The sequence below is a fragment of the Enterococcus sp. AMC1251 genome (assembly GCF_058216535.1).
Genome location: NZ_CM177098.1, coordinates 2,651,475 through 2,709,145, shown reverse-complemented (window position 1 = coordinate 2,709,145; position 57,671 = coordinate 2,651,475). Strand labels below are relative to the sequence as shown.

Genomic DNA, 57,671 nt, shown 5'->3' with positions numbered 1-57,671 from the left:
TCCCATTGTAGATGCTGGAATGAGACAATTGAATCAGACTGGTTGGATGCACAACCGTTTGCGAATGATTGTAGCGTCATTTTTGACGAAAGATTTAATGATTGATTGGCGTCTAGGTGAAGAATACTTTCAACAAAAATTGATTGATTATGATACTGCAAGTAATATTGGTGGTTGGCAGTGGGCGGCTTCTACAGGAACAGATGCAGTTCCTTATTTTCGAATATTCAATCCTACAACCCAAGGTGAAAAGTTTGATTCTCAGGGTGATTTTATTCGTCAATTTATTCCAGAATTGCAAGATGTGCCAAATAAATATATTCATGATCCAAATAAGATGTCAGTAGAATTACAAAAATCTATAGGTGTTTCTATTGGTGAAGATTATCCCAATCCAATGGTGGATCATCGTAAAATCCGTTCAGAAATCCTGGATTTTTTTAAAACAAATTCTCTGTAAACAAAAATATCTTCAATAATTTTCATGAGAAAACAAATCCAATCTTAACGATTTATACTCAAGATTGGATTTGTTTTCTTTTATGTTTTAAAAAACATATTATTATATTTATAATACTTATATATATATTATTGATTAATATTTTTTGATTTAAAAAAGTAATTATTATTACATATAAAATATAATAATAATTACTTTTTAAAAATATTAATCAATCTTATGGTGTTTATTTAAAGCTATTAAAAAATTTGGTATAATTATACTAAGTAATATAATTCTGATAATTTTTATTACTTAATAAAGGGAGGTAAAAAAGGTGAAAAAAAGAAAAGGAAGTTGGAAGTTACAGTATTTCTATTTTATTGGCGCAGTCTGTTTATTATTATTAGGATGGACTCCAAAGACTGTACATGCTGGTGTGGTTGATCCAAATCTTGGAGAGATATCCTTTGAACAGCCAAATGGTGTAACATTTAAAGGGGAGCTAAGAGGAAATGAGTTTTTGCACTATGTTATTGCGAGTCAAACATCTGAAGTTTTGATTCAAGAAAGTGATAGCTATTGGTACTACGCAAAAAAGAATGAAACTGATACAGCTTTAGAATCTACTGGAAAAAAATATCAAATTGATCAAAAACCGAAAGGAACGTTGAAAGAAAAGGATGTCCATTCCTTAACTATTCAACCGAATGAACACGATCACCAAAGCAGAATGAAATCAGAGCAAGGTTCTCTTGAGAGAGATCAAAATATTTTAGTTGTTATGGTTGAATTTAGCAATCGAAAGTTACTTGCATCGGATACTGAACCAGTAAGTATTCCTGAATGGCGGAACAAATTTTTTGGAGAAAATCCAGACGATAAAACACTAAAAACCTATTATAAAGAGGCCACACAAGATAGAATCAATATTTTGCCTGCTCAAACAAGTCAGTTTAAAGAGGAAACAGGGATCGTAAAAGTATCTTTAGAGGAAGAACATCCGAGTACAAACTATCAAATTAAATTTCCTGATCCTTCTTACATGGAGAAAGCACTCCAAAAAGCGGAAGACTATATTGATTTATCAGTATATGATAAAGATCATAATGGTCAAATAACAAGTAATGAGCTTCACGTGCTCTTTGTTTTTGCTGGATTTGAAATAACGCATGCAAATGCAAAGGACAAATCTATTTGGGCGCACAAAAGTTTTGAAGTTATAGCATCTAAAAAAGGGTTAGTTTTTTCAGAGGGGTATATGGCTACAGGAGAACTCATACATGTAGAACGAAAGCCTGACACAACTGGTGAAAGTGGAACTGTTGGGGGAACGTATCTAAAAGCGACACCTACTACAATTGGTTTATTTGCACATGAATTTGGTCATTCATTAGGTTTGCCTGATTTGTATGGATCTAGTAATTCTATTCAAGGATATGGAATTGGTTATCATAGTACGATGTCTTCAGGTTATTGGGGGAAAGTAGGAGAGCATGGCAGTAAGAATCCTAGAGATTTTCCTGGTGCGACACCAGCCCATTTTGATGCTTATTCTAAAATGAAATTGGGATTGGCAACAGAAACGATTACAGAAGAAAAAGAGATTCTTATGAAATCAGGCGATCAGGCAGATTCCAAGATATATAAACTACCTGTATATAAAGAGGGAGAAAATACACCATCAGAAAAACACTATTATTTAATCGAAAATAGAAAAATATACGGATTTGATGAAGGGCGTAAAGACGAGAACAGTAGTGAAGGAATTTCTATTTATGCTGTTAATGAAGAATACAGAGACAACCTTAATATTTTAGAGTATGGAAAACAAATTGTTACGTTAAAAGAGGCAAATGAAGGAATAAAAGGCTATCCACCATTAAGCAAAGAACCAGGAAGTGGTAAAGATAGCTATTTCAAAAAGGGATTAAATGAACTCTTTGATTTTGACACGTGTCCGTCAAATATCATAGTTAAAGGGGAACAGCCTAAATTTGCTGTACAAGTAAATGATGCACCTGGTGATACGATAAAGGTAAAATTTGGTAAACCTTCTGTTCTAAAAGGAGTATTTGGAACGAGCCAGTGGACTTTTGATGAGAAAACCCGTAAATTGACATTTACTGAAGGAACTTTTCCAAGTACGAATGTAGAGAGTACAATAAAGACAGAGATAGAAAGTAAGTTTTCTGGGATGGAAATCAAAAAAATTGAGTTTAGTCAATCAGTTAAGGCACCAAACAATATGAGTTATCTCTTTTCAAATCTATCAGAGTTAACGGAAATTGAAGGATTAGACAAGTTAGATGTATCAGAGGTTACGGATATGGGGTATGTATTTTATAAAACACCTAAACTTAATCAAATGGACGTTTCAAACTGGAATACAGTAAATGTTACATCAATGAGTAATATGTTTGCACATACCCCAAAAGTTACTCAAATAGATGTAGCCAAGTGGAATATAAAAAAGCTAACAAATCTAAACGGAACTTTTGCACATAGTGGTGTTCAGACATTGGATTTATCTAACTGGGATACTACAAAAGGTATCCAGATGAAGGGAATGTTTGAAGCTTCGACATCTTTAGACACACTTGTTTTAGGTGCGAAAACAATAGTAAGTGAGAATGATGAAGCAGGTCTTTCGGATAATAAAAAGTTTCCATATACAGGATTTTGGGTAGGACCAAATGGTGAAAACAACCCTACTAGTATAAAATCTACTTCGGATTTTTTACCTGATTATGATGGTACACAACCAGGAACATATACGAGAGAAAAAAATACTAAAAGATTTGGTGATATTGCTTGGGAATGGGAAGAAGCAACACAAACAGTTATTTTTAAAGGTGGAGCTAGTGATACTTACAATAAACTTCCTGACACAACTTCTTGGAGTGACGCTATAGAAGGGAAAATAGAAAAAAATCTATCTGGGAAAAAAATCAAAAAAATTGTGTTTACTCAACCTATTAAAGCCTCAAAATCTATGAATCTAATGTTTTCCTGGTTATTAGAGTTGACAGAAATTGAAGGACTAAATAAAATAGACACAACTTCTGTAGAAACGATGAGTAGCATGTTTTTTGAAACATATCAACTTAAATATTTAGATGTATCTGAGTGGGATGTAAGAAAAGCAAAAAATCTAGGCGGTGTTTTTTCATATAGTGGGATTGAAACATTGAATTTATCTAATTGGGAAACTCCAAGAGATGCAAGTTTGGAAATGATGTTTTATGATTCAAATTCGTTAGACACCCTAATATTAGGGCCAAAAACAAGATTGAAATATAAAAAAGGAGTAGATCTTGTAGACAAAAAAGAACACCCTTATACAGGACGTTGGGTAGGACCAGATGGAGAAAAAAATCCAACTGTAGTCTATGGATCAAGTTCAGAGTTTGTCAATAACTATGATGGAACTAAACCAGGAACTTATACAAGAGAACAAGAGACTAAAAAATTTGGTAATGTATTCTGGGTATGGAATGGAGCAACTCAAACAATTACTTTTCGAGGCGGAACAAGTTCAACTAATAATTTTCTCCCTTCCACTAGTTCAAGCAAAAAAATACAGACAGAGATAGAGAGTACTTTATCGGGAAAGAAGATTAAAAAGATTGTATTTACTCAACCTGTCAGGGCTTCAGGAAGTTTAGACTATTTATTTTCTGATTTATCTGAACTAGAAGAAATTGAAGGATTAGAGAAAGTAGATGTGAGCGACACAACTAGTATGCAAGGAACCTTTAGTAATAGTTCTCAGCTGACTAAATTTAATGTCAAGAACTGGAATACAAGTGATGTAACGAACTTTAGAGCTATTTTTAACGGACTAACCAAAGTAGAGACTTTGGATATATCTGGTTGGAATACGAGAAAAATGAGTGATTCGTATTATATGTTTGGTTATATGACTGCACTAGAAACAATCATCTTAGGACCAGATAGTGTATTCAATCAAAGGACAGGGTATTTAGCAATGCCTACAAAAAAAGAGGAACCATATACAGGTTATTGGCATTGCCCAAATGAAACAGAGCCCCCCTTTGAAATGACAGATCTAACGAACTATGATGGAAGTCACCCCGGAGCGTATACACGTGAAAAAACATTTACGAAGTTTTCTGGCATCCAGTGGGAGTGGAAAGAAGATACACAAACCCTGATCTTTAAAGATGGGAAAAAATTAGGCTCTACGAAGAAATTGAATATTAAAACAAACATCGAATCGAAATTAGAAGGGAAAAAAATCAAGAAGATTCAGTTTACGAAGCCAATAAAAGCAAATGAAAATTTAAGTTATTTATTCTCCGATTTATCCGAATTAGAAGGAATTGAAGGATTAGAAAAAATAGATACAAGTGATGTAACGAACTTTAGAGATACTTTTAACGGACTAACCAAAGTAGAGACTTTGGATATATCTGGTTGGAATACGAGAAAAATGAGTGATTCGTATTATATGTTTGGTTATATGACTGCACTAGAAACAATCATCTTAGGACCAGATAGTGTATTCAATCAAAGGACAGGGTATTTAGCAATGCCTACAAAAAAAGAGGAACCATATACAGGTTATTGGCATTGCCCAAATGAAACAGAGCCCCCCTTTGAAATGACAGATCTAACGAACTATGATGGAAGTCACCCCGGAGCGTATACACGTGAAAAAACATTTACGAAGTTTTCTGGCATCCAGTGGGAGTGGAAAGAAGATACACAAACCCTGATCTTTAAAGATGGGAAAAAATTAGGCTCTACGAAGAAATTGAATATTAAAACAAACATCGAATCGAAATTAGAAGGGAAAAAAATCAAGAAGATTCAGTTTACGAAGCCAATAAAAGCAAATGAAAATTTAAGTTATTTATTCTCCGATTTATCCGAATTAGAAGGAATTGAAGGATTAGAAAAAATAGATACAAGTGATGTAACGAACTTTAGAGATACTTTTAACGGACTAACCAAAGTAGAGACTTTGGATATATCTGGTTGGAATACGAGAAAAATGAGTGATTCGTATTATATGTTTGGTTATATGACTGCACTAGAAACAATCATCTTAGGACCAGATAGTGTATTCAATCAAAGGACAGGGTATTTAGCAATGCCTACAAAAAAAGAGGAACCATATACAGGTTATTGGCATTGCCCAAATGAAACAGAGCCCCCCTTTGAAATGACAGATCTAACGAACTATGATGGAAGTCACCCCGGAGCGTATACACGTGAAAAAACATTTACGAAGTTTTCTGGCATCCAGTGGGAGTGGAAAGAAGATACACAAACCCTGATCTTTAAAGATGGGAAAAAATTAGGCTCTACGAAGAAATTGAATATTAAAACAAACATCGAATCGAAATTAGAAGGGAAAAAAATCAAGAAGATTCAGTTTACGAAGCCAATAAAAGCAAATGAAAATTTAAGTTATTTATTCTCCGATTTATCCGAATTAGAAGGAATTGAAGGATTAGAAAAAATAGATACAAGTGATGTAACGAACTTTAGAGATACTTTTAACGGACTAACCAAAGTAGAGACTTTGGATATATCTGGTTGGAATACGAGAAAAATGAGTGATTCGTATTATATGTTTGGTTATATGACTGCACTAGAAACAATCATCTTAGGACCAGATAGTGTATTCAATCAAAGGACAGGGTATTTAGCAATGCCTACAAAAAAAGAGGAACCATATACAGGTTATTGGCATTGCCCAAATGAAACAGAGCCCCCCTTTGAAATGACAGATCTAACGAACTATGATGGAAGTCACCCCGGAGCGTATACACGTGAAAAAACATTTACGAAGTTTTCTGGCATCCAGTGGGAGTGGAAAGAAGATACACAAACCCTGATCTTTAAAGATGGGAAAAAATTAGGCTCTACGAAGAAATTGAATATTAAAACAAACATCGAATCGAAATTAGAAGGGAAAAAAATCAAGAAGATTCAGTTTACGAAGCCAATAAAAGCAAATGAAAATTTAAGTTATTTATTCTCCGATTTATCCGAATTAGAAGGAATTGAAGGATTAGAAAAAATAGATACAAGTGATGTAACGAACTTTAGAGATACTTTTAACGGACTAACCAAAGTAGAGACTTTGGATATATCTGGTTGGAATACGAGAAAAATGAGTGATTCGTATTATATGTTTGGTTATATGACTGCACTAGAAACAATCATCTTAGGACCAGATAGTGTATTCAATCAAAGGACAGGGTATTTAGCAATGCCTACAAAAAAAGAGGAACCATATACAGGTTATTGGCATTGCCCAAATGAAACAGAGCCCCCCTTTGAAATGACAGATCTAACGAACTATGATGGAAGTCACCCCGGAGCGTATACACGTGAAAAAACATTTACGAAGTTTTCTGGCATCCAGTGGGAGTGGAAAGAAGATACACAAACCCTGATCTTTAAAGATGGGAAAAAATTAGGCTCTACGAAGAAATTGAATATTAAAACAAACATCGAATCGAAATTAGAAGGGAAAAAAATCAAGAAGATTCAGTTTACGAAGCCAATAAAAGCAAATGAAAATTTAAGTTATTTATTCTCCGATTTATCCGAATTAGAAGGAATTGAAGGATTAGAAAAAATAGATACAAGTGATGTAACGAACTTTAGAGATACTTTTAACGGACTAACCAAAGTAGAGACTTTGGATATATCTGGTTGGAATACGAGAAAAATGAGTGATTCGTATTATATGTTTGGTTATATGACTGCACTAGAAACAATCATCTTAGGACCAGATAGTGTATTCAATCAAAGGACAGGGTATTTAGCAATGCCTACAAAAAAAGAGGAACCATATACAGGTTATTGGCATTGCCCAAATGAAACAGAGCCCCCCTTTGAAATGACAGATCTAACGAACTATGATGGAAGTCACCCCGGAGCGTATACACGTGAAAAAACATTTACGAAGTTTTCTGGCATCCAGTGGGAGTGGAAAGAAGATACACAAACCCTGATCTTTAAAGATGGGAAAAAATTAGGCTCTACGAAGAAATTGAATATTAAAACAAACATCGAATCGAAATTAGAAGGGAAAAAAATCAAGAAGATTCAGTTTACGAAGCCAATAAAAGCAAATGAAAATTTAAGTTATTTATTCTCCGATTTATCCGAATTAGAAGGAATTGAAGGATTAGAAAAAATAGATACAAGTGATGTAACGAACTTTAGAGATACTTTTAACGGACTAACCAAAGTAGAGACTTTGGATATATCTGGTTGGAATACGAGAAAAATGAGTGATTCGTATTATATGTTTGGTTATATGACTGCACTAGAAACAATCATCTTAGGACCAGATAGTGTATTCAATCAAAGGACAGGGTATTTAGCAATGCCTACAAAAAAAGAGGAACCATATACAGGTTATTGGCATTGCCCAAATGAAACAGAGCCCCCCTTTGAAATGACAGATCTAACGAACTATGATGGAAGTCACCCCGGAGCGTATACACGTGAAAAAACATTTACGAAGTTTTCTGGCATCCAGTGGGAGTGGAAAGAAGATACACAAACCCTGATCTTTAAAGATGGGAAAAAATTAGGCTCTACGAAGAAATTGAATATTAAAACAAACATCGAATCGAAATTAGAAGGGAAAAAAATCAAGAAGATTCAGTTTACGAAGCCAATAAAAGCAAATGAAAATTTAAGTTATTTATTCTCCGATTTATCCGAATTAGAAGGAATTGAAGGATTAGAAAAAATAGATACAAGTGATGTAACGAACTTTAGAGATACTTTTAACGGACTAACCAAAGTAGAGACTTTGGATATATCTGGTTGGAATACGAGAAAAATGAGTGATTCGTATTATATGTTTGGTTATATGACTGCACTAGAAACAATCATCTTAGGACCAGATAGTGTATTCAATCAAAGGACAGGGTATTTAGCAATGCCTACAAAAAAAGAGGAACCATATACAGGTTATTGGCATTGCCCAAATGAAACAGAGCCCCCCTTTGAAATGACAGATCTAACGAACTATGATGGAAGTCACCCCGGAGCGTATACACGTGAAAAAACATTTACGAAGTTTTCTGGCATCCAGTGGGAGTGGAAAGAAGATACACAAACCCTGATCTTTAAAGATGGGAAAAAATTAGGCTCTACGAAGAAATTGAATATTAAAACAAACATCGAATCGAAATTAGAAGGGAAAAAAATCAAGAAGATTCAGTTTACGAAGCCAATAAAAGCAAATGAAAATTTAAGTTATTTATTCTCCGATTTATCCGAATTAGAAGGAATTGAAGGATTAGAAAAAATAGATACAAGTGATGTAACGAACTTTAGAGATACTTTTAACGGACTAACCAAAGTAGAGACTTTGGATATATCTGGTTGGAATACGAGAAAAATGAGTGATTCGTATTATATGTTTGGTTATATGACTGCACTAGAAACAATCATCTTAGGACCAGATAGTGTATTCAATCAAAGGACAGGGTATTTAGCAATGCCTACAAAAAAAGAGGAACCATATACAGGTTATTGGCATTGCCCAAATGAAACAGGGCCCCCCTTTGAAATGACAGATCTAACGAACTATGATGGAAGTCACCCTGGAGCGTATACACGTGAAAAAACATTTACGAAGTTTTCTGGCATCCAGTGGGAGTGGAAAGAAGATACACAAACCCTGATCTTTAAAGATGGGAAAAAATTAGGCTCTACGGAGAAATTAAATATTAAAACAAACATCGAACCAAAATTAGAAGGGAAAAAAATCAAGAAGATTCAGTTTACGAAGCCAATAAAAGCAAATGAAAATTTAAGTTATTTATTCTCCGATTTATCCGAATTAGAAGGAATTGAAGGATTAGAAAAAATAGATACAAGTGATGTAACGAACTTTAGAGATACTTTTAACGGACTAACCAAAGTAGAGACTTTGGATATATCTGGTTGGAATACGAGAAAAATGAGTGATTCGTATTATATGTTTGGTTATATGACTGCACTAGAAACAATCATCTTAGGACCAGATAGTGTATTCAATCAAAGGACAGGGTATTTAGCAATGCCTACAAAAAAAGAGGAACCATATACAGGTTATTGGCATTGCCCAAATGAAACAGGGCCCCCCTTTGAAATGACAGATCTAACGAACTATGATGGAAGTCACCCCGGAGCGTATACACGTGAAAAAAAATAAACTTAATTTTTTAACAAAGAAGTAAGAAGATCAGTTTCTAAAAATAACAAATTCAAGTGATTTAAGAGAGCAGATCAAAATTTTTTCTAATTTGGCTCTTTGTCAACGAATGTTGGTGAAGAAAATCCAAAGAATTAAATCGTTTATTATAAGTCTTAGAGGTCTTTTCCTCTAGGACTTTTTATTTGGTTGAAAAAGAACAGTGCCAAAGCATAAAGTAATTCTCAATTTAAAATTATAGAAGTTACGGAAGCCATAGGCATTTCTTTTCAATACGTTTATATGATTATTCAAGCACTCTAACGGTCCGTTGGAATAAGGTAAATCCAACGCGTTTTTAATGCCCGTTTGACCTTTTTTAAAGGTATTAATTGTCGTTTGATAATAGGCTGGAAGCTTAGAATAATCTTGTTTTAAAAGCACGTGAAATCTTGTGTAGTCTCTGGTCTGTATGGCATAGAGAAAATCCTGATAACAGGTATAGCCAGCTTTTAATTCTTTATCATAGGCAAGTAACCGATCTACGAGTTCTGTTTCTATTAAATAAGCACGAAAAGAAGGACGCCATTGGCATTTTTCAAAATTGAGTGTTGATTGATTCTTTTGGAGAAGTTTCCAATAGTTCTTCAAGTGACGATATTTTTTTGCCTCTTCCGTTCCCTGGTGAAGAAATGTATTCATTCGTTGAATGCGGTGTTTTAAGAATGTTCGCCCAATGTGTTGAACAATATGAAAGCGGTCAAGAATAATCTGAGCCTCGGGAAATAGTTTCTTAACTAAAGAAAAATAAGGCGCATACATATCGCAAACAATGTATTTTACACCTTCACGAACTGCCAAAGGAAATCGTGAGAAATAGCGTTCTAAAAAAGGAAGTTGCCGATTTTCAACGACATCAATTAACTGTCTTGTTTGCCCGTCCATTAGGATAAAGCTCATAGAAGCAGCGACTTGTTTCACTGATTTGAATTCATCAAAACAAAGGACTTCCGGCAAGGTGAGCCGATTGATTTTTTTGGGTTCATAAAACTGTTTCAATACGCGATAAACAGAAGAAACAGAGACTTTCTTTTGACGGGCAATTTCACTCATAGACGTGGTTTTTCTTAAACGATCGGCAATAGAAAGCTTCACTTTCCTTGAGATCGAACAACACTTTTCAATCAGACTTGTTTCAGCGACAAAGGTTTTAGTACAAGAATGGCAGAAAAAACGGCGTTTCTTCAAGCGTAAATATGTTTGATACTCAGAGACATCATTCAGTAAAATCAGACAGGTTGTAAAGCTCCAGCGAATAATCGATCCGTCTTCATTGCCACCACAATGAGGACAAGAGTGGGCTAAATAATCCAATGTACCAGAAAATACGTGGCAGATCTGTCTTTTGATGCGTTCTTTGTTTAAAGAGTTTTCATTAAAAGTAATGTTTACGTCTAGAATATCTAATGTATTTTTGATAAGATTTGTATAGGACATCTTGATTTCCCCTTTTGAATGGTTTTAGACGACTTAATTCTAAAGGATATCAGGGTGTCTTTTCTACTATTTTGCATTAAAAAAGATGCCGGTGATTTTTCACCAACATCAGAAAGTATAGAGCCTTTTTCTATTGAATTGGTATTCTAATAGAAAATGTTGTTCCGTTTTTTTTGTCACTATGAACATCTAAACCAAAATGATGCCGTTCAGCGATTTCTTTAGCAATTGCTAATCCTAATCCAGTACCATCCGTTTGTTTTTTTGAACGAGCTTGATGGAAACGTTGGAAGATTTCTTTTTGTTCTTTTAAAGAAATATAAGAACCAGGATTATGAATACTAATGATCATGTTGTCTGTTTCTACTTTAGACTGAACGGAGATAGTGGCTTGTTTTGGCGAAAATTTGAGTGCATTTTCAATCAAAATAACAAAAAGTTGGCGAATCCTGCCATAATCTCCGTTGACAATAATCGGTTGCTCTACTGAATTGTCCAATAGTAATTGCTGCTCTTTTTCTGCTGATTTTAAACGGAGACTTCTTAAACTATCTGATAAAATATCATTGATCGAAACAGATTCCATTGTAATGGTAAACTCGGGATTTTCTAGTCTGGAAAGCTCCAGCAAATCATTGATTAACCGTTCTAAAACAATGGATTCAGCTAACAATTGTTGATGATATTGCTCGATTTTTTCCGGCTGATCGATCAAGCCGTCATTTAATGATTCAAGTGAACCTCGAATTACTGTTACAGGTGTTCGTAATTCATGAGAAATTGTGGATAGAAAATTCTTTTGAGCTTGTTCACGATTTTCCCGCTGAAACTTTGCTTCGGCAAGTCGGTTTTTTAAAATCGTTAGCGTTTTTCCTAGTTGTCCTATTTCATCATTAGCAGAAATATTTAATGATTCGTCATAATTTTCAATAACAAGTTCTTCAGTAAAGTAACTCATTTTATTGATTGGCGCTATGAATTTTTTTGATAAAAAAATGGATAATAAAAGTCCAATGATCCAAGCAATCACAATACTGATGAACAGCAATAAGAACCCTTGTTTTTCCTCTTTACGAACACTGGAAACAGCAGAATGAAGTAAAACAACAGCTAGAACATCGCCACTGTTATTTTTAATTGGTGCGCCTACAGTAACGGTTGGTTCTCCAATAAAATTGCTGAATGCATCGCTAGTGGAAGTTTTACCAGTATAGACTTTCTTGATTACATTCCGAGCATTATCGGGTAATTCACCGTACTCTTTGCTATGCATACCATGACCTACAATGATTGTATCAGCATTTTCATCGACAATCCAAATATCATCCATTGCGAATTGATCCATAAATTTAAGAAACGAAGAATACCCCATCCCCATTTTCATTGAGGCGCTAGAGCCCGTCATATCGTGCATAGAAGAGCGATTATTATTCGTTGTTTCTTCTTCAGTAAAATAATCATTTAACGTTTCCGCGATAACCGTCGCACGTCGGGTCATTTCTTCAGTATGGATAGTAACTGTTTGTTTGGAAAATAATGTGCTGAATGCCACACCGATCACCAATGAAAAAAGGAACAATGTAAGTGAAAAGTAAAGGATAAGTTTTCTAGTTAGTTTATTTTTCATTTTTCCCCTCAAATTTATACCCTTGACCCCAAACCGTAGCAATTTCCCAGTTTGGATGAGTGACTTCGTCTAATTTTGCCCGTAAACGTTTAATGTGGGTGTCTACAGTTCTTGCGTCACCAAAATAATTAATGCCCCATAGACTGTCTAACAAGTTATCTCTTGAAAATACTTTTTCACGGTTTGCTAAGAGTAACCATAGCAGTTCTAATTCTCTTTTAGTTAATTGGATTTCTTGTTGTGTGATGGTGACTTTTTTTTCTTCTAAGTAGACGACTAAATTATCATAGGCCAGTTGCTCCATCGTAAGTTGGTTTTCTTCTGTCCGTTCAATTCTTCTTAGAATCGCTCGAATTCGTGCCATGACTTCACTTGGGGAAAATGGTTTAACAATATAATCATCTGCCCCAATATCTAAGCCCATGATTCGATGATAGTCTTCCCCTTTAGCTGTGACCATGATAATCGGGATATTCGAAGTTTTCCGTATCTTTTTGCAAACATCGAATCCATCAAGTTTTGGAAGCATGACATCTAATAAAATCAACTCAATAGAATGACTAAAAAAAGCATCAAGGGCTGCTTGACCATCGGAAGCCACGATCGGTGAAAAACCTTCTTTTATAACATATTCTTTTAAGACTTCTGTAATTTGCAAATGATCATCAACAATCAAAATATTTTTCATGAAATATCCTCCTAGTTCCTCCTTTTATTATAGTCAATAATTGTTTATTTGGGGAATTTATTTTTGACACATATTTGACACAATTATTGATTAAACTAAAGGAAAGGTAGCTAGTTACAGAGCAGACACTATTACATCAATTCCTAAACGTTAAAGCTCTTGGGCGTACGTGATGCAAAGAGCTTGCTACGCTTTTAAAATTATAAGAGGAGGAATCAAGAAATGAAGAAGAAAATGATTAAGGGGTTATTTGTCGGATTATTCGTCGGAGCATTAGGGTTTGGTATCGTCAGTGAAGCCGGTAGTCCAGAAAGTCATTCTATGAAGACGTATAAAATAGGGCGACATCGAAAATTTAGTGAGGATAAACGGACTAGTTTAGAGCTTCAAAAAAAATGGGAAGAAACAAATGACTACTCTCATGATAGAAGAGAAAATGCTCGTAGAAATCATATAGAAAATAGTAACCAAAGACATCATAGCAGAATGACTAATTCTTGTTGGTAAAATAGTAAAAAAGCCGAATAAAAAAATGTTCCCCCATCGGAAAGATGGAAGGAACACAAATCAAATTACACACAATTGCAAAGTACCATAATTGCTCGTCATTCTAAAAAAATTGGGTTTTGTCAGCGAATCGTCAAGAAACTCATAAAAATGATTAAAAAATCATTGCTTATATTATACGAGTAATGATTTTTTAGTGAGGCGTTTTTATAAAACTCTTACAGCAAAATCGGGAGCATAAGAAGCGACTGTTGCGACCTGTACAACATCACCAGGTACGGGTGCATGTATATATGAACCGTCACCAGTTGAGATTCCTACATGATAAGTTCCACCATGACTTCCCCAAAAAACTAAATCCCCTGCTTGAGCTTCCGCTACCGAAATTGTATTACCAGCTGTTTCTTGGTCAACGGTTGTCCGACCTAAGGACTGTCCAGCAGAAGCAAAAGCGACTTGGACTAAACCAGAGCAATCAAAAGCATCAGGGCCTGCAGCACCATACACGTATGGTTTGCCTAAATGAGTTTTTGCAGCAGCGATAATGGCTGAACGTGTATCTGTTTGTTTTGCTTGCTCCGTTTTTTGTTTGTTTACTTGAACGATTTTATCTGATAATTGAGTCTCTTGTTTCATTGCCTCCGACTCTTGTTTTAAAATGGTTTCGACTTCCCATTTTAACGAAGCATGCTGTTTTTTTAACTCCGCTAATTGATCTTTTTTATCAGGTATTGAATCTTTTTTGACAGTTAGTGATGAGAAATGAGTCTTAAGTGCTGGAGGATGCTCAGTATCTAATTCTGATCCTTCCAAAATAGATCCAATAGTTTCGATTTTCTCTACTTGCTCAAGATCGATTTGAATGGTTTGAATATTTTTTTTTATGATAGAAATTTGATTGTTTTTTTCTAGTTTTTGTTTTGAAATTAGTTGTTTTGCTTCTTTTAATTGTGACAATTTTTGTGAAGATTCCGTAATGATTTTCTCTTGATTGGTTATTTCTGTAGATGTTGCAAAGGCGTAGTCACTTAACAATAAACCAGCTGAAAACATGAAACAGCTGAGAAATAATTTAGTGATAAATTTATTTTTTTTCAAAAAGATGCTCCTTATGTATTTAAATTTTTCTGTTAATTTAATAATATTACTTAAAATTTCAAGGCTAGTTAATATTTAAACACAGCGAGAGTAGAAAGTCTGTAAAAGGTAGGTTAAATGTTTGTTTCTTGATTTACAAAAAAGGTTCTTTTATTTCAAACTAATGGTTAGTTGTAATATAAGTGTGATTAGGTTTCGATAACGATTGTTTTTGAAATTTGAGATCACTAAGATTCATTTTTTTCGAAAACTATCTTTTTTTTCAATTTTGATTTAGAATAGTTCATACAGTAAAGAGTATAATTATATGTAAAAATGGAGGGTAGGACAATGAAAAAAGAAAAAGTATTTGAGATCACTCATCAGTCGATTTTAGAAATTGCTAAAGAGCTTTTTTTGACTAACGGGTATAAAAATACTTCTACTCGTGACATTGCAAAAGCTGTAAATATCACGCAACCAGCCTTGTACTATCATTTTTCCAATAAAGAAGTTTTATTTATTGAAATCAATAAACAGATTGGTAGTCAACTGAAAGATGAGCTAGAACAAATAAAAGACGAACCTGATCCACTTGAAAAACAATTAATCAAATGTACTAATGCATTGTTGAATGTTTACCATAGAGATATTTTTTCTTTTATCCACCAAAGTGCTTCTGAAATGGAGCCGGAAAACAAACAACAATTGTTTCATATACTGAATGACTATTATTTGAATCCGTTACAAGCTATTTTTGAATCAAGTCAAACGCCTTTAAGCAGTAAAATATCATCAAAAAAAGCTGCTCAGTTTTACCTTATGAGTTTGTCGTTACTATTTTCTACAGTTCATCAACTTTCTACGGAAAAAGAACGTTCGCAACAGATCGCTGAACTGATGGACATGATTTTACATGGTATTGTTTCTTAAAGAATTGAACAACATTTTTTATCAAGTGATAAAAAAATGTTGTTCAATTCTTTTTTTCGTGGTAAAATTTTTATCAAGTGATAAAAATGTATTTTTTTAAGTATTTTTTTATCAATTGATAAAAAAGAGGTGGAATCAATGTTTTTAGGTATAGAAGAGATGAAGTATTTTAAGCTTAGGTACACGTTAGTCATAGGTGTTATTGTGTTGGTTGCTTATGTGGCTTTTATGCTATCTGGTTTAGCGAATGGGCTTGCCCAAGGTGTGCGACAAGGTGTTGATCAGTGGGACGCAACGAGTATTATTTTATCTGCGGATGCGAATAAGAGTTTGAATGCTTCAAGTTTGGTTATGGATGATTTAAATCAAGTAAAAGCAAGAGAAAAAGAACCGATTGGACAATATGCTGGCGCATTAAACAAAGTCGGTCAAAACAAAGATAAAGACAAAATCAATATTTCTCTTTTTGGTGTGACTGAAAATAGTTCGATCAAACCTAAATTAATTGAAGGACGGTATTTTAGACAGTCGGGCGAAATTATCATTCCGCAAAACTTAGTTGATAAAGGCATCAAACTGGGAGATACTGTGAAAATTGGAAAACTGGATAAAGAACTGAAAGTGGTTGGAATCACAAAACAAAATAGCTTTAGCATTGTACCATTGATTTATACATCAATGGATCAATGGCAAGAGCTTAAATTTGGCAAAACAGTTGAAGGCGCTAAAGCGCCAATCAATGGTATTGTTGTCCGTGCTACTAAAACAAGTGACATCCAGTTGAAAGAGACAGATGATCATTTGGCAAACTATGAAATTGAAACATTTATCGAAAAATTACCAGGTTACAGCGAACAAAATTTCACACTGAATGCGATGATCTATTTCTTGTTTGTGATTACGGCTGCCATCATTGGGATTTTTATCTATGTGATGACCTTGCAAAAAACAAGTTTGTTCGGCGTAATGAAAGCACAAGGGATCTCTAATGGGTATATTATTAAATCGATCATTGCTCAAACATTCATTTTAGGCGTGATCGGCGTTTTGATCGGTGTGGTCTTGACCTTGTTGACAAATCTCGTTTTACCATCTGCTATGCCATTTGAATTGGATAGTATGAATCTAGGGATCTATAGTATTGTGTTGATCTTCGTTGCTGTATTGGGCGGCGTATTTTCGATTCGCACAGTAACACACGTTGATCCAATGAAAGCGATAGGAGGGTAAAAAATGACGGATATTTTATTAATGGAGGACATCCGCAAAACCTTTGGTACAGGTCATGCAAAAGTTGAAGCACTAAAAGGAATCAACTTAACAATTAAAGCTGGAGAATTTGTGAGTATCATTGGACCTTCTGGCTCAGGAAAAAGTACATTTTTAACAATTGCAGGGGGGTTACAAACACCTACTTCTGGTACGATTAAGATTAACGGCAAAGATTTTACCCATTTAAATGAAAAGAAGCGTTCGAGGTTACGTTTTGAAGAAATTGGGTTTATTTTACAATCATCTAATTTGATTCCATTTTTAACTGTGGAAAATCAATTTATATTAGTCGATAAAATCGAAAAGAAAAAAACGGAAAAACAACGAATCGACGAATTATTATCTTCTTTAGATATCGCTGACTTACTCCAAAAATTCCCAAGAGATCTTTCTGGTGGAGAACGCCAGCGAGTGGCTATTGCTCGCGCGTTGTTCAATGAGCCAAGTTTGATTTTAGCGGATGAACCAACGGCTAGTTTGGATACAGAACATGCGTATGAAGTGGTAAAAATTTTAGCAAAAGAAGCACATGAAAAACAAAAAGCCACGATTATGGTTACTCATGATCCGAGAATGATCGAATGGAGCGATAATGTTTATCGTATTGAAGATGGTGAATTAAGAAAAGAATCGTAAATAATAAGAGAAAGAAATAAACAATAAAGTTTATTTTCTTTCTTTTTAATTTTAAGTATTATAAAAATCGATTTTAGGTTATGATAATAGTGGAGAACAGTAAATGGTTGAATATACATGTGATTGGTATAAGAAAACAAAATAGCAGAAAGTGGGGTAGTGCAATGGATAATAGAGTAGAGGTAATGACATTTTCCCAGTTAAAGAGGCTTGTGGAGGAACTTGAAACAAATACCGCAATCAATGATAATACAAAAGTATTTATTGATACTGGGTGGGATAGTGTCCAGGAAGTTGAACCAACTGCTTTTCATGTAGAAGAGGTTGTGGAATTTAAAGTCCAAGATGAGTTAACAAAAGATTTCTATGTTGGCTATACATTGGTAGAAAAAGCAGAACGGATGCAGGCCCAAGGTCAAGCTGAAATAGCTGTTATTATTAGAAATTTATATTAGAAGTTAGCTAATTTTTAAGTATATCTAGTTTCAAGTAAAGTTATTTCTTTTTTTAGGATACACACTATTTCTCTTTTGGTAGATGTTATATCATGAGAAATAATCATTAGGAAGGTGGTGTTTCTTTTGACAAATCAAATTCCATTTCCAAAGAACTATGAACGGTTTATTGAGCTGGGACAAGAAGCAATAAAAAAGGATAATTTGATTGAAGCAGTTGATTATTACGAACAAGCATATGCAATTCGACAAGATTTTGCGTTGAATTTAGTGTTGGTAAATATGTATTTAGAGCTAGGTGAAAATGAACAAGCATTATCATTAGCTTCAGAGATGAAAGAAAAATATTTTGCTTATTTGGATTATTTGGAGATTTATATCCAAATTTTGATCCAAAATCATATGTTTATTCAAGCTCATACTATTATTAACGAACGGATTTTGATGGAACAAAGCGGAGAAATGAGAAAATTGATTTCTTTAAAAAAGAAAATCCGTCACGTTGAACTAAGGTATCAGCAGGTTGAAGTTGGGAAAATTAAAGAAGTACAAGAAGAGCTGGATCATTTGCATGCCCATAATTACTATGAGCAGATGGCAATCGTGAAAAAAGCGGGACAACTGCCTCAAGATGAATTTATTGTGATTGGGAAAAAAATTTTACTAGATGTGCGAGTACATAATTTGGTTCGGTCGTGGATAATGGAAGAACTTGCAAACCTTCATGTTAAAGAAGAAATTGAATTTTTGTGGAGAGATAACAAAAAATATACTGTTGTTCCAGCGTCTGTCGGAACACCGTTGGATAGTGCGTCGTACCAGAGAATATTACTGTTTTTAGAAAAAGAATTGATCAACAATGATCCTATTTTACTGGTCGATATCATGGAAGAAATTCGTTTGCACTTTGCTTTACTCTATCCTTTGGCAGATGAAATTATTGAAGATCCTAGGTTGTGGGCGATAAGTTATGTTATTTCTTATAACCATCCAATTGTACAAAAATATCAAGTAGATGAAGAGCGTTTAGAAATCGAAAAAATCCAGATGATTCAAAGTCAGATTCGCTTTGAATTGGAAAAGATGATTTTATAGAAGTGAAAAGAGTAAAGGGCTGAATAGTGTAGTGCCCCCAAAAAGTTAGACTTTTTTCTAGTTTGGGACAATAGTCCTTCTTAAAAAGAAAACTAGTCTGATTTTGATGAGTAGTGTCAAAATCAGACTAGTTTTCTCTTTTTTACGTGCTTTCTTCTCCATATAGTTCCCTAATTTAGTGCCATGAGTGCCAAACCAATGTCAATCTTCGCTCCTTGTTTTCCGCGTAAATGGAAACGATTGTTGTTCCAATTGATCGAAAAGTTTTTTAAGGATCACTTCTATTAAGGCGTTGATCGCAAAGGCGATATCGGTTTTTGGGATATATTTTTCCATATCTAATGGTAAAGTTGTTTGATCTATGGTCTAATTTTTAAACATAAAGCACTTGCTTCCTTTCTGATTGGGTTTTGTCACTTTAGTCTTACAGGTTTGAGTGCTTTTTGTGTACCCTAAAATCAAAAAAAAGTGGAGCAATAATCAGATTTGCCTGATTATTGTCCCAAACTCCTTTTTCTTTTTTTAGCTTGATAATTTAATTTATTAGGAGAATATTGGAACTTATTTTTAAACATAAATCGTATCGGATATTTTATAATTCTATAACATCAGTATTAAAGTGTTTTAAAAAATTTTGAAGAGATGAAATATGCTTTTATATAGATATTAAGTCGGAAATGGATTTTGTTTATTTCGTAAAGAATTTAAATTTTAGATCGAATACTTCTTTTTTCTAATGGTGATATAAATTATACATTGACAAAAAATATCTTTTTGTTTATCTTTGTAAGTAAGAGGACATTGGAATTAGATAAGAATAAAAATGTTTAGATTTAGTTTTTCTATAAGGTATTAAGATACTTTTAGAAAATTATTGTTTATATTTTTTAGTGGAAAATAAAATAGGGGGAATAAAAATATTTTTTTGGGTATTGTGGATCGTAGGGCTATTAACTGCATGTGGACAGCTCTTTATGAAGGGGATTACAACTTTCTCTTTAGCTGAAATTTGTAATGTATTATTATTACATTAATTTGCTGTAACCTTTGGATTGGTGGGGGTTATTTGTTTAGTTGTAAATATTATTCGAGCAGATCAGACCGCTGAAATGCTTGGTTGGCCAGCGTGATTATTTCAAATTAAATACGGATTTTCTCAAATTGGCTCAGGTATTATGGGCATTATAGCAATTTGGTTTAAAGGGAATTTTTTGGGTAGGAACATTAGTTACCATGTATACTTATGGAATTAGGTCTATGGTCTCATTGTGTTGTTTATAAAGAGAAAAAAGAAGAAACGGGGAAAAGAGATATAGATAGTATTGCGACTATAATTATGGATGTTGCCTATCAGACATTTATTACAGTGTTATCAATTTTGGCTGAAGGTATCTGGAATTTTAACTAGTTTTAGAATAAAACAATAAGTTAATAAACAAGATATAGGAGAAGTGCGAAATGAAAAAATTTGAATTATCTGAAGTACAAAAAGGTATATATTTTGATTGTCAATTCTCTAATCTGGTAGATTACAATATCTCAGCACTATTTTCAATTCCTGATTTAGATTTAAAGACTATGCAAACGGCATTAGATATAGTCGTTGCTGAACAGGAAATTTTAAGAGCGAATCTAAGAGTAGATAGTGACAGAATATTTATTGAAATCAGTGAGATGAATAATGAGAAGAGTTGTCTATCAACGTATGAAGAAAGTATTTATTCTGAAGAGATCAAACTTCATGTGATTAAATTCACAAATGAACCCTTTAAATTACAAGATTCTCCTCTGTTTAGAGTTTCTATAATTAAAGGGATGGATGGTTATAGTTGTATTATTTGTGCACATCACATTATTTTAGATGGTATTTCTATGGGAATATTTCAGAAAAAATTGGTGAATTATTATCAAAATGTTTTAGATGGTACGGAAGTTACTTTTGACGTTGATCATGGGTATTCAGATTTTGTATTGAGTGAAAATAAATACCTAAAAAATGGAACATATAATAATCAGAAAAACTTTTGGTATGAAAAAAACAAAGGAATGACACCAGTTGATATGTTAGCAGATTTCATTCAAGTTAATCAGAAAAATGGAGAATCTAATGAGAAGGCTTTCGTTATCTCTGATAAACTATTTTATGCAATACAAGAGAAAAGCAAAGAGCTCGAAATTACAGTTTTCCAATTTTTCTTTGCTTGCTTTTATTTATTGATAATCCATACTATGGTAATGAAGACAGAGCAGGTTATAAAAAAATGTCCCGTACAGCTGACAAAGCTCGTATACTAGCTGATGGTTCCAATGAATATATAGGAAGAATGAATGGATCATCAAGTGAGAATCGGTGGACTCAGGATTGAATTAGGTGAGATTGAGAACACGCTTGAAATGATTGAGGGAATTATCCAAGCAGTTTTTATTGTTAAGAACGATGATGCTTCAGCCGAAAAGTTATGTGTTTACTATCTGAGAGAAGAGTTGGATTTGTTTTTCCTAAGGGAACAGCTAAGTAATCATTTGCCAAGTTATAGGATACCAACTTTATTCATTAATGTTTCTGAGCTTCCATATAATAATAGCGGGAAAGTTGACCGTAAATACCTTGAAACATTAAATGTTCTGCAGAAAAAAATTTAACTATAAAAAAGATGCCCAAAAGAGAATTAGAAAAAGTAATATTTAAAGTCTGGGAAGAAGTCTTGGGGTTCTCCTCTTTTGGTATTGATGATAACTTTGTACAGATTGGTGGTCATTCTTTGGCATTGATTCAAGTACATAACAAACTAAAAAAGCAGTTGAAAAGTGAATTTCCAATTACAGATTTATTGGAAATGCCAACGATTCGTCTATTAGCAGAGAAATTGAATAGTGAAGATATTTCAGCAATCAATAATAGAAAATCTTTCTTTAGCAAGAAAAAATTTCTACAATCATCTGATATTGCAATTATAGGGTTGTCTATAAATGTTCCAGGTTCTGATACTATCATAGACTTTTGGAAAAACCTAGTAGAAGAAAAAGAATCTCTCTACTTTTACACAAACGATGAACTTCGGGAACTAGGTATTGACGAAACACTAATTAATAATGCCGACTATGTGAAAAGTAAAGGACGTATTAATAATTTAGACACCTTTGATTCAGAATTTTTTGATTATTCACCATCTGAGGTACAAAAAATGTCCCCTCAGTTAAGAATCTTATATAAAGGTGCTTGGGAAGCTTTTGAAGATGCGGGTCATATTCCTCAACATAAAACATCAAAGACAGGAATATTTATTGGCGGTTCCGATGATTTTGAGTGGTATAAGACACTAGTTGATTCAAAAGAAAACTTTGGAAACCTATATGAACGATTCACTTTGAGTACGAACCATTTTTTAGCGACCAGATTGGCTTATAAATTTAATATTACTGATCCTGTATTTTCAGCTTTAACTGGGTGTTCAACTACACTGGTAACCACTCATCTAGCCTGTCAATCCTTAATTTTAGGTGAATGTGATGTTGCTTTAGCAGGCGGTATTACGGTTGAATTGCCAAATGATGGTGGGTATCTTTACAAAAAAGGAATGATGTTTTCACCAGATGGTCATTGTCGCCCTTTTGATCAAAAAGCTGAAGGTACCATTTTTTCAAATGGAATGGGATTAGTTGTTTTGAAATGGGCAGAAGAAGCCTATCTAGATGGTGATCATATCTATGCTGTAATAAAAGGCTCAGCAATCAACAATGATGGCAATCGAAAAATTGGATTCACAGCGCCAAGTGTTAAGGGACAAGTAGAAGTGATTCAAGAAGCATATAAACGAGCTGAAATTGATCCAGAAACAATCTCTTATATTGAAGCACATGGAACCGGAACTACACTAGGAGATCGATGTGAAGTACAGTCATTGACTGAAGCGTTCGCAAGCTCAAAAAAACGACTTTTGTACGTTAGGTTTCGTGAAAGGAAATGTTGGTCATACGGACACCATCGCAGGAGTTGTTGGCTTGATTAAAGTAGCAATGGTATTGAAGAAAAGATTTATTCCAGCAACGATCAACCATGAAGAAGCTAATCAAAAAATTCGATTTGAAACTAGGTCTTTTCAAGTTAAAGCAAAAGGATTTTGTGTTGAAACAGAAAGTTTAATAAGGGCTGGTATCAATTCCTTTGGGGTAGGAGGGACAAATGCTCATATGGTTCTAGAAGAATCTTTGAACACCGAACAAGTTGATGAAAATCCAAAGAACTTATTTGTTGTTTCTGATAAGACAAGAGAAGCAGTAAGAGGAAATATTGATAATATTTTAAACTATACAGATCAGTCGATTTCAAAAATAAACTTGTCTCATGCTGCTTGGACACTTTAAAAAAGGAAGAATGGCTTTTCCTTACAGATGATGTGGTTAGGTGAAATGATTTCCAGTGTAGGTAGCGGACTTTCTGCTTTTGGAATTGGTATTTTAGTATTTCAAATGACAAATACAGCAACAAGTGTTTCTCTGGTAACATTCTTCTCTTTTGTACCTGCGATTGTTTTAAGTCCGGTTGCTGGTGTTTTGGCTGATCGATACAATCGAAGGATGTTAATGATTATAGGAGATTTGTTTTCTGCACTAGTATTGTTAGTCATGTGGTTTTTAATGATCAATACAACGATCCAGATTTGGCAGATCTGCTTATGTATTGGTTTGAACTCGGTTTTTGTATCATTGATTGATCCTTGTTATCGTGCTACGGTGACGGAGCTATTGTCAGAGGAAGAATATTCTAGAGCTAGTGGACTCATTCAGTTAGCTTCTTCAGCAAAGTTTTTGTTAGCTCCTTTAGCGGCTGGTTTTTTACTTACTTTCGTAGAAGTTTCTACCCTAGTTATGTTCGATATCTGTACAGTTTTTTTTGACAATTCTTACACTATATTATGTCAAAAGAACAGTAGAACTACCTACAACAAAAGGACAAAAAAAGAGCCATGTATTGACAGATTTAAAAAATGGTTGGCAGGTGATTCATAAGCAGTATGGCGTTTTGATGTTGCTCTTAATTATGTCAACCGTTACTTTCTTTATAGGTTTTATTGAAACGCTTTTTACACCAATGCTGCTATCATACACATCCGTACAGGTTTTAGGAACAATACAGTCAATTGGTGCAATAGGAATGTTGGTTAGCAGTGTACTTATAGGTATTTTTAATTTGAATAAGCATTTACGTCGTAACATGATCATTTGTTTAGCTCTTGCAGGCGTCTTTATAAGTTTGATAGGTTCTACAACAAATGTAATAGTTATAGGTTGGATGCTGTTTTTATTCTTCTTTACGCTTCCATTTATTAACACAGGTATAGATGTATTGATAAGAGGAAATATTCCTAATGAAGCTCAAGGACGAGTTTGGGGAATTGTTTCTGTTATTTCACAGTTAGGCTATGTCTTTGCCTATGCAATCTCAGGAATTTTAGCCGATTATGTATTTGATCCTCTTTTAAAAAAAGAAGGTTTACTTGCAGATTCATTAGGGCAGATTATTGGTGTAGGGCCTTCAAGAGGAATTGGATTGTTATTTATAATTTTAGGATTAGGAACGATAATTCTGTCATGTTGTTTAGGGAAGTCCAAAGAAATCAACAACTTAGAAAAAAATAGACTTAAAAAGGAGTAATACATGAATTTCAGATTATTGAAGAGAGATTTTTTACGTAAAAAAAATACAACAAGTCTGATAATATTAGGCATTGCATTGGCAACCTTTTTCATTGCTACAGGCTTTTTTATCACTTCAACGCTTATAAAAAGTATTGATGATTTGTTTAAAGTAGCTGAAGTGCCAGATGTTGTTCAAATGCACAAAGGGAATATCAATGAAAAAAAGATAACAGATTTTGCAGAATCAAGTGGGCTAGTCAAAAAAATGCAAACACCGAAAATACTTACTGTTGACGGCAAAAACCTACTGATCAATGATCATGTGCAAACAAACTCTGTAATGGATGTTTCAATCGTCCAGCAAAATAAAGAATTCGATTATTTGTTAAATATGGAAAATAAACCGGCGCAAATAGCAGAGCAGCATATTGGAGTTCCAGTTTATTATTATGAACGGTATCAATTAAAAAAAGGTGAAAAAATAGCTGTAACTCTCGGCGGTAAACAATATGAATTTATCATTTCAGAATTTATTCGAGATGGTCAGATGAATCCGTCGGGCGTTTCTTCTAAGCGCTTTTTGATTAATGATAAAGACTATGAAACTTTAGCAAAAACAGCAACTGAATTTGAGTATCTGATTGAATTCCAATTGAAAGATCGAAAAGATGTTGCTGCCTTTCAAACAATGTATGCTGAAAATAATCTGCCTCAGCAAGGTCCAATGGTAGATTGGAATATATTTAAACTACTTAATGGTTTATCTGATGGAATGGTTGCTTTAATTATTGTATTTATTAGCTTGCTATTGATCTTGGTATCTATGCTAGCTTTAAGGTTCACATTCTCAATTACTTTGGAAGAAGATATGGCAGAAATTGGTGCATTGAAGGCAATCGGTGTTAGACCTAAAGAAATCAAACGAATCTATTTATTAAAATATATGACGATTACATTACTAGGCTCGTTTATTGGTTATGTAGGTTCGATTTTTACGTCTGATTTATTTGTGGGAAATATGACCTTGTATTTAGGGGAAACACCAAAAACAATGTTTTCATATCTAATCCCATTGTTGTCAATTCTTTTCGTCTCTTTGGTGATTTATCTGTTTTGTCAAAGTCTATTAAAACGAATCAATAAGATTTCAGCAGTTGACGCATTAAAACAGAATAATACCAAAAAGAAAAAACGCTTTTTATTAAGACTATCCCAAAATAGATTATTCAATACACATATTTTTTTAGGTCTAAAAGATGTAATTGAAAAATTTTCCTCGTATCTCTTTTTAATTACGTTGTTTATTATTGGCACATTTATTATCACAATTCCGTTGAATATGTACAATACAATGAATTCTTCCTCTTTTATTTCCTATATGGGGGTCGGACAAAGTGATATTCGTATTGATTTACAAACGATTAATCAAATGGACGAAACGTATAATCAAATTGTCAAGAAACTAGAGAGCGATAATGAAATAAACCAATTTACAGGTTACACAACATATCGTTTGAAAATTCAAAATGATGAAAATATCTGGGAAACGATCAATGTTGAATCAGGAGATTATCAAACATTCCCACTTACTTATCTTAAAGGAAAGGCTCCCTCTGATGAAAACGAAATTGCATTATCTTACTTAAATAGTCAAGAGTACAAAGCAAGCGTTGGAGATATAATTCAGCTACGATCAGAGGCAGGAGATATTAATTGTAAGGTAACAGGCATCTATCAAGATATTACTAATGGTGGTAAGTCTGCCAAAGGGAATATCAAGGGCAGCTCAAAAGAATTAATGTGGTATATGTTGAATATAAAATTGAATCATGGTGTATTAAAAGAGAAAAAGGTAAAGGATTTAAGTAAAACCTTTAACAATGTAAAAATAACAGATATGGATGACTACATGCATCAAACATTAGGAAATACCATCAAGCAGATACGCATGATGACAATTCTTGCTACAGTTATCGCAACTATTTTAATTGTGTTGCTTGGTATGTTGTTCTTACAGTTACTACTTGTAAGGAATCAAAAGGAAAATGGTATAAAGTTAGGAATAGGAACAACTGTAAAAGAATTGACGTTACAATTTATGTCGGGAGTAATGTTTGCTTCTGTAGTAGGAGTTATTATTGGGACAATATTATCCAATACAGCAGGTGCATCTTTAGTTAGTTTATTGAGTTCATCATTTGGAATGCCCAAAATTTCATTTACTATTTTGCCTGTGCAAGTCTATTTATTAGTACCGATATTCCTGTTGGCGATTGTTTTGTTTTCGACGACAATCTGTTTTCATTTTGCATTTAAAGATAAGAATATTATAGAGCGAATTAAAAATTAATTAAGGTGTTATAACTAGTTCGATAGAAATAGGCACAAAAACAGGAGGAAATTATGAGTCAGACAATAGTCGAAGTCAACAAGTTAAATAAAGTGTTTAAGCAAGGAAAAAATCAAAATATTCATGTTTTGAAAGACATTGATGCAAAAATTGAAAGAGGAGAGTTTCTATCAATTATGGGCCCCTCTGGATCTGGTAAAACGACTTTTTTATATAACATAAGTGGAATGGACAGAATGACTTCTGGAAATGTTTTGTTAAATGGAGAAGAAATTGCAGACAAAAGTGAAGCAGAATTAGCAAAGTTAAGACTAACTCGTATGGGTTTTATTTTTCAAGATATCTATTTGTTAAGAAATCTCAATTTATACGATAATGTTATTTATACAGGGTATATTGCTAAAAATAGAAAGAAAGAAGATATAGACAAGCATGCGAATCAATTAATGAAACGAATGGGGATTGATGAAATCAAATCCCATGACATTACTGAAGCTTCAGGCGGTCAATTACAAAGAGTCGGTATTTGTCGAGCATTGATCAATGAACCAGAGATTATTTTTGGAGATGAACCAACAGGTGCTTTAAATTCAAAAGCAACAGAGGAAATTTTGAATATTTTGTTGGACATCAATAGCGAAGGGACAACGATTGTTCTAGTAACACACGATATCAGAGTAGCAGCTCGTTCGCAAAGAGTTTTATTTATGATAGATGGAGAAATCAGAGCTGAAAAACAGCTTGGAAAATTTAACAAAGAAGCGATTGATTCCAATGAACAATTAGCTGAAAGAGAAGAACAAATGAATCAATGGCTGAAGCAAAATGGTTTTTAATCGTAACTTAATGTGTTGAAGGAGTGTGAGAAGATGAAACAAAAAAGTAATTTCAACTATTTTATGGCCCTTTGGATCGGAGAACTAGTTTCTTTAGTCGGGAATGGTCTCAGTTCTTTTGCTCTGAGTATTTATGTATACCAACAAACTGGAGAAGCAACTCATTTGTCATTACTAACGCTATTTTCTTTTTTGCCAAGTGTGCTACTTACACCAATTGCTGGTGGTTTGGCTGACCGATTTAATCGTCGAGTATTAATGTTGATAGGAGATTCTCTTTCGGCTGTTGGTTTAGTATTTATCTATTTTCATATACAAAATGGAACAAGTAGTTTTATGATTATTGTCATTGGTGTAACAATCAGTTCTATTTTTTCTTCTCTACTTGAACCAGCATATCGAGCGACGATTACTGAAATTTTGACACCAGACGAGTTTTCAAAAGCTAGCGGATTGGTTCAACTAGCTGGCGCAGCAAAGTTTTTATTTGCTCCTTTACTTGCAGGGATTTTGTTACAATTTATGTCAATTGAGAAAATTTTGTTGATTGATATCAGTACTTTTTTTGTAACGGTTGCTAGTACTCTATATGTTATGCGCGCTAAAAAATCAACAGAAAAGAAAGAACAGCATGAAGAACCATTTTTGTTATTTTTAAAAAGTGGTTGGAATTATATGATGGGAAAACAAGGAATTATGGCATTAATTTTAGCAATGACAATTGTCTCATTTAGTATGGGATTTCTTCAAACTTTAATCAAACCTTTGTTGCTTTCTAGCCTTAATGTTGCTCAAGTGGGTACATTTGAATCGTTTGCAGCAGTTGGAATGCTTCTCAGTAGTTTAGCTATTGGACTAAGTAAACGTAAATGGCAGTTGCAACAGACGCTAGGAAAGGCATTGTTATTTTCAGGTGTAGCTATTTCCTTGTTAGGAGTGAATTTTCCAATCATTCTCTTAGGAATAGCAGCATTTTGTTTCTTCTCATTCCTTCCATTTATTAACATGAGTGCCGATGTTTTATTGAGGAGTAATGTAGATGAAGCGTTTCAAGGCAGAGTTTGGGGAATAACTGGTTTAGTTTCTCAATTTGGGTTTGTTATTTCTTATGCAATTTCAGGTCCTTTAGCTGATTATTTATTTATTCCAATGTTTGCTTTAAATGGACTTTTAGCACCATCTCTTGGAAAAATCTTTGGGATAGGGAATAGCAGAGGAATTGGGTTCTTATTTTTCATCACGGGTATCCTACTAAGTTGTACAGGAATCTATTTTTTTAGAAGCTCGAAAATCAACTTGTTAAGTAAGAACGCGGATGTTATTAGAGATAAGGCGGACGAATCAGAAATGGACGAATTATTTAGTGAGTCTGAACTTTCATAACTAAGTAATAGTAGCGATGTATTTAAAGACTTAAATAAAATGAAGTTGAGGAAATTAGATCAGTGAGAAAGGAAATGATCGTATGGAGGCACTATTGTGTGTAAAAGGTTTAGAGAAAAGTTATGGGGATAAGAAAGTTGTTCACGGTATATCCTTTGAGATCGAAAAACAGGAAATTTTATGTTTCTTAGGTCCGAATGGAGCTGCCAAAAGCACGACTATTAATATTATTTGTGGTGCACTTAATTTAGACCAAGGTGAAATTCTTTATAATGGTGAATCTATCTACAACGATTTAAAAAATTTCAAAAAACAATTAGGCGTTGTTCCTCAAGACCTAGCTTTGTATGAAGATCTAACTGCGGAACAAAATGTAAAATTCTTTGCGTCGTTATACGGACTAAAAGGAAATGATTTGCGAGCCGGAGTTGATTTTTCCTTAGAGTCTGTCGGGTTAGTGAGCAAAAGAAAGGAAAAAGTTCATACTTTTTCAGGAGGTATGAAAAGAAGATTAAATATTGCTTGTGCAATTGCTCATCGTCCTAACTTGTTAATTATGGATGAACCAACGGTAGGAATTGATCCGCAATCAAGAAATCATATTTTAGAGTCGATCAAGAAAATGAAAGATAATGGAATGACCATTCTTTATACAACTCACTATATGGAGGAAGTTGAAGAAATATCTACTCGAATTATTATAATGGATCATGGCAAGATTATCGCCACAGGAACAAACGAAGAGCTGAAAAAGCTATCTGGTAATAAAAAAATTATGATCGAGTTAGACAAGGTTGGCGAACTGTCATTAGAATTATTTTATGATATTGAAGGTGTTGATAATGTTGTTTTAAATGATAACCGTATGGAAATATTTGTTAATCGAGATGCAGAAATTTTGGATCAGATCATTACTTGTCTGATAAAGCAAAATCAGATAATTACGAATATTTCATTGCAAACAGGGAATTTAGAAAGTGTATTTCTCGATTTGACTGGGCGTTACTTAAGAGAATAAGGAGGGAAGTAAATGTATCGTTTTTTTAAAATACTCCAACAAGATACAATTAGTTTATTTATTAATCCATCGTGGCTTATTATGGGATTTGCATTTCCATTTTCTCTTACGGTTATTTTAGGATTGTTAACTGAAGGAATGTATGGCGGAGAATTTAGTAGTTATGATTATTATGGCGTAACAATGATGATTTTCAGTGTATTGAATTCTGCAACATTTTCGGCAAATTGTTTTTTGGAGGAACGAGTAAAAAATCCAAATATGCGAATTATTTATTCGCCAGTTCCGTCACTGTTCATTCCATTAACTAAAATTGTAGGAACATTTATTTTTACTACTGTTTGCTATACTCTAACAGGAATGATTTTATCAGTTTTGTTTGGCGCAAATTATGGTATGGGTGGGTCGGCTATTCAAGTATGGGTCTTATTTTTAGCCTTGAACTTCTTTTGTTGTTGTTTAGGAGTACTCGTATGCTGTATTTTTAAGGATGAAGGAGTAGCAAATCAACTGATCAGTTTGATTAGCGCGTTGATTGCCATTGCTTCAGGCTTGTTTTTTCCTTTATCCAGCATTAGTAGACAAATACAAAAATTTAGTGAGATACTTCCACTTACCAGAGTAACTGACGCTATTTTCCAGCTGATTTATGATGATCATACCAAAGCATTTCTGCCTAGCTTGATTATTCTAGTGATACTATCTCTGATTAGTATTGTATTTTGTGGTTATTTATTCAAAGGAGAGGATTACGTATGATAAGTATAATTAAAAATGACTGGTTACGTACTAAAAATAGTATAGCTAGGATTGGAATTATGTTTGTTCTTATTCTAGCTGTTGTTATCCTTTCTTTTGTTTTATCAAATCGAACATCAGTTGTAGCAACAGTTGCGGTCGTTGGCGAAAAAAATGAAGCGCTGGTTCAGTCAAAGCAACTAAATACAATCTACGTAGATCAAAAACCATTAAAATCGGAACTTGTGAAAGGTACTTATGATGCAATTGTTTCTACAGATGGACTAAATGGATATACTATTGAGAGCATCAAAGGAGAAAATTTCAATTCTCAACTTACGAATGTATTAGAAGACTCAATAAATTCAACTGACCTATCAAGCAATAAAAAAGATAGTTTAGGTGTGACACTTCTCAGCTATTTGCTGATGTTTTTGATGATGGCTAGCTTAACAAATATGATGTTATTTAGTGAAGAAAAAGAAAAACATCTATTAGAACGCATTGTTACTACGCCAATCTCATTTGTCCGAATACTTATGGGACATTCGTTATTTGCTTTTCTTTTAATTTTTCTACCTACGTTGTGCTTCATCTTTGGTGTTAACGTAGTTTTTCAAAGAGAGTTTGGAATGCCTTATTGGCAATTAAGTCTATTATTACTTTTTGTTTGTCTATTTGCTACAAGTTTTTCTTTGCTAATTGCAGCTATTTTCAAAGAAGGAGACAAAGCCAATATGTTTGGGTCATTACTCATCATTATTACAACTATGTTGTCAGGTAGTTTCTTTTCATTTGAAGGTGGTAATCCTTGGTTGGAAAAAATAATCCAAATTATGCCTCAAAAGAGATTTATATTGTTATTCAAAGATATTGAGATAGGGAAGGATTTATCAACATTTATGCCCAATATGGTGTATATTGGCCTATTAATTGTTCTCTTTTCTATCCTTGCGATTTTAAAAACTAAAAGAGATTATAAATTGAATTAAAATAGATAAAAAATCTCATTTAGAAAGTATAAACTCTTTTATTTTAGTTAACCAGTTATGTATATTGGCTCTTATTTCGTTTTATTCACTTCAAAATAATAGTTCTGTTAAATAAGCTAAGAGAAATTCAATGAGTATTTTCTGGTGGAAAGTTTGGTGGAACAATTCTATTTTTAGAGTGATATAAAGGAGTACAAATGAAAAAAGAATACTTTTTTAAGAATTTGATTTGTCAAATTAAGCTAGACAAATGTCTTTCATTTATGTAACTCAAAAATACTTCTAATGGTGTTCGATAATTTAAAGATTTCCTTGGTATGTGATTTCTTTTAGAGGTGACAGCCGCAACAAAAGCTTGGTCAACTTGATTAAAATCCATTGTTTTAGGCAGCCCATCTTTACGTAATAACCCATTCGAATGCTCATTTAATCCGCGTTGTGAGGGGGTTCCAGGGTCTGCAAAATAGATAGAAATATCATTGACATTACTCATGTTTTTCCAATTTGAAAATTCTTTTCCACAATCAAAGGTAATGGATTTGAACAAGTTTCTGGGAATCTTTTGTAGCCAATCAGTTGTCGCTTTTTCAATATCCAATGCTTTCCGACCATTTGGTTTTAATGTAATAATCACTTTTGAAAGGCGTTCAACTAGAGTGATGATGGCACTTTTATGATGAACGCCAACAATTGTGTCACCTTCTAAATGCCCAAATTCCTGTTGGAAATTAGGGTAGTCAGTGGATCGTTCTGAAATATTGCGTTTAAATGCTTGCTTTCCACGACGTTCTTTATGCCCGTTGGGCTTTCGTTTCCCTTTCATTGGTAGTTTTGAGCAATCAAATTGATTCGCTTTAAACTGACGATAAAGTGTTCTAACAGAGCATGAAATAGGAAACTCAGCTCGACCAATAATCACATCAGGTGTCCACCCTTGAGCCACCATAGATTGAATGTAATCATGCTGTTTTGTAGGCAAACTAATGGGTTGTCGACCACAACGTGTTTTATTTTCTTTATATTGTTGGTAATAGTCACAGATAGATTTTCCTTGTTTCAGGAAGTTGTAAACATTGTAGATTGTCTGTCTAGAACGAGTTAAAGTCTTAGAAACCATCGTAACAGGTTGGCTCATATTGAAATAAGCTTCTATCATCACGAGTTCATTTGATGTAAGATGAGTATAGGTCATTTGTCTTCACTCCTTATAATTCTTTGGTCGGAACTATTTTGAGTGTAGCACAAATGACTTATTTAGTTGTCTAGCTTAATTTTACTATCGGCGGAATATAAAAAATGAAGTTGAACAACGAATAAATAGAGAAAATGAATTTGCCATTCGCTATGTCAGGTTATTTTTATACGGACATAGGCTAATTCTCTCTAATTTAGTAGGAAAGATAGCGATCAATGATGCGGTAAAAATAAATAGTATACAAGAAAAAGGTAATCTGTTATTTACAATAGAATGTTTATCTGTTTTTTATGACATTGTAATGGAAGAAAGAGGAGTCATAAAAAAAATATATGTGGAGGACTCTAGAGTTGTGATGTACAAAACACCGATCATGCTTTTAGAAGTAATCGATTAGTTTTTTACATGTTTTATTTAGATTTAAATTTTTTATTAAAAATTTAATTAGAACCTAGAAATATACTAAGATTAGAGGGTAAATTTATCGAAGGATGAATTTACTCTCTATTTTCCTTTATTTAGGTCCATAGTAAGGGGCTAGAAAAAAGATTGATCATAATTTTGGATTTCGAGTTCCTACAAGAGAACTGTCTCCTTCGCTGTTCTTTTAGAATCTGATTTGAGCATGTTAGGACTTCGAGCTCGTGTATAGGAAATTAGGAACGAAATGTCATAGTGAAGAACCTTTCAAAAAGAGAAAGAAGATGAACCTATAATTTATGTACTTTCTATGGGAAAAAGCTATAAAGTTCTTTACTTAGATGGCCTTGATTTGAGAACCACAAGCAAGTGAATGCCTTTGTGGGAATTGATGGCTTTAGGTCTTGCCCAAGATCATATGAATAAACGTGGAAATCCTAAAGTCCGAAAATTCTTTATTTTACTTTAAAAAATATGATCCACCTAGAAGTCGCGGAGTCTGATCATATTTCTAATTTCTACTACAAATTAAAAATGCAACCTATTTCCAAGAAGAATAAGGTTGCGAACGTAGCCTATATGAACAAACTACTAAAGTATCTATATAGGGGAGGGAACAAGACAAAGCACGACTATGTGTACACGATCACTAAGGCAACACCTTAGTGGTGAATTGCAACCTACTGATAAAAATAGGAACTAGCATCAGGGGGATTTGGTATGGAATTCTACAATTTAGTTTTCATCTTGACTAATCGTAGGAAAGATGTTGGTACAAATACCCATGGTTCATCTACAAGTAACTTTGAGGGGCAAAACTAGATCATTTTACTTATTTTCTACTACAATTACTCGTCGTACGAACAGAATTTTACCAATCATTGGGGCGGGGTGTATAAAAATAAATCGTTTCGATAAGTAGAATAGCTTTCTCTGCACTTTTTTCAAGGAGGAATTTTGAAAATGGAAGATGTACTTCGTTCCTTTTAAGCTGGATTAGACATCCATTAAAAAGTCGTCGTTGAGTGTATCATTCATTCTGTCGAAGGAAAAACGTCCAGAAAGATTCTTCGGCAATTTTGAAACCACAACTCGAGTTCTTTTTGGACATTTTGACTGCGTGACCTCTTTTTTTATCCAAACTTATCCAAAAATTTAAATAAATAATCATTGCGAAACTATGTTATAATCATGATAAATCTATAGTATTACAAGCTTTTAAAATCGCGCCCTGAGGGAATCGAACCCCCGTCTCAAGAACCGGAATCTTACGTGATATCCACTACACTAAGGGCGCAAGCACGTTTACTAGTTTAGCTGATATTTCGATAAATTACAAGGGGGAGGACAAAAATAATGAAATTTGAACAACATCTATCACAACAACAAAAACAAGTCCAAAAGCTTGCAATGACGCAACAATTACAACAATCGATCCAGATTTTACAATACAATTCTGAAGAACTTTTTGCATATATCGAGGCAAAGTCGTTAGAGAATCCTTTAATCGACATCCAAACTGAGACAAATTATAGTGATTTTCCAAGTTCCAGGAATCGAACCTATACAAATGAAGAAAACAACTATTTAAATCAAATTCCTGACAACCATATGTCGCTTTTCGAATATTTGATTGATCAAATCCACTTAAATTATCGCGATACGTATCTGCGAACGCTGGTTTTATTTTTAGTTGAATATATTGATTTAAATGGATATTTAATGATCGACCTAGATGAAGCTACTCTAAAAACAGGAGCAAAAGCAATCGAAATGTTGGATGCTTTAACGTTGATTCAGCAATTAGATCCAGCAGGTGTTGGTGCAAGAGATTTGCGTGAATGTTTATTGCTTCAAGTAGAGCGTGATGATACAGCACCAGAATTAGCTTACATTGTTATTGAAGAAGAGTTTGATCATTTGGCTAATCGTAAGTGGGGGTTGATTGCTAAAAAATTTGATGTGGAGCTATCAGAAATTCAAACGATTTTTGATTACATTCAAACATTGACCCCAGCTCCTGGAAGTATTTTTGAATCTACCTCAGGATTGTATATACGGCCAGATTTAACATTACGAATCAAAGGGAATCAAATAAAAGTTCTCTCCAATAAAACAGGTACGCCAACGATTCAGTTTCAACAAGCTTATTTTGAACGAATGGAAGCAACGGACGATAAAGAAGTTCAAGAGTACATCAAGGAGAAGAAAAATGAATTCCAATGGTTAGAAAAAACGATCCTTCAACGTGGTGATACAATTTTAAGAGTCGGCACTGAAATCGTTCAACGCCAACAGCAATTCTTTTTTAAAGAAGACCGCCCACTAAAACCGATGACCTTAAAAGAAATTGCGGTATCATTGAATATTCATGAATCAACCGTTAGTCGAGCAGTCAATGGTAAATATTTGGAAACAGAATTTGGTGTTTTTGAGCTACGTTCATTTTTTTCTCATGGTTTGTCAAACGAAACGACAGGTGAAGAAACCTCAACGAGTAGCGTCAAAAAACAATTACAAGCTTTAGTGGACAACGAAAATAAAGCTAAGCCACTTTCAGATCAGAAACTGGTAGATTTATTAAAGGAACAAGAAGTTGAAATTTCCCGTCGAACGGTTACAAAATATCGAGAAGCATTAGGAATACCAGCTTCATCTAAACGAAAACGATATGATAAGTGAGAAAAAGCGTCTAACTCTTGAGCTCAGTTCAAAGGTTTAGACGCTTTTTTATGGTTGCCAGGTCAAGTGTTCTGAAGGTAACCCCTCTTCGATTCCTTGCCAGACAGAGACAAAGTGATACTTCTCTAATAAATGTTTTGATGCACCGTTTTTAGGATCAATAATGGCATAAAGAGTAGCCTGAGAAAGGGATTCTGATTGCTTTACCAAGTTTAATAGGGCAGCAATGATTTGAGTTGCATAACCTTGTCCCCAGTGTTCGGGCAAAAGCATATAACCGATCTCTATTTTATTTTCTTCGTCCCAAGATAATTTACCAAAACCAATATATGTACTCTGATCAAAGAATTTATAATAGCCTGTTTGATCATTATGAGTGGCATTATAGGCTAAAATTTTTTTGAAATTTTCCACAGCTTCGGTTTCAGGCTCTACTTTTTCTGTGATATAACGCATAACACGAATATCTTTTGTGAGAATGGCATAAAGCTGTTGATCTGTTTCTTGATAGAAATCGAATGTTAACTTTTCGTAAGTGGTCATTTTTCACCTATTTTCTTTGGTATTTTAGTCAATCAATAAAGAAAAAAACTATATCCGATATTATCGGCTACAGTTTTTCAGTAAGCCACCTGACGGATTCGAACCGTCGACCCCCACCTTACCATGGTGGTGCTCTACCAGCTGAGCTAAGGCGGCACTATTAACAATACAAGTAACAGATTACCGTAGATAGTAATGTTTGTCAATCAATTTCCGTATACTAAAGAAGATCAGAATATTCTCAATGCTGTTATATAATAAAAAAAATTTGATTCGATAGTCACCTATTTTATTGGACAAACGAAACAAAAGGGATAAACTAAATATGTTTATGGTTTTAGATAGTGCAAGTTTTGAGAAAGGTTTAGACGATATCGAAATCTAATGTGATGGTAGTTATTGTAACGACGAAGTAATCATGGAAGGCAAATAAATCGGACGAGAATTTACGTTATTTTGGATCACTTTTACGACTTCATCTAGTCATTACTTACTATGTGCGATTTGCAGAGACGGAAAAGAACTTTCTAAAGATGTCTTGAAACAATTGCAGAGAAAATAAAAAAAAACATTTGACAGGAAATTTATTTTCCAGTAGAATACAACGTAACAACAAATGAATAACAGTCCGTTGAAGAGAAGAGTAAATTTGGACGTGCTTTACAAGAGAGTCTCAGTTGGTGAAAAGAGATAAGCACATAAGAGTTGAAGATGGCCTCACGAGGATAAGCTGTTGATACGTAAGCAGTTTCGGGAAGCACCCGTTATCAGAGCGACAAGTTGTAAGACTTGGTCTAAGAAAAGTAATCATGAATTACTTTAAAACAAAGGTGGTACCGCGATTATTCGCCCTTTACTAGCATAAGCTGGTAGAGGGCTTTTTGTATTTTAAACACTACAAGGCTGACGGATGAGAAGTGTTGAACCTTCAAACAACTAAATAAACAAAGCAATGAAATGGAAAGTACAGATGAAACGATATCTAACAGAGAGCTTGGGCAGCTGAAAACAAGCGGTAAACGAAATCTGGAAAATGGCCATTGAGCAGCGCTTCGAGTGAGGAATTCATAAGACAGCGACGGATGCACCCGTTAATGTGCTAGAGTATAATCGATCATTGATCGACGTACTTGATGAGGATATCTATGTGAGTGGATATCAAATAGAGGTGGTAGCACGCAAAAGCGTCCTCAAATGTATAATTTTATACATTTGGGGGCGCTTTTTTCTTTTTATAAATCTTAATAATGGAGGGATGGTACATGAAGAAAAAGTTAGTGAGGATTGGGATGATGTTGTTAGGGGCAGTTGTAATTACAGCATGTGGTAAGAATGGAAACTTTACAGCAGATAAAGAAAAAGAAGCAAAAATTATTCGAGTTGGAACTTCACCTGGTCCATGTAGCGAATTATTTTTAGAAGCAGTCAACCCCATCTTGGAAAATGATGGTTATCAAATAGAACAAACGGAATTTACAGAACTGATCCAAGCAGATGTAGCGTTAACAGAAGGCGCAATTGATTTAAATGTTGATGAACACACCGCTTATCTAAATAATTTCAATGAGAATAAAGGAACTCATTTGATAGGAATCACAGCGATTCCCACTGTTCCAGCAGGGCTATTTCCAGGGAAAAAAAGTAGGTTAGATGAAGTAGGAGAAGGCGATAAAATAGGTATTCCAGATGATGCATCAAATACTGCACGAGCCTTCAATCTTTTGCAAAAAGCTGGCTGGATCAAATTGAAAACAGGAATCGATCCAGTCAAAGCAACGAAAGCAGATGTTGTTAGTAATCCCTGGAAGTATTGTCTATAGTGCCAAGCTTGATTCAAAAGACAGTTTACTTTCAGAAGATGTGCTAAAAGACTATGAATTAGTCGCAACGGTCGATGAAAAAAATTCAGATAGCGACTGGGCACAAGCAGTGGTGGATGCTTATCATTCAGATGCGTTCAAAAAATATCTGAAAAAACATAACCAAGGAAATTACTGGTTTATACCAAAAGAATGACAGGAGGAACAAAAATGATTGAATTAAAAAATATAGATGTCACCTTTTATCAAAAAAAACAACCAATCGATGCAGTGAAAAATGTCTCCCTAACGATTGAAAAAGAAGATGTATTCGGCATTGTTGGTTATTCAGGGGCAGGAAAAAGTACCTTGGTTCGGGTAATTAATTTACTTCAAAGACCAAGCTCAGGCGAAGTTATAATCAACAACAAAAACATTCTTGGTTTTTCACCCAAAGAACTAAGGGCACAACGGAAAAAAATCGGGATGATTTTTCAGCATTTTAATTTGATGAAAGAGCGGACAATTTTTGCCAATGTTGATTTTTCCCTAAAATATTCTGGTCTTTCAAAAGAACAGCGAAAAGAAAAAATTGAACGATTGCTTGAACTGGTAGGTCTTTCAGAGAAAAAAGATGCTTATCCTAGTCAGTTATCAGGCGGGCAAAAACAGCGGGTTGCCATTGCCAGAGCGTTAGCCAATGATCCAGAAATATTATTATGCGATGAAGCAACAAGCGCACTAGACCCTAAAACAACTATTCAGATTTTAGATTTATTGAAGAAATTAAATAAAGAGTTGGGTTTGACGATTGTTTTGATCACGCATGAAATGCAAGTTGTGAAAGAAGTTTGTAACAAAGTAGCTGTGATGGAAGATGGACAGGTGATCGAAGAAAATGATATTGTATCGATTTTCAGTCAACCTAAAGAAGCCTTGACGAAGGACTTTATCCGAACGGCAACGCATATCGATCAAGCATTGGAAACAATTACTCAACATCCAAGTTTGACGAAGCTGAGTGGAAATGAAGTCTTGGTAGAATTCTCTTATGTAGGGGAGCAAACGAGTGAACCGCTGATTGCTCAACTTTATAGCAAATATCATGTGGTTACGAATATTTTATATGGAAATGTTGAAATCTTGCAGCAAGTACCAATCGGCAATTTGATCGTCATTCTTTCGGGAGAAGAACATCAACGAGAAAAAGCATTGGACTTTTTACAAAAGCAAGGTGTGAAAATCAAAGTATTGAAAAAGAATGAACCAGAAGCAAACATCATACCTCTGCATGTTATCTAAATCGAATATAAAAAGGAGCGACTTATATGAAAGACGTTTTACAAAATTATTTTCCTAATGTCTTATTACTAAAACAAGAATTTATTGATAGTACGATCGAAACTTTATACATGGTTTTTTGCACGGCGATCATCGCTGGTATTTTAGGAACATTACTTGGTGTTGTACTAGTTGCAACAGGACCAGAAGGCATTTTAAAGAATAATGTTCTTTATAATATTTTAGAAAAAATCATCAACGTCTGTAGATCCATTCCCTTTATCATCATGTTGGCGTTGATTCAGCCGATCACTCGTTTTTTAACAGGAACAACGATTGGGACAACGGCTGCTTTAGTACCACTGGTGATAGGGGTGATTCCATTTTTTGCACGCCAAATCGAGAATGCCTTATTAGAAGTTGATCCAGGTGTGATTGAAGCGGCAGAATCAATGGGAACAAGTCCTTTGGGAATTATTTTTAGAGTCTATTTAATTGAAGGGCTACCAAGTATTATCCGCGTTTCATCTGTTACAATCATCAACTTAATTGGTTTGACCGCAATGGCGGGTGCAATTGGCGCTGGTGGTTTAGGCAACTTAGCAATCACTAGAGGCTACAACCGATTCCAAACGGATGTGACAGTTGTTGCAACGTTGATTATCTTAGTTTTAGTATTTGCCAGTCAGTTTATAAGTAACACATTGATCAAGAAAACAGCCCATTAAAAAAACGAAAAGAGGAAATTAAAATGAAAAAAACAATTAAAATTATTGGATTAGCGTTAACAATAGGGTTTGTATTAGCTGGATGTTCTGCGGGAAGCGCCAAAAGTGAAAAGAATGAAGTTGTAAAATTAGGTGTTGTTGGTGCGAATAATGAAGTATTAGAATCAGTAAAGGAACGTTTAAAAGAGGATGGAATCGAGCTTCAACTTGTTGAATTTTCTGATTATACGCAACCAAATGCGGCCTTAGCCGAAAAAGAAATTGATTTGAACTCATTCCAGCATCAAATCTTCTTAGATAACTATAATGCAGAACACAAAACAGAGCTTGTGTCGATCGGTAATACAGTCAGTGCGCCATTAGGCATTTATTCTTCTAAAATAAAAGAGGTCAAAGAGTTAAAAAAGGGTGCTGAAATCGCGATTCCAAATGATGCGACAAATGGCGGACGTGCGTTACTATTGTTACAAAGTGCTGGACTGATTAAGGTCGACCCTGCTAAGAAGCAAACACCTACCGTAAGTGATGTGATTGAAAATAAATTAGATTTAAAAATAACAGAATTAGATGCATCACAAACGGCTAGAGCACTTCAAGATATCGATGCATCGGTGATCAATAGTGGAATGGCTGTAGATGCTGGTTTTGTCCCAACAAAAGATGCGATTTTCTTAGAACCTGTGGATGAAACATCAAAACCTTATGTCAATATCATTGTTGCACGTAAAGCAGATAAAGAAAATAAAACATACAATAAAGTAGTCGACACCTATCAACAAGAAGAAACAAAAAAAGTCATCGAAGAAACATCAAAAGGGTCAAGTATTCCAGCTTGGGAAACATTTGGCAGAAAATAACAGGAGGACGATAACATGCCCACATTGATAAAACAATCAATTCAAGAAGAAATACAACAACATGCAGATGAAGTGATCGCTTTAAGACGTCATTTCCATCAATATCCAGAAGCTAGTTTGAAAGAATTTGAAACGATCAAACGAATCAAAGCAGAACTAAATAAGCTAGATATCCCTTTTGAAGAAGTAGGAGAAACAGGTGTTTTAGCAACGATAGAAGGTAAAACGTCTGGCAAAACAATCATTTTAAGAGCAGATATCGATGCGTTAGAATTAGAAGATGCTACAGGAAAAGAATACCAATCTAAAAATCCTGGATTAAATCACGCCTGTGGTCATGACGGACACGTAGCAGCGTTGTTAGGCGCTGCAAAAGTGTTAAAAAATCATAAAGACGAGTTTGCTGGAACAATTAAATTAGCCTTTCAACCAGCAGAAGAAATTGGTGCTGGCGCTTGTCAATTTGTCGATGGTGGTTTTGTAGATAATATCGATCAAGTTTTTGGTATCCATTTAGATTCAAGTGTTCCTGTGGGGAAATTAGTCGCGACTAAAGGGGCAACGAATGCCTCTTGCGATATTTTTAAAATTGAGGTCGAAGGACTGAGTAGTCACGTAGCGCAACCAAATGTTGGACGAGATGCTGTATTAGCTGCTGCCAGCATTGTCGTTGAGTTACAGAAGATTGCTGCACGAGAAGTCAGTCCTTTAGATCCAGTTGTCGTAGGTATAGGTGTACTGGATGCTGGAACCAGATACAATATTGTCGCAAACCACGCAATAATCGAAGGAACAGTTCGAGCTTTTAGCCATGAAACACGAGCATTTGTTTTAAAACGTGTAGAAGAGATATCCAATCAAATTGCGGAAGCTCATCGAACAAAAATTTCATCTTTCCATATCCACGATGCGGCAGGACCCTTGATCAATGATGATAGCGCAACAGAATTAGCGCAAAAAGTAGCAGCTGGAATAGTTGGAAGTGAGAATATTGTTACAGATCATACTAAGAGCTTAGGGGCAGATGATTTTGCTGATTTTCTACTGAAAGCACCTGGCGTATATGGTCGAGTTGGCTCGCGGAATTTAGACAATCCAGATACTCAATATGGTCATCATCATGAAAAATTTGATATCGATGAAACAAGTTTGACATTAGCAACAGAATTTCATGTGGGGTATGCATTGACGTATTTAAGTTCAGTTGAATAGTTATTTGTAAAAGCATCGGAGGTTGCTTCTGATCTCACACTCTGTTATTTTTTTATTTCCACTTGGTAAGAGGAGGAAGGTTAATTATAATAAAGAAAAGTGTAAAGATAAGGAGTTGAAAAAATGGATTGTACATTTCAAACGAAAGAAGGTAGGTTCAATTATCGTGTAGGTGCAATTATTATGAGCGATTTAGGGGTATTAGTAGTATCGAATCCAAAAGAACCGTACTTTTATTCAGTTGGTGGTCGAGTAAAAATGCATGAAACATTAGATGATGCAATTGAAAGAGAAGTCTTTGAAGAAACAGAAAGTAAGATTGAAAGGAAAAAATTAGGGTTTATTCATGAGAATTTTTTCACCTCTGATTTAACTGGAGAAAGCTATCATGAAATTTCGTTTTATTATTATGTAGAACTTAAAAATAACTCAATTTCGTGCCATTCGTCTAATGAATTTCACGAGCAGGAACAGCTGCATTGGTTATCTTTTGAACAACTTCCCAAAGAGGATTTAAGACCGGTATTTTTAAAGAACCTGACCAAAGATAAAAATAAAACTATTCAGCACATTGTACAAAGAGGATAAATAACTTAGCAATTTTCTTGCATTTCAAAACAATTATGTTAAACTATTTTTGTAAAAGAAAGGTGACTAAGAATGTTTTTTCTTTCAGATAAATTTGTGAAAAGAAGTAGCTCCCGACAAATGAATGTGATGAAGCATTGTTGTGGAGCCTAATAAAATGAATGCTTCATCGTCTAAATAAATACTGAATTTTTGAGACTAAGTTGTAGTCTTATTTAGTGTTGCTTTTGACGATGATCTTGATTTTTATAGTGCTAATCAAAGGACAACGTGTTTCGTGCGTTGTCCTTTGTTGATACTGACAAGGGATAGATAGGTGGGGCCTATTCGATCGCTTGTTTTTTTGATTTGATAAATAAAAGACCTTTCAGCTAAACGTACGAAATCGATGTTTAAGCAGCTTTAACTATTGAATAGATAAAACAGATATTTACTATGATTTACAACGAATGAACAGCAAAGAGATCAAAAGAATCTTTGTGAAAACGGAAAAGAGGAAAAATTATGAATCTATTAACAATCGAACACTTAACCCAACGATTTGGTGAAAAAATTCTTTATGAAGACGCATCGCTTCGCGTTAATAAAGGAGACCATATGGGATTAACAGGTCAAAATGGTGTAGGGAAATCGACTTTGGTCAAGATTTTAACCGGTGAAATTTTGGCAGACGATGGAATGATCGTATGGCAAAATAATACAAAAATTGGTTACTTGGATCAATATGTTGAAGTCATTGGGAACAGTTCAATCAATGAATTTCTACATCAAGCATACAAACCGTTATACGAAATCGAAAGCAAAATCAATGAACTATACACTGAATATGGTGAAACTGGTGCAGAGAAATTATTAGAACGAGCTGGGAATTTACAAACTCAGCTAGATGAAAGTGATTTTTATCAAATCGATACAATCATCAATGATCTTGCCAATGGTCTGGGAATTGAAGCAATTGGATTAGACCGTCCAATGAATGAATTAAGTGGTGGGCAACGATCTAAAGTTATTTTAGCGAAGCTACTCTTAGAAGAACCAGATGTTTTACTATTAGATGAACCGACAAATTATTTAGATGATACTCATATTCAGTGGCTAATCAATTATTTAAATGGTTTTGATGGAACCTTTATTTTGGTTTCTCATGATTTTCATTTTTTAAATGCTGTGACAAATTGCATCTGTGACATTGAATTTGGCAAATTAACGAAATATACAGGAAATGTGGAAAAATCATTTGCTCAAAAAAAACAAAACAAAGAAAGCTATTTAAAACAATACCATGCCCAACAAGCGAAAATTGAAAAAGCCGAAGCCTATATTCGCAAATACAAAGCTGGTAATCGTGCAACCATGGCGAAAAGTCGTCAAAAGCAATTAGACCGAGTGGAGCGTATGGCACCACCAGGTAGTTTAGTAAAACCACAAATTCAGTTTCCTTATCAACCGATCGTGGCAAGTTTAGCATTGATCACAGATGAATTAGTGATTGGTTATACTAAACCGTTGTTAGCACCGATCAATCTATCTGTTCACAGTGGAGAAAAAGTGGCAATCAAGGGTTTTAATGGGATTGGTAAATCCACCTTAATCAAAACATTAACGAGTAAAATCAACTCAATCAGTGGAGAATACCAATATCCAGCAAACACAAAGATTGCTTATTTCTCCCAAGATTTGACGTGGGAAAATGATTATTTGACGCCGTTAGCCTATTTAAGTGATTGCTTTCCTAAAAAAACAGTGAAAGAAATTCGCACATACTTAGCAAAATGCGGACTACCAGATAAGTTAGTAAATCAGCAACTGCGTTTATTAAGTGGCGGAGAGCAGACGAAGGTAAAACTAAGCGAACTGACAATGGATTCAAGTAACATAATTTTCTTAGATGAACCAACCAATCATATCGATGCAGCAGCGAAAGAGAGCTTACGTCAAGCGATTCAACAATTTCAAGGAACGATCATTATCGTTTCCCATGAAGAAGAATTTTATACAGATATTACAGATCGTGTAATCAATATCGAAGAATTGATACAATGAAAAAAACTGCTTCTGACCTTTTAAACAAGGTCAGAAGCAGTTTTTTATTTCATCAATCCATCATGGATTTTATCTAAATTCCATTTCATCATAGCATAATAACTATCGCCATCTTGTCCTTTTTTAGCAATGGAATCGGTGAAAATCGTATTGTAAATAGGTAGATCCGTTTCTTTTGACACGCGTTCCATACTACGTTTGTCTACACTTGTTTCAACAAATAAAGCGGGAACTTTTGTTTTGTGGATTTGATCGATTATTTGTTTCATTTGATCTGGTGTTCCTTGACTCTCTGTGTTGATTTCCCAAATATAGGCAGCTGTTAATCCATATGCTTTAGAGAAATATTTAAAAGCACCTTCGCTTGTGACCAGTAGTTTTTTATCTTCTGGAATATCTGCGAATTTTTCTTTTGCTTCTTTATCTAAAGCAGCGAGTTTTTCAATGTATGCTTTCGCATTTTTTTCATAGGTTTCTTTATTTTTAGGGTCTTTTTCACTTAAGGTGTCTCTGATTGATTCGACATAAGAAATCCCATTTTGGATATCTAACCAAGCATGTGGATCTTGTTCGTTTTCTTGTCCAGCACTGGTTAAGTACATGGGTTCGACTTTTTTACTTACGGAGAAAAAGTCTTGATCTTCTTTTTTATGAGCTGTTTCCATCAACTTATTGAACCAACCATTTCCGCCTGTTTCTAAATTTAGACCGTTAAAGAATAAGACATCTGCTTCGGAAGCTTTGGCAACGTCTTCTGGTAAAGGTTCGTATTCATGTGGGTCTGTTCCGACAGGGACGATACTGTGTAAATTGACTAAATCTTTTCCCACATTATCGACCATATCGGCAAGAATTGAGTTTGTCGCAACAACATTGATTTTTTCTTTATCTGAGGTATCTGCAGATTTAGACTGACAAGCACCAAGCAGAAATAGGCTAGCTAGTGCTGCAATAAAAAGTATTTTTTTTCTCATAAAGTTGGTTCCTCCGTTTTCTGTTTATTGACAAAAAATAGTCCCTTTTTAGGTGAAAATAGGAAAGCTAAAATGAAAAATGCTGCCGCTGTTAAAACAATTGTCGCTCCTGATGCTAAGTTATACGAATAACTAAAAAATAGGCCAATGATTGAACTTAGTATGCCAAAAAGAGAAGCTAATGCAATCATGGAAGGTAAATGATTCGTTAAAAGATAAGCTGTAGCCGCAGGTGTAATTAACATAGCAATCACTAAAATAGTTCCGACTGTTTGCAAAGATGAAACAGCAACTAATGTTAGTAAAAACATCAATGCATAGTGGAAAAATTGTACATTCAATCCGTAAGCTTGTGCCATTGTTGGATCAAAAGAAGTAATTTGTAATTCTTTGTAAAATAAGCCAACAAAGAGTAATACAATAATTCCAACGATCACAGTAATCAAAATATCAGAATCTCGAACAGCCAAAACGTTTCCAAATAGGATATGATAAAGATCCGTTGAACTTTTTGCAAATGAAATCATAATGATTCCTAAAGCGAAAAATGAACTGAAAACGACACCGATCGCTGTATCATTTTTTAATTGACTTTTTTGCGTAATAAAGCCAATCAATAAAGCAGCCAAAATACCGAAAATCGAAGCGCCAAAGATATAATTGACACCGAGCATATAAGAAGCAGCTACCCCAGGCAGTACAGCATGAGAAATCGCATCGCCCATTAAAGACATTCCACGTAAAACAATAAAAGACCCAATGATTCCAGAAACCAATCCGACGATGATCGAAGTGATTAAAGCGTTTTGTAAAAATTGATAACGAACCAAACCATCAATAAAATTTGCAATCATGCATCAGCCACTCCCTTGATAATAATATCGCCCATAGTGTCACCATAAGCTAGTTGAATATTTTTATTCGTAAAAGTTGTCGCAACAGGACCAGTTGCAATCAGTCTTTTCTTTAAAATGATTACATCATCAAAATAGTGAGCAACTTTATGAAGATCATGATGAACAATTAAAATGGTTTTCCCAGCTTCTTTTAATTGTTTTAGAATATCCATAATGACCTTCTCGCTTGTCATATCGATTCCTACAAATGGTTCATCTAAAACGATAATGTCTGCTTCTTGAGCAAGAACTCGAGCAATAAAGACTCTTTGTAACTGCCCACCAGATAATTCACCAATTTGGCGTTTAGAAAAGTCTTCTAACTGAACGGTTTTAAGTGCAGCTAATGCCTGTTCCTTTTCTTGTTTTGAAGGACGTTTCATTAATCCTAGTTTTGGATATGTTCCTAAAAGAACAACCTCTAAAACATTGATTGGAAATGAAAGATCTAATGCACTACGCTGTTCCACGTAAGCGATTCGTTTTTTTTGAGTATCTAGAGACTGTTCTCCTAATAATACCGTTCTGGAATCTGTTTTAAGCAATCCAAGCATTCCTTTTAGAAAAGTGGACTTTCCTGCACCGTTTGGTCCAATGATTCCAGTTATCTTTCCTGCAGGAATTTGTAAAGAAATATCGATTAAGGCTTTTTGTCCTTGATAACTAACAGTTAACTGCTTGATTGTAAGATTATTCCTTTTTATAGACATAAAAAAACCTCCTTTTTAGGTTCGCCTTAAAATTAGTATATGATAAATCAAGATTAAAATCAATCCATTTTTTAGGCTAACCTAAAAATAAAAGTAAAAAGCTAGAAGACATCAACTGTCTTCTAGCTTTTTACTTGATCTTATTTGTTTTGATAAGGGCCAAGGGAATTGAAAATAGAACGTGCTAATTCTAAATGACTCTTATCTTTAGGATATTGATTTGAGAGAAGTATCACTGCATTTTGTCGATCTTTTGAAACCATTGCATTTGATTCAAAACCACCTTCAGTTCCATGTCCTTTAATATAATAAGGAAAATTGTAAAGCCCCCCCATATATTTTGTTTCAGTTTCAGATGTCCAAAGATTATCAATTCCTTGTTGGTCAACGATTTTTCCTTCAAATAGACTTGAGTAAAATAAATAAAGATCTCCAACGCTCATACCGACATTTCCTGTACCAACTTCTTGATCAAAGGCTAAATGATCATCGCGGATTTCAGAACCAAAGTTTTTACCATCAACTTTTTCATAAGCATAGGTTCGATTCTTTGATGTCACAAAATCGTTATAAAAACATGTGTGAGATAATTTGAGTTGTTGAACGAACGTTTGTGTAAACAAAGTTCGATAAGATATACCAGTTAACTGTTCTAGTATACCAACTAAGATAGAGTAGTTGATCGCTTCATATTTATATTTACCATACTCCCCCATGGTTGCCTTAGAAATTGCAAATTGAACATAGTCATCATCAGACATCCTAATCGTAGGTTTATTTTTTTGCTGTAATCCAGAAGTCATTGAGAGCAGTTGACGAATTGTTATTTTTCGACTATCTGGAATAGTTGGGTAAAAATGGTTCAATGTATCATCTAATGAAAGCTTTTTAGCCTGAATTTGTTGTAAAATAAGAGCAGCAGTAAATGCTTTTTGAATTGAACCAATTTGGAATGTGGATTGAGAATTATTCGGTCGGCTTTCAGCAAAATTAGCGTAGCCAAATCCCTTTTGTAAAATGATCTGCCCATTGTGAATAATTAAGGCTGTGCCGATAAATTGGCTATCCTCAAGTTCTTGATTTAGTTTGTTAGCAAAATCAGAAGTAGGCTGAACGTCTCTATTAAAATTTTCAACTTGTCGCGCATTTAGTGTGGATGAAGGAGATGATTCAGTTGTTTTTGTTGTCGTTTCACTTGAACTTGTTTTAGAAACAGGTTCAGAATGATTTTGAAAAAACAAAAGATAAAGTTCAATTCCAACTAAAATGATTAAAACAAAAATAATGAGTACAGGAATAAAAGGATTCCTTTTTTTTTGATGTTTCTTGTGATGCATGGCTCTAACCTCCTCCGATTAGTATTTATTTTTACTCATACAGTGTAGAAATACAAGGTGATTGAGTAGGATTTAACGAACAGTTTTGTAAGCACAAACTTTCTTCGATCAAAATTCTCTAGATTTTCCAAAGATTGTCATCATAAGGAAAAAGATTCATGATTTTTTTTAGAATCAATGGTAGAATAGTAATTGAAGTTTTTAACTGTAAGAATAAAAAATACCTAGATCACGGAGGAAATCATGACCCAAAAATACAAGGATAAAACATTACGAATCTTTAGTTTGAATGCCAATCGCCCTTTAGCAGAAAAAATTGCTGAAGTTATCGGAACTGAACTAGGAAAAAGTACGGTACGCCAATTTAGTGATGGAGAGATTCAAATCAATATTGAAGAGAGTATTCGAGGGGACCATGTTTTTCTTATTCAGTCGACTAACCTTCCAGTTAATGATAATTTAATGGAATTGTTAATCATGATTGATGCATTAAAACGGGCAAGTGCTAAAACAATTAATGTGGTCTTGCCTTATTATGGATATGCTAGACAAGATCGAACGGCGAAACCAAGAGAACCAATCACAGCCAAATTAGTCGCTAATTTATTAGAAGAAGCAGGCGCAACACGTGTTTTGACACTGGATTTGCATACAGTTCAAGTCCAAGGCTTTTTTGATATCCCAGTTGATAATCTATTCACGATGCCACTATTTGCTCATAATTATCGCAAGCAGCAGTTGATAGGTGAAGATATCGTTGTTGTTTCTCCTAAAAACAGTGGAGTACAACGTGCCAGAAGCCTATCTGAGTATTTAAATGCGACACTTGCAATTATTGATCAAGATGAAGTGGATGGCGTACGCTCAGGATATGTTATTGGTGAGGTCAAAGGAAAAACGTGTATTTTAGTCGATGATATTTTAAATTCTGGCAGTACGATGGCAACAGCTGCAGAGATTCTAAAAGAAAATGGTGCAAAATGTATCTATGCTTGTGCTTCTCACGGCTTATTATCTAAAGGAGCAAAAGATATTTTGGATGCTTCACCGATCGAACAAATTTGCGTGACTGACTCTGTATTTATTTCTGAAGAACGTAAGCCAGATGCTCTGACTATTGTTTCTTGTGCTGAGTTGATGGGAGAAGCTGTCAAACGAATTCATGAAAATACGCCAATGAGTCCTCTATTTCGTTTGGAAGAAAAATAATAACGATAATCCGTTTAAACCTATAAAGAAGTTCAGATGTTGCTTTAGACTGGACTTCTTTTTAGTATTTATTTTGGTTGAATAAAAGTACTCATGAAAATTGATACGAGTAAAAGAAAGGGGCTACGCTTATGAAAGAACAGAAAAAGGGTGTTTTATTAGGATTTATTGCATATGTATTTTGGGGAATTATTCCAATTTATTGGAAACTATTGCCGATGGTCGATCCGTTAGATATCTTGTGTTATCGAATCGTCTGGTCATTTTTATTTATGATCATCTACATTTTGGTTACTAGAAAATGGGCCTTATTTTTAGCAGAGGTCAAAATTGTTTTACAAGATAAGAAAAAATTAGTTGCAATTATTTGTGCCGCTATTTTGATTTCAGTCAATTGGTTTACATTTATTTATACGGTTAGTCAAGGACACGTTACTCAAGCTAGTTTAGGGTATTATATGAATCCTTTAGTAAATGTTCTTCTAGCGACGTTGATCTTGAAAGAGACACTGAGTCGTGCAGGAATGATCGCTTGTTGTCTAGCGTTGACAGGGGTTCTTTTATTAACGATCCAAACAGGAGAAATTCCATATGCTTCATTGATTATGGCTGTTACTTTCAGCTTTTACGGACTGATCAAAAAAGGTGTGTTGGTGAGTTCATATACTGGTTTGACGATTGAGACATTTGTTATTTTGCCCGTAGCCTTGATTTATCTAGTCTTTTTTTCACGTCAAGGATTTATGCACTACGAGGTATCTACTAATTTATTGTTGGTAGGTGCAGGTGTCGTTACGGCGATTCCATTATTGCTTTTTGCTCAAGCTGCCAAACAGATTTCTTATATTATTTTAGGCTTTATTCAATACGTTGGTCCCACATTGATGTTAATATCTGCACTATTTTTATATCACGAGCCTTATTCTGCAGAACAATTTCTCGCATTTGGTTTTATTTGGGCGGGGATTGCAGTCTTTACGTATGGAAATATCCATGCGTATCGTAAAGAAAAACGGCTCGTTAGGTAAGTATAGCAAGAATCAATCTTTGAGTAACTGATGTGGCTATGGTAAACTAAATCCAATAAAAATGATTTGGAAAGGATGAGTTCAGTGGATGCTATTTATTTAGATCATGCAGCAACGACACCTGTGCATCCGGCAGTTATTGAAACAATGGTCAGTGAGTTAACTAACACGTTTGGTAATCCGTCTAGTATCCATACCTTTGGCAGACAGGCTCATCGAAAATTAGAAGATATTCGCCAAGTGATTGCAGCGAGTCTTAAAGTAAAACCTCATGAAATTATTTTTAATAGTGGTGGCACAGAAGGCGATAATACGGCAATCATTGCAACAGCTCTTTCTAGAAAAAAACAAGGGATGCACCTTATTACAACAGCAATTGAACATCCAGCAGTTTTAGAAACAATGAAGTATCTAGAGAATTTGGGATTTGAAGTCACCTATTTGCCAGTTAATGATAAAGGGGAATTGGCGGTTGCTGACATTGAGGATGCCTTACGAGAAGATACAACTCTGGTTTCAGTTATGTATGGTAATAACGAAGTCGGAAATTTGTTGCCAATCAAAGAAATAGGAGAAATATTAAAGGAGCATCAAGCTATATTTCATACAGATGCTGTACAAGCATATGGTTCTGAACAAATTTTACCTCATGAACTTGGTATTGATTTATTGAATATCTCTGCACATAAAATCAACGGATCAAAAGGTGTCGGTTTTTTATTTAAAAGCGATGCAATTTCTTTACCTTCATTTTTACATGGCGGTGAGCAAGAAGAAAAACGCCGAGCGGGTACAGAAAATTTAGCAGGTATTGCTGGAATGGGCAAAGCGGTTGAACTTTTGACCGATAGCGAAAAGAAACAACGGCGAGAAAACTATATTAATTTTGAGCGGATTATTTTAACTCAGCTGGATAAAGCTCGAATTGATTATCAAGTTAATGGTCATCCCAAAAATAAGCTAGCTCATATTCTAAACTTACGCTTTTCTGGAATATCCAGCGACTTATTATTGATGCACTTGGATCTTCGAGGAGTGGCAATCTCGACGGGTTCAGCTTGTACTGCTGGAACAGTGGAACCCTCTCATGTATTAGAAGCAATGTATGGTAAAAACCATCCAGCAATCAAAGAATCTATACGAATTAGTTTTGGTTTAGGTAATGATGAGGAACAAATTCAAAGATTTGTAGCAATATTGATTGAAACAATCAAAAAAATTAAACAGTAATTTAAGAAAAATAGTATTAGAACTAGCCAAAAGAGAAAGTACCAACTATAATAAAAGAGACAATAAATAAAGAGGTGGAAAAATGGCATTTAAAGACAAAGCAGCCGTAGAAGGCTCAACGGTATTTTATAAAGTAAATGAACAAGCAAAAAAGTATACGTTGAAAGATAATGGCTTTACAGAAACAAATTCGGGGAACTTTCAGTTGATCCGTCCCTTGGATGCAACTCCCCAAAGTAAAGAAGGTTTTAAATTAAAAATTACAATCGCTGAAGATTTGAAAACACTGAAAATGTCAGTGACGACAGCTAACGGTTTAAAGGCAATGAATATTTTCAAAAGTGAAACCCATGCAATGAGTCAAGAGAAATTCTACTTCTTGATGGATGGCATGATTAATCGCGGTGTCTTGGAGAAAGCTTAAACTAGGAGAATAAGGCAAGATCGAAAAAGATCAGGTCTTATTTTTTTTTCCCTTTAACTGAAGAAAAAAGTTGTTAAAGCACAAACGATTCACTCTTAATACCTTTACTTCTTCTAAAATACTAGTATAATAAGTATCACTGAAAAGTTACGACCTTCAAATCGTAGATGAGTTCAGAATCTAAATTGAAATGATGGTGATCAAATGACAGATAACAGCAAAACTCGTGTCGTTGTAGGTATGAGCGGAGGTGTAGATTCTTCTGTTACAGCACTGCTTTTAAAAGAGCAAGGCTATGATGTCGTGGGTATCTTTATGAAAAACTGGGATGACACGGATGAAAATGGTGTTTGTACAGCCACCGAAGACTATAAAGATGTAGCAAAAGTTGCCGATCAAATCGGTATTCCTTATTATTCTGTAAACTTTGAAAAGGAATACTGGGATCGCGTATTTGAATATTTCCTTAAAGAATATCGCTTAGGACGGACACCTAATCCTGATGTAATGTGTAATAAAGAAATTAAATTCAAAGCTTTTTTAGAATACGCAATGCAACTAGGGGCAGATTATGTAGCAACTGGTCATTATGCTCAAGTAGAACGCAAAGAAGACGGCACTGTACGTATGTTACGCGGTGTAGATAATAATAAAGATCAAACTTATTTCTTGAGTCAATTATCTCAAGCACAATTAGCGAAAACCATGTTCCCTTTAGGCGGCATGGAAAAATCAGAAGTTCGAGCAATCGCTGAGCGAGCTGATTTAGCAACGGCGAAGAAAAAAGATTCAACAGGTATCTGTTTTATTGGGGAAAAGAACTTCAAACAATTTTTAAGCACCTATTTACCGGCTAACAAAGGGAATATGGTTACTTTAGATGGAGAAATCAAAGGACAACATGATGGCTTGATGTATTATACGATCGGTCAACGCCAAGGCTTAGGTATTGGGGGGGGCAAAGGCTCACAAGAACCTTGGTTTGTGGTTGGGAAAGATTTAGTGACGAATACATTATACGTTGGGCAAGGTTTCCATCATGAACAATTATATGCGACTCATTTAGATGCAAGTGACATTCATTTTACTGTTGACACTGAAATGCCAAAAGAATTTGAATGTACGGCAAAATTCCGCTATCGTCAAGATGATATACCGGTTAAAGTGGTGTTAACTGGTGACAGAACGACAGCCAAAGTGATTTTTTCTGAACCTGTTCGTGCCATCACTCCAGGACAAGCGGTTGTCTTTTACAATGGTATGGAATGTCTTGGTGGGGGATTGATTGACCAAGCGTATCAAGAAGAAAAAGTATTGCAATATATTTAATCAAAAAAGCGAGTAGTCTTTTTCTACTCGCTTTTTTGATGGTAATTACGCAAATAAGCTCTTGATTCAGGTGAAACAATTAGATAAACCATTGAAAATAATTCAACAACACGAAACGCTAATACAATCATTTTCGGAAAGATACTCACTATTATCGGCGGATAAAAATACAGTATAGCAATAAACGGAATGAAGAGTATAGACATCAAGTAGCCTTTTTTTCCACCTATCATTAATCCAGCAATTTCAAGGATATAAACAAGAAAAACAACTATCTGGTACCATACATCCAATCCAAAGCTTCCGTTTCCTTCAACAACAGCTTTTAACGCCATAACCAATGAAATAATAATCAAAATATTATTATATAATAGTAGATAAATCGCAATCGAGTTCCAAAATACAGGTTTTTTCATAATAAGAAACGTTCCTTTCTGTTCTTTCCATATTTTAGCAAATGCTTTTTTTATTCGCAATGAAATTTATTCTATTCTCGTATATAATTTATGGTAAAATGAAAGCAAGAACCTGTACGCAAAAATTATTTTCACAAGCACTTAAGTTGAAAGTATCACTCTAAGTGACTAAAATATCATTTGTAGAAAGAATTGGAGTGATTGATCAATGTATCAAGTTATTACCATGTATGGCGATAATGAACCTTGGTGGTTTTTTGAAGACTGGCAAGAAGATATCGAAGAAAAAAGAACATTTGATTGTTTGGAAGATGCGGAACGTTACTACATAAAAAAATGGCAAGAACTTTCTTCAACATATGAATACATAAATACAAAAGTTAATTATCTAGCAGCTTTTTGGAATGAAGGGGATGAACGCTGGTGTGAGGAATGTGATGAGGATTTACAACAATATAAAGGATTAGCTTTACTGAAAGATTTGCAAGCGGTGACGTTTGAAAGTGGCGATGATTTTCATGAGCGCCATAATGATTGTGCGAAACCAAAATGTTGTAAATCGAGCCTTGTTTAAAAAGTCGAGAAAAAAGTAAGAGAGTAAGATACTCGAATAGTATCTCACTCTCTGTATTTTCGTTTTCTGAAAAAATAAATGATTGAAAAGATCAAGAAATCGAAAAAGAGTGCTTCGAAGTGCCAAGGGGAATTCCCCATGACTTCTCTGAAAGGAAGTCCGCCAGAAATAATTGGATAGTAGCGGAATTGGCTATCCGGCATGAAATTGAAGATCATTCCTAAAATAAACTGAACCAAATGCAAAAATAATAGAACGAACATAGTATAGATTAGTGAATCTGAAACAGTTTTTTTCTCCAATTCATCCAGCTTTCCTTTTTTTACCTGAAGCAATACACTGATGGCATTAAAAATGGATGCTATCGCAAATACTACAGCAAATATAAAAACAACCATTATAAGTATTTGTACATAAATCATTTATTTTTCCTCCTCTAACTGAAAAATTTCTTCAACAGCCATATCAAAATACTTTGCAATTTTTAAAGATAATTCCAAGCTTGGGTTATACTTTGTTTTCTCAATAGCATTCATCGTTTGCCTAGAAACACCTAAATCAGTGGCCATCTGAATTTGGGGTATTTTTTTACTTTCACGTATTTCTTTGATCTTATTCTGAACATTCATGGTCGTAAGCTCCTGTATTCCGTAAAGATATCTTTCCTTTATTTTAGCATAGATAAACCGATGAGTAAAGATATCTTTACGTATTTTTTAAAAGAAAAAAGCAACAAAATTTCTTTAGAAAGTTACTTTTCTTTATGTTATTCCAGATTAATCTTTACAAACCCATTTTCCATCTTCCATGTTACAAGAGCTATTTTTCAAGTTATTGTTCTCGATTACTTCAATGATTGGTGTTTCTTTTTCTTTGATTGCCTGAATGGATTGGATGATTTGCTCTATTGGCTGCGCACCGTTGATCAAATATTTTCCATTAACAATCAAGGCAGGTACACCTGTAAGGTGATAAGCATTCGCCAAACGAAAATCGTCTTCAACTAATGCTAAAGTTGCGGGAGCTGTAAAAGCTTGTTGCCATTTTTCAAAATCAATCGAGCTATCTTTAACGATTGCTTCAATCACAGTAATGTCGTCAATATTTTGACTATTAACGAATAAACCTGTTTGCAGTGCATCAAAGATAGCCCAATAATCAGTTTCCCCTCCAACTACGCCTGCCGCTTTTGTGGCAAGCAAGCTATTCATAGAAGTAGGAAAAAAGAAGTCTGCTTCTCGCATTCCTTCAATATTAAAACGATGAAGATCATCATTATGATTAGCGTGAACCCAGTGAGCTAAGATCTCGTTTTTCGCATTTTCTCTTGAACCAAACATCTGCGCATGATCTTTTGAGTCTTTGGCTAAAGCAAAAGAGCGGTGAATAATTTTTATTTCAGGCATTTTTTCTTGGACTTGTCTCATTCTATACGACATGGGAAAACAAAAACTGCAGATAACGTCGTGAAAAAATTCAATTGTAATCATAGTTTCTCCTAGGAAATTATTATTTTGTAAACTTACACTTAGTAAGTGTATAGTTCATCTATGTACATTTCAATTAAAAAGCTTAAATAAAAGGCGAAATGAATAAGAAAAATGTGGTAAAATCAACATATTAACATGTTTGACATGAATTCAATTTATATAAGGAATGCAGAAAGCGAGTGAAATGAATGGCCAATAAACAACTGATTATTGCTGAAAAACCTAGTGTTGCCAAAGATTTAAGTAAAGTACTAGGCGCAAATCAAAAAAATAAAAGCTATTATGAAGGGCCGACAGTTATCGTAACGTGGGCACTAGGTCACCTTTTAGGATTAAAAATGC

Annotated in this window: 49 protein-coding genes, 2 tRNA genes, 2 pseudogenes and 2 other annotated features (2 of these 55 cut by a window edge); of the genes and pseudogenes, 36 read left to right on the top strand and 17 right to left on the bottom strand. The window is 34.3% G+C overall.

The window, feature by feature from the left end; all coding sequences use genetic code 11:
• Positions 1–460, top strand: partial view of a cryptochrome/photolyase family protein gene (locus AC4BBR_RS12760; RefSeq protein ID WP_490459901.1) — the end only. 959 nt of this gene lie to the left of the window's left edge; the window shows 460 of its 1,419 coding nt (coding positions 960–1,419); the start codon falls outside the window, past its left edge; its stop codon occupies positions 458–460.
• A gap of 316 nt (positions 461–776) precedes the next feature.
• Positions 777–9,641 (top strand): BspA family leucine-rich repeat surface protein, encoded by an 8,865-nt coding sequence (locus AC4BBR_RS12755; protein WP_490459900.1) that lies wholly within the window; start codon positions 777–779, stop codon positions 9,639–9,641.
• A gap of 171 nt (positions 9,642–9,812) precedes the next feature.
• On the opposite strand, the gene AC4BBR_RS12750 is transcribed toward AC4BBR_RS12755, so the two are convergent.
• The 3 genes from AC4BBR_RS12750 to AC4BBR_RS12740 form a co-directional block, all read right to left on the bottom strand.
• The gene (locus tag AC4BBR_RS12750) at positions 9,813–11,117 is read right to left on the bottom strand and encodes an ISL3 family transposase (protein WP_490459899.1); all 1,305 of its coding nucleotides are present in this window, start codon (positions 11,115–11,117) and stop codon (positions 9,813–9,815) included.
• A gap of 130 nt (positions 11,118–11,247) precedes the next feature.
• A complete protein-coding gene (locus AC4BBR_RS12745) occupies positions 11,248–12,744 on the bottom strand; it encodes a sensor histidine kinase (protein WP_490459898.1) in 1,497 nt (498 codons plus the stop codon).
• Positions 12,734–13,432, bottom strand: coding sequence for a response regulator transcription factor (locus tag AC4BBR_RS12740; RefSeq protein ID WP_490459897.1), 699 nt, complete (start codon positions 13,430–13,432; stop codon positions 12,734–12,736). The genes AC4BBR_RS12745 and AC4BBR_RS12740 overlap by 11 nt, the downstream gene beginning before the upstream one ends.
• Positions 13,433–13,654: 222 nt before the next feature.
• Here AC4BBR_RS12740 and AC4BBR_RS12735 point away from each other — a divergent pair, with 222 nt between their 5' ends.
• Positions 13,655–13,939 carry a hypothetical protein gene (locus tag AC4BBR_RS12735; protein ID WP_490459896.1) on the top strand — a complete coding sequence of 95 codons (285 nt, stop codon included), beginning with the start codon at positions 13,655–13,657 and terminating at the stop codon, positions 13,937–13,939.
• A gap of 207 nt (positions 13,940–14,146) precedes the next feature.
• On the opposite strand, the gene AC4BBR_RS12730 is transcribed toward AC4BBR_RS12735, so the two are convergent.
• A complete protein-coding gene (locus tag AC4BBR_RS12730) occupies positions 14,147–15,037 on the bottom strand; it encodes a C40 family peptidase (RefSeq protein WP_490459895.1) in 891 nt (296 codons plus the stop codon).
• Between the two features lie 330 nt (positions 15,038–15,367).
• Between AC4BBR_RS12730 and AC4BBR_RS12725 the strand changes: the two genes are divergently transcribed.
• The 5 genes from AC4BBR_RS12725 (at position 15,368) to AC4BBR_RS12705 (ending at position 19,407) form a co-directional block, all read left to right on the top strand.
• Positions 15,368–15,949, top strand: a complete 582-nt coding sequence (locus AC4BBR_RS12725) for a TetR/AcrR family transcriptional regulator (RefSeq protein ID WP_490459894.1) — start codon at positions 15,368–15,370, stop codon at positions 15,947–15,949.
• A 138-nt stretch (positions 15,950–16,087) separates the two neighbouring features.
• The gene (locus tag AC4BBR_RS12720) at positions 16,088–17,179 is read left to right on the top strand and encodes an ABC transporter permease (RefSeq protein ID WP_490459893.1); all 1,092 of its coding nucleotides are present in this window, start codon (positions 16,088–16,090) and stop codon (positions 17,177–17,179) included.
• 3 nt (positions 17,180–17,182) lie between these two features.
• The gene (locus AC4BBR_RS12715; protein ID WP_490459892.1) at positions 17,183–17,857 is read left to right on the top strand and encodes an ABC transporter ATP-binding protein; all 675 of its coding nucleotides are present in this window, start codon (positions 17,183–17,185) and stop codon (positions 17,855–17,857) included.
• A gap of 164 nt (positions 17,858–18,021) precedes the next feature.
• Positions 18,022–18,312, top strand: coding sequence for a hypothetical protein (locus AC4BBR_RS12710; protein ID WP_490459891.1), 291 nt, complete (start codon positions 18,022–18,024; stop codon positions 18,310–18,312).
• A 117-nt stretch (positions 18,313–18,429) separates the two neighbouring features.
• Positions 18,430–19,407, top strand: a complete 978-nt coding sequence (locus tag AC4BBR_RS12705; protein WP_490459890.1) for a tetratricopeptide repeat protein — start codon at positions 18,430–18,432, stop codon at positions 19,405–19,407.
• Between the two features lie 57 nt (positions 19,408–19,464).
• Here the strand turns inward: AC4BBR_RS12705 and AC4BBR_RS12700 are convergent.
• A pseudogene (locus AC4BBR_RS12700) lies at positions 19,465–19,649 on the bottom strand (IS5/IS1182 family transposase); the annotation flags it as partial.
• A 1,001-nt stretch (positions 19,650–20,650) separates the two neighbouring features.
• Between AC4BBR_RS12700 and AC4BBR_RS12695 the strand changes: the two are divergent.
• The 13 genes from AC4BBR_RS12695 (at position 20,651) to AC4BBR_RS12635 (ending at position 32,364) form a co-directional block, all read left to right on the top strand.
• Positions 20,651–20,815 carry a hypothetical protein gene (locus AC4BBR_RS12695; protein WP_490459889.1) on the top strand — a complete coding sequence of 55 codons (165 nt, stop codon included), beginning with the start codon at positions 20,651–20,653 and terminating at the stop codon, positions 20,813–20,815.
• Positions 20,816–20,865: 50 nt separating this feature from the next.
• A complete protein-coding gene (locus tag AC4BBR_RS12690) occupies positions 20,866–21,702 on the top strand; it encodes a condensation domain-containing protein (RefSeq protein ID WP_490459888.1) in 837 nt (278 codons plus the stop codon).
• 33 nt (positions 21,703–21,735) lie between these two features.
• The gene (locus tag AC4BBR_RS12685) at positions 21,736–22,050 is read left to right on the top strand and encodes a hypothetical protein (RefSeq protein ID WP_490459887.1); all 315 of its coding nucleotides are present in this window, start codon (positions 21,736–21,738) and stop codon (positions 22,048–22,050) included.
• Between the two features lie 11 nt (positions 22,051–22,061).
• Entirely contained in the window at positions 22,062–23,417 is a 1,356-nt protein-coding gene (locus tag AC4BBR_RS12680) for a beta-ketoacyl synthase N-terminal-like domain-containing protein (RefSeq protein WP_490459886.1), read from the top strand.
• On the top strand, positions 23,362–23,772 hold the full coding sequence (locus AC4BBR_RS12675; protein WP_490459885.1) for a ketoacyl-synthetase C-terminal extension domain-containing protein: 411 nt from the start codon (positions 23,362–23,364) through the stop codon (positions 23,770–23,772). The genes AC4BBR_RS12680 and AC4BBR_RS12675 overlap by 56 nt, the downstream gene beginning before the upstream one ends.
• 27 nt (positions 23,773–23,799) lie before the next feature.
• The gene (locus AC4BBR_RS12670) at positions 23,800–24,417 is read left to right on the top strand and encodes an MFS transporter (RefSeq protein ID WP_490459884.1); all 618 of its coding nucleotides are present in this window, start codon (positions 23,800–23,802) and stop codon (positions 24,415–24,417) included.
• Positions 24,302–25,063, top strand: a complete 762-nt coding sequence (locus tag AC4BBR_RS12665) for an MFS transporter (RefSeq protein WP_490459883.1) — start codon at positions 24,302–24,304, stop codon at positions 25,061–25,063. The genes AC4BBR_RS12670 and AC4BBR_RS12665 overlap by 116 nt, the downstream gene beginning before the upstream one ends.
• Before the next feature lie 3 nt (positions 25,064–25,066).
• Positions 25,067–27,397, top strand: coding sequence for an ABC transporter permease (locus AC4BBR_RS12660; protein ID WP_490459882.1), 2,331 nt, complete (start codon positions 25,067–25,069; stop codon positions 27,395–27,397).
• 53 nt (positions 27,398–27,450) lie between these two features.
• Positions 27,451–28,233: an ABC transporter ATP-binding protein gene (locus AC4BBR_RS12655; RefSeq protein ID WP_490459881.1), complete on the top strand. Its 783-nt coding sequence runs from the start codon at positions 27,451–27,453 to the stop codon at positions 28,231–28,233.
• Positions 28,234–28,266: 33 nt separating this feature from the next.
• Positions 28,267–29,616 (top strand): MFS transporter, encoded by a 1,350-nt coding sequence (locus AC4BBR_RS12650; protein ID WP_490459880.1) that lies wholly within the window; start codon positions 28,267–28,269, stop codon positions 29,614–29,616.
• Positions 29,617–29,710: 94 nt separating this feature from the next.
• Positions 29,711–30,634, top strand: coding sequence for an ABC transporter ATP-binding protein (locus AC4BBR_RS12645; RefSeq protein ID WP_490459879.1), 924 nt, complete (start codon positions 29,711–29,713; stop codon positions 30,632–30,634).
• A 12-nt stretch (positions 30,635–30,646) separates the two neighbouring features.
• Positions 30,647–31,393 carry an ABC transporter permease gene (locus AC4BBR_RS12640; RefSeq protein ID WP_490459878.1) on the top strand — a complete coding sequence of 249 codons (747 nt, stop codon included), beginning with the start codon at positions 30,647–30,649 and terminating at the stop codon, positions 31,391–31,393.
• Positions 31,390–32,364 carry an ABC transporter permease gene (locus AC4BBR_RS12635; protein WP_490459877.1) on the top strand — a complete coding sequence of 325 codons (975 nt, stop codon included), beginning with the start codon at positions 31,390–31,392 and terminating at the stop codon, positions 32,362–32,364. Before AC4BBR_RS12640 ends, AC4BBR_RS12635 begins: the two co-directional genes overlap by 4 nt.
• 232 nt (positions 32,365–32,596) lie before the next feature.
• Here the strand turns inward: AC4BBR_RS12635 and AC4BBR_RS12630 are convergent, their stop codons facing one another.
• Positions 32,597–33,556: an IS30 family transposase gene (locus tag AC4BBR_RS12630; RefSeq protein ID WP_490459128.1), complete on the bottom strand. Its 960-nt coding sequence runs from the start codon at positions 33,554–33,556 to the stop codon at positions 32,597–32,599.
• 1,648 nt (positions 33,557–35,204) lie between these two features.
• Positions 35,205–35,276 (bottom strand) — tRNA-Arg (locus tag AC4BBR_RS12625).
• Positions 35,277–35,335: 59 nt separating this feature from the next.
• On the opposite strand from AC4BBR_RS12625, the gene rpoN reads away from it, so the two are divergent.
• Entirely contained in the window at positions 35,336–36,661 is a 1,326-nt protein-coding gene (rpoN, locus tag AC4BBR_RS12620; protein ID WP_490459876.1) for an RNA polymerase factor sigma-54, read from the top strand.
• Positions 36,662–36,709: 48 nt separating this feature from the next.
• On the opposite strand, the gene AC4BBR_RS12615 is transcribed toward rpoN, so the two are convergent.
• Together AC4BBR_RS12615 and AC4BBR_RS12610 are read right to left on the bottom strand one after the other, a co-directional pair.
• The gene (locus AC4BBR_RS12615; protein WP_490459875.1) at positions 36,710–37,204 is read right to left on the bottom strand and encodes a GNAT family N-acetyltransferase; all 495 of its coding nucleotides are present in this window, start codon (positions 37,202–37,204) and stop codon (positions 36,710–36,712) included.
• Positions 37,205–37,287: 83 nt separating this feature from the next.
• Positions 37,288–37,360, bottom strand: a tRNA-Thr gene (locus AC4BBR_RS12610).
• Positions 37,361–37,826: 466 nt separating this feature from the next.
• Positions 37,827–38,061, top strand: a binding site (T-box leader).
• Between the two features lie 86 nt (positions 38,062–38,147).
• Positions 38,148–38,399: a binding site (T-box leader), on the top strand.
• A 67-nt stretch (positions 38,400–38,466) separates the two neighbouring features.
• Here AC4BBR_RS12610 and AC4BBR_RS12605 point away from each other — a divergent pair.
• The 7 genes and pseudogenes from AC4BBR_RS12605 to AC4BBR_RS12575 all read left to right on the top strand — a co-directional run bounded on the left by AC4BBR_RS12605 (position 38,467) and on the right by AC4BBR_RS12575 (position 45,712).
• A pseudogene (locus tag AC4BBR_RS12605) lies at positions 38,467–39,220 on the top strand (MetQ/NlpA family ABC transporter substrate-binding protein).
• A gap of 14 nt (positions 39,221–39,234) precedes the next feature.
• Positions 39,235–40,305 carry a methionine ABC transporter ATP-binding protein gene (locus AC4BBR_RS12600; RefSeq protein WP_490459874.1) on the top strand — a complete coding sequence of 357 codons (1,071 nt, stop codon included), beginning with the start codon at positions 39,235–39,237 and terminating at the stop codon, positions 40,303–40,305.
• A gap of 26 nt (positions 40,306–40,331) precedes the next feature.
• Complete coding sequence (locus tag AC4BBR_RS12595) at positions 40,332–41,012, top strand: methionine ABC transporter permease (RefSeq protein ID WP_490459873.1); 681 nt, start codon at positions 40,332–40,334, stop codon at positions 41,010–41,012.
• A 23-nt stretch (positions 41,013–41,035) separates the two neighbouring features.
• Positions 41,036–41,869 (top strand): MetQ/NlpA family ABC transporter substrate-binding protein, encoded by an 834-nt coding sequence (locus AC4BBR_RS12590; protein WP_490459872.1) that lies wholly within the window; start codon positions 41,036–41,038, stop codon positions 41,867–41,869.
• A 15-nt stretch (positions 41,870–41,884) separates the two neighbouring features.
• Positions 41,885–43,081: an amidohydrolase gene (locus AC4BBR_RS12585; RefSeq protein ID WP_490459871.1), complete on the top strand. Its 1,197-nt coding sequence runs from the start codon at positions 41,885–41,887 to the stop codon at positions 43,079–43,081.
• Between the two features lie 123 nt (positions 43,082–43,204).
• Complete coding sequence (locus AC4BBR_RS12580) at positions 43,205–43,669, top strand: NUDIX hydrolase (protein WP_490459870.1); 465 nt, start codon at positions 43,205–43,207, stop codon at positions 43,667–43,669.
• A gap of 504 nt (positions 43,670–44,173) precedes the next feature.
• The gene (locus AC4BBR_RS12575; protein WP_490459869.1) at positions 44,174–45,712 is read left to right on the top strand and encodes an ABC-F family ATP-binding cassette domain-containing protein; all 1,539 of its coding nucleotides are present in this window, start codon (positions 44,174–44,176) and stop codon (positions 45,710–45,712) included.
• 44 nt (positions 45,713–45,756) lie between these two features.
• Here AC4BBR_RS12575 and efaA read toward each other — a convergent pair whose 3' ends face one another.
• The 4 genes from efaA to AC4BBR_RS12555 form a co-directional block, all read right to left on the bottom strand.
• A complete protein-coding gene (gene efaA, locus AC4BBR_RS12570) occupies positions 45,757–46,686 on the bottom strand; it encodes an Mn/Fe ABC transporter substrate-binding lipoprotein EfaA (RefSeq protein WP_490459868.1) in 930 nt (309 codons plus the stop codon).
• Positions 46,683–47,540: a metal ABC transporter permease gene (locus AC4BBR_RS12565; RefSeq protein WP_490459867.1), complete on the bottom strand. Its 858-nt coding sequence runs from the start codon at positions 47,538–47,540 to the stop codon at positions 46,683–46,685. Before AC4BBR_RS12565 ends, efaA begins: the two co-directional genes overlap by 4 nt.
• Positions 47,537–48,292 carry a metal ABC transporter ATP-binding protein gene (locus AC4BBR_RS12560; RefSeq protein WP_490459866.1) on the bottom strand — a complete coding sequence of 252 codons (756 nt, stop codon included), beginning with the start codon at positions 48,290–48,292 and terminating at the stop codon, positions 47,537–47,539. The genes AC4BBR_RS12565 and AC4BBR_RS12560 overlap by 4 nt, the downstream gene beginning before the upstream one ends.
• Positions 48,293–48,432: 140 nt before the next feature.
• Positions 48,433–49,629, bottom strand: coding sequence for a serine hydrolase domain-containing protein (locus AC4BBR_RS12555; protein WP_490459865.1), 1,197 nt, complete (start codon positions 49,627–49,629; stop codon positions 48,433–48,435).
• 243 nt (positions 49,630–49,872) lie between these two features.
• Between AC4BBR_RS12555 and AC4BBR_RS12550 the strand changes: the two genes are divergently transcribed.
• The 5 genes from AC4BBR_RS12550 (at position 49,873) to mnmA (ending at position 54,849) form a co-directional block, all read left to right on the top strand.
• The gene (locus AC4BBR_RS12550; protein WP_490459864.1) at positions 49,873–50,838 is read left to right on the top strand and encodes a ribose-phosphate diphosphokinase; all 966 of its coding nucleotides are present in this window, start codon (positions 49,873–49,875) and stop codon (positions 50,836–50,838) included.
• A gap of 131 nt (positions 50,839–50,969) precedes the next feature.
• Entirely contained in the window at positions 50,970–51,866 is an 897-nt protein-coding gene (gene rarD / locus AC4BBR_RS12545) for an EamA family transporter RarD (protein WP_490459863.1), read from the top strand.
• Positions 51,867–51,950: 84 nt separating this feature from the next.
• Positions 51,951–53,096, top strand: a complete 1,146-nt coding sequence (locus AC4BBR_RS12540) for a cysteine desulfurase family protein (RefSeq protein WP_490459862.1) — start codon at positions 51,951–51,953, stop codon at positions 53,094–53,096.
• Between the two features lie 82 nt (positions 53,097–53,178).
• Positions 53,179–53,520 (top strand): DUF1831 domain-containing protein, encoded by a 342-nt coding sequence (locus tag AC4BBR_RS12535; protein ID WP_490459861.1) that lies wholly within the window; start codon positions 53,179–53,181, stop codon positions 53,518–53,520.
• Between the two features lie 204 nt (positions 53,521–53,724).
• Positions 53,725–54,849 (top strand): tRNA 2-thiouridine(34) synthase MnmA, encoded by a 1,125-nt coding sequence (gene mnmA / locus AC4BBR_RS12530; protein ID WP_490459860.1) that lies wholly within the window; start codon positions 53,725–53,727, stop codon positions 54,847–54,849.
• A gap of 23 nt (positions 54,850–54,872) precedes the next feature.
• Here the strand turns inward: mnmA and AC4BBR_RS12525 are convergent, their stop codons facing one another.
• Positions 54,873–55,265 carry a hypothetical protein gene (locus AC4BBR_RS12525; RefSeq protein ID WP_490459859.1) on the bottom strand — a complete coding sequence of 131 codons (393 nt, stop codon included), beginning with the start codon at positions 55,263–55,265 and terminating at the stop codon, positions 54,873–54,875.
• A 208-nt stretch (positions 55,266–55,473) separates the two neighbouring features.
• Here AC4BBR_RS12525 and AC4BBR_RS12520 point away from each other — a divergent pair, with 208 nt between their 5' ends.
• A complete protein-coding gene (locus AC4BBR_RS12520; RefSeq protein WP_490459858.1) occupies positions 55,474–55,839 on the top strand; it encodes a DUF1033 family protein in 366 nt (121 codons plus the stop codon).
• Between the two features lie 44 nt (positions 55,840–55,883).
• Here the strand turns inward: AC4BBR_RS12520 and AC4BBR_RS12515 are convergent, their stop codons facing one another.
• The 3 genes from AC4BBR_RS12515 to AC4BBR_RS12505 form a co-directional block, all read right to left on the bottom strand.
• Positions 55,884–56,261 (bottom strand): hypothetical protein, encoded by a 378-nt coding sequence (locus AC4BBR_RS12515; RefSeq protein ID WP_490459857.1) that lies wholly within the window; start codon positions 56,259–56,261, stop codon positions 55,884–55,886.
• Positions 56,262–56,468, bottom strand: coding sequence for a helix-turn-helix transcriptional regulator (locus AC4BBR_RS12510; protein WP_490459856.1), 207 nt, complete (start codon positions 56,466–56,468; stop codon positions 56,262–56,264). It lies immediately after the preceding gene.
• 147 nt (positions 56,469–56,615) lie between these two features.
• The gene (locus AC4BBR_RS12505) at positions 56,616–57,329 is read right to left on the bottom strand and encodes a DsbA family oxidoreductase (RefSeq protein WP_490459855.1); all 714 of its coding nucleotides are present in this window, start codon (positions 57,327–57,329) and stop codon (positions 56,616–56,618) included.
• 188 nt (positions 57,330–57,517) lie between these two features.
• On the opposite strand from AC4BBR_RS12505, the gene AC4BBR_RS12500 reads away from it, so the two are divergent.
• A protein-coding gene (locus tag AC4BBR_RS12500) for a DNA topoisomerase III (RefSeq protein WP_490459854.1) crosses the window boundary here: on the top strand, positions 57,518–57,671 show its 5' end (the start). It continues 1,928 nt past the right edge of the window; the window shows 154 of its 2,082 coding nt (coding positions 1–154); it begins with the start codon at positions 57,518–57,520; the stop codon falls past the right edge of the window.

What these genes read in the sequence shown, in the direction of transcription:
- AC4BBR_RS12750 (WP_490459899.1), bottom strand. Translation starts at nt 11,117, where the DNA reads ATGTCCTATACAAATCTTATCAAAAATACATTAGATATTCTAGACGTA.
- AC4BBR_RS12745 (WP_490459898.1), bottom strand. Translation starts at nt 12,744, where the DNA reads ATGAAAAATAAACTAACTAGAAAACTTATCCTTTACTTTTCACTTACA.
- AC4BBR_RS12740 (WP_490459897.1), bottom strand. Translation starts at nt 13,432, where the DNA reads ATGAAAAATATTTTGATTGTTGATGATCATTTGCAAATTACAGAAGTC.
- AC4BBR_RS12735 (WP_490459896.1), top strand. Translation starts at nt 13,655, where the DNA reads ATGAAGAAGAAAATGATTAAGGGGTTATTTGTCGGATTATTCGTCGGA.
- AC4BBR_RS12725 (WP_490459894.1), top strand. Translation starts at nt 15,368, where the DNA reads ATGAAAAAAGAAAAAGTATTTGAGATCACTCATCAGTCGATTTTAGAA.
- AC4BBR_RS12720 (WP_490459893.1), top strand. Translation starts at nt 16,088, where the DNA reads ATGTTTTTAGGTATAGAAGAGATGAAGTATTTTAAGCTTAGGTACACG.
- AC4BBR_RS12715 (WP_490459892.1), top strand. Translation starts at nt 17,183, where the DNA reads ATGACGGATATTTTATTAATGGAGGACATCCGCAAAACCTTTGGTACA.
- AC4BBR_RS12710 (WP_490459891.1), top strand. Translation starts at nt 18,022, where the DNA reads ATGGATAATAGAGTAGAGGTAATGACATTTTCCCAGTTAAAGAGGCTT.
- AC4BBR_RS12695 (WP_490459889.1), top strand. Translation starts at nt 20,651, where the DNA reads ATGGAATTAGGTCTATGGTCTCATTGTGTTGTTTATAAAGAGAAAAAA.
- AC4BBR_RS12690 (WP_490459888.1), top strand. Translation starts at nt 20,866, where the DNA reads ATGAAAAAATTTGAATTATCTGAAGTACAAAAAGGTATATATTTTGAT.
- AC4BBR_RS12685 (WP_490459887.1), top strand. Translation starts at nt 21,736, where the DNA reads ATGGATCATCAAGTGAGAATCGGTGGACTCAGGATTGAATTAGGTGAG.
- AC4BBR_RS12680 (WP_490459886.1), top strand. Translation starts at nt 22,062, where the DNA reads ATGCCCAAAAGAGAATTAGAAAAAGTAATATTTAAAGTCTGGGAAGAA.
- AC4BBR_RS12670 (WP_490459884.1), top strand. Translation starts at nt 23,800, where the DNA reads ATGATGTGGTTAGGTGAAATGATTTCCAGTGTAGGTAGCGGACTTTCT.
- AC4BBR_RS12660 (WP_490459882.1), top strand. Translation starts at nt 25,067, where the DNA reads ATGAATTTCAGATTATTGAAGAGAGATTTTTTACGTAAAAAAAATACA.
- AC4BBR_RS12655 (WP_490459881.1), top strand. Translation starts at nt 27,451, where the DNA reads ATGAGTCAGACAATAGTCGAAGTCAACAAGTTAAATAAAGTGTTTAAG.
- AC4BBR_RS12650 (WP_490459880.1), top strand. Translation starts at nt 28,267, where the DNA reads ATGAAACAAAAAAGTAATTTCAACTATTTTATGGCCCTTTGGATCGGA.
- AC4BBR_RS12640 (WP_490459878.1), top strand. Translation starts at nt 30,647, where the DNA reads ATGTATCGTTTTTTTAAAATACTCCAACAAGATACAATTAGTTTATTT.
- AC4BBR_RS12635 (WP_490459877.1), top strand. Translation starts at nt 31,390, where the DNA reads ATGATAAGTATAATTAAAAATGACTGGTTACGTACTAAAAATAGTATA.
- AC4BBR_RS12630 (WP_490459128.1), bottom strand. Translation starts at nt 33,556, where the DNA reads ATGACCTATACTCATCTTACATCAAATGAACTCGTGATGATAGAAGCT.
- rpoN (WP_490459876.1), top strand. Translation starts at nt 35,336, where the DNA reads ATGAAATTTGAACAACATCTATCACAACAACAAAAACAAGTCCAAAAG.
- AC4BBR_RS12615 (WP_490459875.1), bottom strand. Translation starts at nt 37,204, where the DNA reads ATGACCACTTACGAAAAGTTAACATTCGATTTCTATCAAGAAACAGAT.
- AC4BBR_RS12600 (WP_490459874.1), top strand. Translation starts at nt 39,235, where the DNA reads ATGATTGAATTAAAAAATATAGATGTCACCTTTTATCAAAAAAAACAA.
- AC4BBR_RS12595 (WP_490459873.1), top strand. Translation starts at nt 40,332, where the DNA reads ATGAAAGACGTTTTACAAAATTATTTTCCTAATGTCTTATTACTAAAA.
- AC4BBR_RS12590 (WP_490459872.1), top strand. Translation starts at nt 41,036, where the DNA reads ATGAAAAAAACAATTAAAATTATTGGATTAGCGTTAACAATAGGGTTT.
- AC4BBR_RS12585 (WP_490459871.1), top strand. Translation starts at nt 41,885, where the DNA reads ATGCCCACATTGATAAAACAATCAATTCAAGAAGAAATACAACAACAT.
- AC4BBR_RS12580 (WP_490459870.1), top strand. Translation starts at nt 43,205, where the DNA reads ATGGATTGTACATTTCAAACGAAAGAAGGTAGGTTCAATTATCGTGTA.
- AC4BBR_RS12575 (WP_490459869.1), top strand. Translation starts at nt 44,174, where the DNA reads ATGAATCTATTAACAATCGAACACTTAACCCAACGATTTGGTGAAAAA.
- efaA (WP_490459868.1), bottom strand. Translation starts at nt 46,686, where the DNA reads ATGAGAAAAAAAATACTTTTTATTGCAGCACTAGCTAGCCTATTTCTG.
- AC4BBR_RS12565 (WP_490459867.1), bottom strand. Translation starts at nt 47,540, where the DNA reads ATGATTGCAAATTTTATTGATGGTTTGGTTCGTTATCAATTTTTACAA.
- AC4BBR_RS12560 (WP_490459866.1), bottom strand. Translation starts at nt 48,292, where the DNA reads ATGTCTATAAAAAGGAATAATCTTACAATCAAGCAGTTAACTGTTAGT.
- AC4BBR_RS12555 (WP_490459865.1), bottom strand. Translation starts at nt 49,629, where the DNA reads ATGCATCACAAGAAACATCAAAAAAAAAGGAATCCTTTTATTCCTGTA.
- AC4BBR_RS12550 (WP_490459864.1), top strand. Translation starts at nt 49,873, where the DNA reads ATGACCCAAAAATACAAGGATAAAACATTACGAATCTTTAGTTTGAAT.
- rarD (WP_490459863.1), top strand. Translation starts at nt 50,970, where the DNA reads ATGAAAGAACAGAAAAAGGGTGTTTTATTAGGATTTATTGCATATGTA.
- AC4BBR_RS12535 (WP_490459861.1), top strand. Translation starts at nt 53,179, where the DNA reads ATGGCATTTAAAGACAAAGCAGCCGTAGAAGGCTCAACGGTATTTTAT.
- mnmA (WP_490459860.1), top strand. Translation starts at nt 53,725, where the DNA reads ATGACAGATAACAGCAAAACTCGTGTCGTTGTAGGTATGAGCGGAGGT.
- AC4BBR_RS12525 (WP_490459859.1), bottom strand. Translation starts at nt 55,265, where the DNA reads ATGAAAAAACCTGTATTTTGGAACTCGATTGCGATTTATCTACTATTA.
- AC4BBR_RS12520 (WP_490459858.1), top strand. Translation starts at nt 55,474, where the DNA reads ATGTATCAAGTTATTACCATGTATGGCGATAATGAACCTTGGTGGTTT.
- AC4BBR_RS12515 (WP_490459857.1), bottom strand. Translation starts at nt 56,261, where the DNA reads ATGATTTATGTACAAATACTTATAATGGTTGTTTTTATATTTGCTGTA.
- AC4BBR_RS12510 (WP_490459856.1), bottom strand. Translation starts at nt 56,468, where the DNA reads ATGAATGTTCAGAATAAGATCAAAGAAATACGTGAAAGTAAAAAAATA.
- AC4BBR_RS12505 (WP_490459855.1), bottom strand. Translation starts at nt 57,329, where the DNA reads ATGATTACAATTGAATTTTTTCACGACGTTATCTGCAGTTTTTGTTTT.